This window comes from Bacteroides caccae (assembly GCF_002222615.2).
In the GTDB taxonomy this organism is placed as follows: Bacteria; Bacteroidota; Bacteroidia; order Bacteroidales; family Bacteroidaceae; genus Bacteroides; species Bacteroides caccae.
This window is the reverse complement of the sequence record NZ_CP022412.2, coordinates 3,627,152-3,684,822: the sequence shown is the minus strand read 5'-3', so window position 1 is coordinate 3,684,822 and position 57,671 is coordinate 3,627,152. Positions and strand designations below refer to the sequence as shown.

Genomic DNA, 57,671 nt, shown 5'->3' with positions numbered 1-57,671 from the left:
TTTTCTCAAAAGCGGGAGAGATTCGGAACTGGGATACGCGTCATATAACAAATGGATATGCCTTGATTTTTGAAGATGAGTTTTTATCGTCCCTCTTTAGAGATTCCATGTTTGTCCGGCATCTTGCGTTTTTCAAACCGGAAAAGACATCAGCCAAACTGCATCTTCCAGACGAACTTTATACACGTGTCCTTCAAGTATTACACAATATCAAAACGGAGATTGACTCTTACAAACAGAATGATAATGACGTGCATGTTTTGAGGGCATTGCTGTATGAAGTTCTAATGCTGTTGGAGCGGGCGTATCAGAAGGCGGTTTCAAACGAAGAAATCCCCACAGATAAAGAAATCAATAATACTCATATAGACAGATTCATCCATTTGGTCGGAACCCATTTGAAGGAACAACATTCCGTTCAGTTTTATGCGGATAAACTTTGCATCACTCCCAATTACCTGAATGAAATCATAACGTCGGTAATGGGGGGTAGTGCGAAACAATACATTCAGAATAAAGTGATAGATGAGGCTAAGAGATTACTTGCTTATACAGACGCTCCGATATCGGATATTGCGTTTGAGCTTCATTTTTCAACGGTTTCTTATTTTATCCGCCGCTTCCGGCAGCATACGGGAGAAACTCCCTTGCTTTACCGTAAAAAGTATAAACCGTAAAAAGTACTATTTCTCCCTTTCTTTTTATTGCATCGGCTCTGCTCAATATCCTTACTTTTGCATCAAATAATAACCAATTAAATTATTAAATGATGAGAGATGTAGAAAAAACGGTGGGAACCATGATTGACAAGCAGAAAACAGCCTTTATCGGTTCCATAGACAGCGAAGGATTTCCCAATATCAAAGCCATGTTGCAACCCCGGAAAAGGGAAGGGATAAAAACGATTTATCTGACAACGAATACTTCGTCAATGCGTGTTGCACAATACCGGAAGAACAGTCATGCCTGTATTTACTTTTGTGATAACCGCTTCTTTCGGGGAGTAATGTTGCGCGGTACCATGGAAGTGTTGGTTGATAGTGTCAGTAAAGAGATGATATGGCAGGAAGGCGATATAATGTATTATCCCGAAGGTGTTACCGACTCCGACTATTGTGTATTGAAATTTACGGCAACTTCCGGTAGGTTTTATAGTAATTTCAAATCGGAGAGCTTTATCGTAGAATAGAACTCATAGTACATAAGAGAAATTGAGTGACAGAGCTTTTATAGTCTCAATGTACTATTTTTAAGATTTTATAAAAGAATAGCGATTTAAAAAAACAATGAATTGGCGACTAAATTGTATCGCTCAATGCAATAATATGTATAAATACAGACCTATTTCTCTTAGACGTAGTACAATTGTAACCATTCTGATTGTTTAAATATTCTTTTTTTAAGAATGGTCATTCTTTCATTCGTTTTATGTCTCCGGGCAGAATCCATTTTTGTAAAACAGATAACTTTCTTCTATCGCATCGGTTGTATCCGCTTCTAATGCATATAATATTTCCTTGCAAAATTCCAGTTGCCCGGTTCCGTTGGCAGTTACAATATTTCCGTCCCTTACAGCCTGTTTGTTGATATAGTTGGAATCGCCTGTATATTTGTCTCCGGCATACTGTTTTAAATAATCGAGTGTATTGCTGGTATGCTTAACCTCATTAAGAAAACCATGCATACCAAGAAATACAGAAGCATTGCATATTCCGGCAACTAACTTATTCTCTTTTACTGCTTTTTCTACAAGTGGAACTATTAGTTCACCTAGAGGTGAGAACCAATTCATTCCTCCAATTAATACCAAACCGGCATAATTTTCCGGCATATCGTTGAGCCCGTAATCGGGCAGCACCTTGAATCCACCTATTGAACTTACAGGTTCTTTGGTTATTGATAAAGTTTTCACTTTATAACTAATAGGATTTCCGGGCTTGACTCCCTGATTCAAACAGGTAGCTATATATGCACCTTCCCAGTCGGCGAAACCTTCTAGAATTACAAATATTACTTCTTTCATATAAACTTCTATCTTTTTGCGTGTACGAAGATACTATATTTAATTGATTGTAGAACGTTTTTATTTAATTGTTATTATCTCATGTGATGTATAACCTTTCTGTTATATTTTCCATTATAGCCTTTATTAGTACGGCATCATAAACTTATGTATGAAAAAAAAATATCTTTTGATGTGCTCGGTGTGTGCAGGAGGGAGTGATAAAAGAAAAAAGCTCTGTAATTCAATGTTTACAGAACTTTTTCCTTTTCTTAAGAAGCGGTGCGTACGGGACTCGAACCCGTGACCCCATGCGTGACAGGCATGTATTCTAACCAACTGAACTAACGCACCAAATTTTATTTAGACTAACTCATTTTATTTCTTTCCACCTCTCTAGTAAAGAAGCGGTGCGTACGGGACTCGAACCCGTGACCCCATGCGTGACAGGCATGTATTCTAACCAACTGAACTAACGCACCAGAATTTCATTTTGTTAATCTGCATCTCTCTCGATTGCGGGTGCAAAGGTAGTTGTTTTTTGTAAATCTGCAAGCGTTTTGAGAAAAGTTTTTTTCAAGAAAAAACGAGAAGAACGTTTAGTGCCTCATTTTGAGTACTTTTGTAATGAAAAAAAATATTGTTTTTTCTTCTCTCAGGATAATGACGCTATCCGGTTGTCATAGTGACGCCATTATAATGAGATAGTGACGTTATCCGAAGACAATAGCGTCACTATCCTGAAGTTTGTCATCCTCTTCATAGAAAATAGTTCCCGATTTCTTTCTATCTGTAAGAAACCACCGTTTTTATATCAACTTTCTGCTTGAATAATTCGTAATTTTGCAATAAATCGTTATTTTTGCGGACTAAAATAAGAAAGGTGGAAAATATTCTGCCGGGAATCGTAAATTAGTAAAAAGAATGATGACAACAGCCAAACTGTTATTGCACTGTCCCGACAAACCGGGAATCCTTGCGGAAGTGACAGACTTTATTACGGTAAACAAAGGAAATATTATCTATTTGGATCAATATGTAGACCATGTAGAAAACATCTTCTTCATGCGTATTGAATGGGAATTGAGAGACTTTCTGGTTCCCCAGGAAAAGATTGAAGATTATTTCAGAACACTTTACGGCCAAAAGTACGAAATGGATTTCCGCCTTTATTTTTCGGATGTAAAACCGCGTATGGCAATTTTCGTTTCTAAGCTGTCGCATTGTCTTTTTGATATGCTGGCTCGCTATACAGCCGGAGAGTGGAATGTGGAGATACCTCTTATAATAAGCAACCACCCCGATTTGCAACATGTAGCCGAACGTTTCGGTATCCCTTTCTATCTGTTCCCTATTACTAAAGAGACAAAAGAAGAACAGGAGCGTAAGGAAATGGAACTGCTTGCCAAACATAAAATTACATTTATCGTACTGGCACGCTATATGCAAGTGATTTCCGAACAGATGATTAATGCTTATCCGAATAAAATAATCAATATTCATCATTCTTTCCTTCCTGCGTTCGTCGGTGCGAAACCATATCACGCCGCCTTCCAGAGAGGTGTGAAGATTATTGGTGCAACAAGCCATTACGTAACGACAGAGTTGGATGCAGGTCCGATTATCGAACAGGATGTAGTGCGTATCACTCATAAAGATTCTATTGAAGATCTTGTAAACAAAGGAAAGGACTTGGAGAAAATCGTTCTCTCGCGTGCGGTACAGAAGCACATTGAACGTAAAGTTTTGGCCTATAAAAATAAAACAGTAATATTTAGCTGATGAAAGTAGCAGTCGTAAAATACAATGCCGGCAATATCCGTTCTGTGGATTATGCATTGAAACGGTTGGGGGTGGAAGCAGTGATTACTGCCGATAAAGAAGAACTCCAGTCGGCCGATAAAGTAATTTTCCCCGGAGTAGGAGAGGCGGAAACTACCATGAACCACTTGAAAGCGACAGGATTGGACGAACTGATAAAGAACCTGCGTCAGCCTGTGCTCGGAATTTGTCTCGGTATGCAGTTGATGTGCCGTTATTCTGAAGAAGGAGGAGTGGATTGCCTGAATATTTTTGATGTGGATGTGAAACGTTTTGTTCCGCAAAGGCACGAAGATAAGGTGCCGCACATGGGGTGGAATACAATCGGCAAAACGAACAGCAAACTCTTTGAAGGATTTACCGAAGAAGAATTTGTCTACTTCGTGCATAGCTTTTATGTGCCGACTTGCAACTTTACTGCCGCTACGACTGATTATATTCATCCGTTTAGTGCTGCCTTGCATAAAGATAACTTTTATGCCACCCAGTTTCATCCGGAGAAAAGCGGTAAGACGGGAGAGAAGATTTTGACGAACTTTCTGAATCTATAATAAACTCCACCATAATTTATAATAAACTCGTTCATCGTTTATAATAAACTTTTTGAGGGGATAAAAAGCGGTGTTGAACAGATTGGAAAGAGGTAGTAATAAGAGAACTGTAAATTGTCAAATAGCAAATAAATAATAGATGATAGAAATTATTCCAGCCATTGATATTATTGACGGAAAGTGTGTACGCCTTTCCCAGGGAGATTACGACAGTAAGAAAGTATATAACGAAAATCCGGTGGAAGTTGCCAAGGAATTTGAAGCGAACGGTGTTCGCAGACTTCATGTGGTGGACTTGGACGGAGCTGCTTCTCACCATGTAATCAATCATCGAGTATTGGAACAAATCGCTACCCGTACTTCCTTGATAATAGATTTTGGCGGCGGAGTAAAGAGTGATGAAGATTTGAAAATAGCTTTCGAAAGCGGTGCGCAAATGGTGACGGGCGGCAGTATTGCCGTGAAAGACCCCGAACTGTTCTGTCATTGGCTGGAAGTGTATGGAAGTGAGAAAATCATATTGGGAGCGGACGTAAAGGAACATAAGATAGCCGTAAACGGTTGGAAAGACGAAAGCGCCTGTGAACTTTTCCCGTTCCTCGAAGACTATATAAATAAAGGTGTCCGGAAAGTGATCTGCACGGACATCAGTTGCGACGGGATGCTGAAAGGCCCCTCTATTGACTTGTACAAAGAAATGCTGGAAAAATTCCCCGATCTCTATCTAATGGCCAGCGGCGGGGTAAGTAATGTCGATGACATTATTGCTTTGAACGAAGCCGGAGTGCCCGGAGTAATCTTTGGAAAAGCTCTTTATGAAGGACATCTCACCCTGCAAGACTTGAGAATCTTTTTGGATTGAGACTTTTGAAAGTCTGATTTTGAATTGTCAAACAGTAAATAAAAATAGGATTGTGTTAGCAAAAAGAATAGTACCTTGTCTGGACATCAAAGACGGACAAACCGTGAAAGGAACGAATTTTGTAAATTTGCGCCAGGCCGGTGATCCGGTGGAATTGGGACGTGCTTATAGTGAACAGGGAGCTGATGAACTTGTTTTCCTGGATATTACTGCCAGCCATGAGGGGCGTAAGACTTTTACGGAATTGGTAAAACGGATTGCTGCCAATATCAATATTCCGTTTACCGTAGGCGGTGGAATCAATGAATTGAGTGATGTGGACCGTCTGTTGAATGCCGGCGCCGATAAGATTTCTATCAATTCGTCTGCTATCCGCAACCCGCAGTTGATTGACGAGATTGCCAAGAATTTCGGTTCGCAGGTTTGTGTGTTGGCAGTAGACGCCAAGCAAACGGAAAAAGGCTGGAAATGCTACCTGAATGGTGGACGTATTGAAACTGACAAGGATCTGTTTGACTGGACAAAAGAAGCACAGGAACGTGGGGCCGGAGAAATCCTTTTTACGAGCATGAATCATGACGGAGTAAAGACCGGATATGCGAACGAGGCACTTGCCGCTTTGGCTGGACAACTTTCGGTTCCTGTGATTGCTTCGGGAGGTGCAGGCTGCAAAGAGCACTTCCGTGACGTTTTTTTGCAAGGAAAAGCAGATGCGGCACTGGCTGCCAGTGTTTTTCACTTCGGAGAAATAAAAATTCCCGAATTAAAATCGTATCTTTGCGGCGAAGGAATTACCATTAGGTAATTGTTGCGTTGCAAAAACAGGTTTTTAGGCTGCGGCGAAGGATTTGTCATTGGATAATTGCACATAATTAGCGAATAAGTAAATTAAGAACTTAAAATAAAATGGAATTGGATTTCTATAAGATGAACGGACTCGTTCCGGCTATCATACAGGACAACGAAACATGTAAAGTCCTGATGCTGGGCTTCATGAATAAAGAGGCTTATGATAAAACGGTAGAAACCGGAAAAGTAACTTTTTTCAGCCGAACAAAGAACCGTCTTTGGACGAAAGGCGAAGAGAGTGGCAATTTCCTTCACGTCGTTTCTATCAAGGCCGATTGTGACAATGATACGTTATTGATACAGGTGAATCCGGTAGGTCCGGTTTGCCACACAGGTACGGATACTTGTTGGGGTGAAAAGAATGAAGAACCGGTCATGTTTCTGAAAGCATTGCAGGATTTTATTGACAAACGTCATGAAGAAATGCCGGAAGGTTCTTATACGACCAGTCTGTTCGAATCCGGAATCAATAAGATAGCACAGAAAGTGGGCGAAGAAGCAGTAGAAACTGTCATTGAAGCAACAAACGGCACCAATGAGCGTTTGATTTACGAAGGAGCCGATTTGATTTATCACATGATTGTATTATTAACTTCAAAAGGTTACCGCATCGAAGACCTTGCACGCGAATTGCAGGAAAGACATAGCAGTACATGGAAGAAGCATTAATTCAATATAAGAACGTAGAAATACATCAGCAGGAACTCTGTGTGCTAAGTGGTGTAAATCTGGAACTGCACAAAGGAGAGTTCGTCTATCTGATAGGAAAAGTAGGCTCCGGAAAAACAAGTCTGCTCAAGACCTTGTATGGCGAACTGGACGTAATTGACGGTGATGCGGAAGTGCTGGGCTATAATATGCGCTCTATCAAACGTAAGCATATCCCGCAGCTACGCCGGAAGTTAGGCATTGTGTTTCAGGATTTTCAACTGTTGACAGACCGTACCGTGTACAATAATCTGGAGTTTGTACTTCGTGCCACCGGCTGGAAGAATAAACAAGAGATAAAAGAACGTATTGAGGAAGTGCTTGATTTAGTGGGGATGTCCAATAAAGGCTATAAAATCCCTAACGAGCTTTCTGGCGGCGAACAGCAGCGTATCGTAATCGCACGTGCCGTACTCAATTCTCCGGCTATCATTCTGGCGGATGAACCGACCGGAAACCTGGATGTAGAGACAGGTAAGTCCATTGTAGAATTGTTGCACAACATTTGTGAAACCGGTTCGTCCGTAGTGATGACGACACACAATCTGCAATTACTGAAAGAATATCCCGGCAGGGTATACCGTTGTGCCGAACATCATATCACCGATGTGACCGACGAATATATGCCCCGACAGAGAACAATAGAAATAGATTTAAATATAGATAACTAAAACAGTAACGAAAATGAAAGTTTTAAAGTTTGGAGGAACTTCCGTAGGTTCTGCTCAGCGCATGAAGGAAGTAGCCAAATTGATTACCGATGGTGAACAGAAGATTGTTGTCCTTTCAGCTATGTCAGGTACGACAAACACATTGGTGGAAATTTCGGACTATCTGTATAAGAAGAATCCGGAGGGTGCCAACGAGATTATCAATAAGCTGGAGGCTAAATATAAACAGCACGTTGATGAACTGTACGCAACTCAGGAGTATAAACAGAAAGGTCTGGAAGTCATCAAGTCTCACTTCGACTACATCCGCTCCTACACTAAAGACCTTTTCACTTTGTTCGAAGAGAAAGTGGTTTTGGCACAGGGAGAGCTTATCTCTACGGCTATGGTGAACTTCTATCTGCAGGAATGTGGTGTGAAGTCAGTATTGCTTCCGGCTTTGGAATTCATGCGTACTGACAAGAACGCAGAACCGGACCCTGTATATATTAAGGAGAAACTGCAGGCACAGCTCGAACTTTATCCGGATATGGATATTTATATCACACAAGGTTTCATCTGCCGCAATGCTTATGGCGAGATCGATAACCTGCAACGTGGTGGCAGCGATTACACAGCTTCCCTGATTGGTGCAGCCGTGAATGCTTCCGAAATCCAGATATGGACAGATATTGACGGAATGCACAACAACGACCCGCGCATTGTCGACAAGACTGCCCCGGTTCGCCAGTTGCATTTTGAAGAAGCAGCCGAGTTGGCTTACTTCGGTGCAAAAATTCTGCACCCGACCTGCATTCAGCCTGCTAAATATGCCAATATCCCTGTACGTCTGTTGAATACAATGGATCCGCATGCTCCGGGGACATTAATTTCTAATGACACAGAGAAAGGGAAAATCAAAGCTGTAGCTGCAAAAGATAACATTACGGCCATTAAAATCAAGTCAAGCCGTATGTTGCTTGCTCATGGTTTCCTGCGCAAAGTATTCGAAATCTTTGAAAGTTACCAGACTTCGATCGATATGATTTGTACTTCGGAAGTCGGTGTGTCTGTCACGATAGATAACACGAAACACCTGAACGAGATTCTGGATGACTTGAAGAAATACGGTACAGTGACCGTCGACAAAGAAATGTGTATCATCTGCGTCGTGGGCGACCTGGAGTGGGAGAACGTCGGTTTTGAAGCAAAAGCGCTTGACGCCATGCGTGACATACCGGTACGAATGATTTCATTCGGAGGAAGTAACTACAACATTTCTTTCCTCATTCGGGAATGTGACAAGAAGACAGCATTACAGTCGCTGAGCGATATGCTTTTCAACAACAAATAATTCCACAAATTATATTGAGCGCTTTTACCAAACTGATAAAAGCGCTCTTTTTAACTAACTAAACAAGTTTTTTGAGTTATGAAAGGAATATTTCCAATCGATAAGTTCCGTACTTTGCAGACACCTTTCTATTATTACGATACGAAAGTGCTGCGTGATACATTGTCGGCTATCAACCAGGAGGTTGCCAAATATCCTAACTATTCCGTACACTATGCAGTAAAAGCAAACGCCAATCCGAAAGTGCTTACCATTATCCGTGAAAGCGGTATGGGAGCAGATTGTGTGAGTGGTGGAGAAATCCGTGCTGCTATCCGTGCCGGATTTCCTGCAAGCAAAATTGTCTTTGCGGGAGTAGGCAAAGCCGATTGGGAGATTAACCTCGGACTGGAATACGGAATCTTCTGTTTCAATGTAGAATCTATTCCTGAACTGGAAGTGATAAACGAACTTGCTGCTGCTCAAAATAAGATAGCCAATGTGGCTTTCCGTATCAATCCCGATGTCGGTGCGCATACTCATGCCAATATTACGACCGGCCTGGCCGAGAACAAATTTGGAATCAGTATGCAGGATATGGATAAAGTGATAGATGTGGCAGTAGAAATGAAGCATGTCAAATTCATCGGACTTCACTTTCACATCGGTTCTCAGATTCTGGATATGGGTGACTTTATTGCCCTTTGCAACCGTGTCAACGAATTGCAGGATAAGCTGGAAGCCCGTCGCATTCTGGTGGAACACATCAATGTAGGCGGTGGCTTGGGCATTGATTACGGACATCCCAACCGTCAGCCAATTCCCAACTTTAAGGATTATTTCTCAACCTATGCCGGACAACTGAAACTGCGTCCTTATCAGACTCTGCATTTTGAGTTGGGGCGTGCAGTCGTTGGCCAATGCGGTTCATTGATCTCCAAAGTGTTATATGTGAAACAGGGAGCGAAAAAGAAATTCGCTATCCTTGATGCAGGCATGACGGACTTGATCCGTCCCGCCTTATATCAGGCATACCACAAAATGGAAAACATCACTTCTGAAGAACCGGTAGAATCTTATGATGTAGTAGGGCCTATCTGCGAATCGTCGGATGTTTTCGGAAAAGTGATCGATCTGAACAAGGTGAAGCGAGGCGACTTGATAGCTCTTCGCTCAGCAGGTGCCTACGGCGAGATTATGGCTTCCGGCTACAACTGTCGTGAGTTGCCGAAAGGATATACTTCTGACGAGTTGGTGTAAATAAAATGTGAATGTAGTTTAAAAATACAGGGGAGTCGGAACAATTTTAACTGAAATCTTGTTATTTTTGTAATGAGTTCAATAAGAAACTACATTAACAACTTAATAAAAAGATACGATTATGATTTCAGAAAAATTACAAAAGGCAATCAATGAACAGATCACAGCAGAAATGTGGTCGTCTAACCTGTATTTGGCAATGTCTTTCTTCTTTGAGAAAGAAGGTTTCAGCGGTTTTGCACATTGGATGAAGAAACAGTCTCAGGAAGAAATGGGACATGCTTATGCAATGGCTGATTATATTATCAAGCGTGGTGGAACTGCAATGGTCGACAAGATTGATGTCGTTCCTAACGGCTGGGGTACTCCGTTGGAAGTGTTTGAACACGTTTACAAACACGAATGCCATGTATCTGCATTGGTAGACAAACTGGTTGACGTGGCTGCCGCTGAGAAGGACAAAGCAACTCAGGACTTCTTGTGGGGATTCGTTCGCGAACAGGTAGAAGAAGAAGCTACTGCACAGGGAATCGTTGATAAGATCAAGAAAGCCGGTGACACCGGTATCTTCTTTGTTGACTCACAGTTGGGACAACGTTGATAATAGTCTGAAAATATATTTATAATATATAGGAAGCTGTTTGGATTTATTTCCGGACAGCTTCTTTTTCATTTCATGTGTAATAGTGTGCGGATTTGCAGATGAATAATCTATTTTTTGTGTCCTTTTTCCATTGCCCCGAGATAGATCTCCAGCGAACGGGTAGAAATCTGAATCTCGCGGAAAGATACGCCCAGAGATGCGATCAGTAGAATCAAAGCCAGTCCGAAGACATAAGCGGATAATAATTGCAGTCCGATATAAATCAGAAACATACTCACTACGCAGAAAAACAGGCTTGCAATGCCCAGCCCTTGCATGGTACGTGTCAGGTTCAGTCGTTTCCGCAAGTTTTCAATCTGTGCCACGGTGATGTCCGAAGGGTTTTCCATATAGCGGTCTCGCAGCTGGCGTACAAGTTGTGCATACGATAAGAAACGATTGGTGTAAGCCAATAATATCAGTGAAACTGCGGAGAAAAGCAGAGCAGGGGTGGTGAGAGTAAGTTCTTCCATATATAAATTAAAAATCTTCCATTGTTATTGTCGATAATCAAATCCTTATGATTACAATAATAACAATGGAAGAAAAGAAAATGTTTTTTATTTCAGTACACCGAGTTCTTTACCTACTTTGATAAAGGCAGCGATACACTTGTCGAGATGTTCCTTCTCGTGTCCGGCAGAGATTTGTACACGGATACGTGCCTGGTCTTTCGGAACTACCGGATAATAGAATCCGGTTACGTAGATACCTTCCTCCTGCATACGTGCGGCATAAATCTGTGACAACTTCGCGTCATACAGCATGACAGCGCAAATAGCACTTTGTGTCGGTTTGATATCGAATCCGGCAGCAGTCATCTTGTCGCGGAAGTAATTTACATTCTCCACGAGTTTGTCATGCAGCGCATTGCTTTCTTTCAGTATCTTGAATACTTCCAGGCTTGCACCGATAATGCCCGGAGCCAATGAGTTGGAGAACAGATACGGGCGGCTGCGTTGGCGCAGTAAGTCAATAATCTCCTTACGTCCGGTAGTAAATCCTCCTAAAGCACCTCCGAAAGCTTTACCCAGCGTACCGGTGTAAATATCCACACGACCATGAGTTTTGTAGAGTTCGCTTACGCCGTGTCCGGTAGCGCCTACCACGCCGGCAGAGTGTGATTCGTCTACCATAACCAGTGCATCATATTTCTCGGCAAGGTCACAAATCTGATCCATAGGAGCTACGTTGCCGTCCATAGAGAACACGCCGTCTGTGACGATAATGCGGAAACGTTGAGCTTGTGCCTCTTGCAGGCATTTCTCCAGCTCGTTCATGTCAGCATTGGCGTAACGATAGCGTTTAGCTTTGCAAAGACGTACACCGTCGATAATAGAAGCATGGTTCAGAGAATCCGAGATAATGGCATCCTGATCCGAGAAAAGCGGTTCGAACACACCACCGTTTGCATCGAAGCAGGCAGCATATAGAATCGTGTCTTCTGTTTGGAAATAGTCGGAAATAGCAGCTTCCAGTTCTTTGTGTATATCTTGTGTTCCACAAATGAAACGAACGGAGGACATACCATATCCGCGTCGGTTCATCATTTCCTGGGAAGCTTTGATCAATCGGGGGTGATTGGACAGTCCCAGGTAGTTGTTAGCGCAGAAGTTCAGCACTTCTTTACCTTTTACAGTGATGGCAGCTTGCTGCGCACTTTCAATTAGTCGTTCTTCTTTATAAAGACCGGCTTCTTTAATTTCAGCCAATGTTTGGCTGAGAAAATCTTTCATTTTACCGTACATAGTGTTTGAGTAATTAAGTTCGATTACAAAGGACACAATTTTTATTGGAATAACCATATCTTTTTGATTAAAATCTGAAAAAAAAGTGCTTACTTTGCGCACTATTTAGCTTAATAATTTAAGTACGAAGAAAAAATGAAACACATTTTGATTATTGGAGCCACCGGACAGATCGGCTCCGAGTTAACGATGGAGCTACGTAAACGCTATGGTAACACAAACGTGGTAGCTGGTTATATCCCGGGTGCAGAACCTAAGGGAGAGTTGAAAGAATCAGGACCGGCGGCTATTGTCGACGTGACCAATGGGGAAATGATTGCGTCTGTGGTGAAAGAATACCACATTGACACAGTGTATAATCTGGCTGCCTTGCTATCAGTGGTAGCCGAATCGAAGCCGAAGCTGGCTTGGAAGATTGGCATTGATGGGCTATGGAATGTATTGGAAGTAGCGCGCGAACAGGGATGTGCCGTGTTTACACCCAGTTCAATCGGTTCTTTTGGTGCAAGTACACCTCATACGAAGACGCCGCAGGACACCATTCAGCGTCCGCGTACCATGTATGGAGTTACTAAAGTGACAACCGAGTTGTTGAGCGACTACTATTTTAATAAATATGGTGTCGACACTCGTGCAGTCCGTTTCCCGGGCATTATCTCGAACGTAACCCCTCCGGGTGGAGGAACAACCGATTACGCTGTCGACATTTATTATTCGGCTGTAAAAGGTGAAAAATTTGTGTGTCCTATCAAAGAAGGCACTTTAATGGATATGATGTATATGCCGGATGCGCTGAATGCAGCGATTACGCTTATGGAAGCTGACCCGACAAAATTGATACACCGCAATGCTTTCAATATCGCCTCTATGAGTTTCGATCCGGAGACGATCTATCAAGCTATCAAAAAGCATGTGCCGGAGTTTCAGATGATCTACGATGTAGACCCGTTGAAACAACGCATTGCCGATAGTTGGCCCGACAGCCTGGACGACACCTGTGCTCGTGAAGAGTGGGGTTGGAAGCCGGCTTATGACCTGGAAAGCATGACGGTGGATATGCTTGAAAAGCTTAGAGAGAAATTAAAATAATGAAAAAACTAATTGCAGGGGTCATATTACTCGGTTTACTGGGTGCTTGTAGCAATAAAAAAGCTAAGATTGACCCCTTCGCATCTATTACTCAAGAGGTGGATTCTATCCGGCACAAAGCCGATTCAATCCACCTGGATGAATTGCCGGAAGATCCGCAGCCTATACAGGCTGACGAATCTTTCGACGATTTCATCTATAATTTTGCTTCCGATGATGTGTTGCAACGTCAGCGTGTGAAATTTCCGTTGCCCTACTACAACGGAGATAAAAAGGCGAATATCGAGGAACGTAACTGGAAGCACGACAACCTGTTTACCAAACAGCATTATTATACGCTCCTGTTTGATAAAGAGGAAGACATGGACTTGGTAGGAGATACCTCTCTCACTTCCGTGCAAGTGGAGTGGATATTCGTGAAGACACGGATGATGAAGAAATATTACTTTGAGCGTATCAAGGGAGCGTGGATTCTGGAGGCTATCAATCTGCGTCCTATCGAACGGGATGAAAACGAGGACTTTGTGGAGTTCTTCGGCCATTTCGCTACCGACAGCCTTTTCCAGAGCCAGCGTGTGCGTGAGCCATTGGCTTTTGTTACTACCGATCCGGACGATGATTTCTCTGTGCTGGAGACTACTCTCGATTTGAACCAGTGGTTTGCCTTCAAGCCGGCATTGCCTGCCGAACGCCTTTCGAATATCAATTACGGGCAACGGAATGATGACGGATCGCCAACTAAAATCCTGGCACTGAAAGGAATCGGAAACGGGTTTTCGAATATTCTTTATTTTCGCCGGAAAGCAGGCGAATGGGAGCTATATAAATTTGAAGATGTAAGCATCTGATGATAGCGAATATAACAGTCTGCATTTATCGACATATAACGAATAGAATAACTATATAACTTTAAACGATGTATTCTCTTTTACCCTACAATACCTTCGGCATTGACGTCAGTGCCAACCGTTTCATTGAATATGTTTCGGTGGAAGAACTGAAGACGTTGATTGAGCAAGGTGCCGTTACGACACCTTTTTTGCATATTGGCGGCGGCAGCAACCTGTTATTTACCAAAGACTATGAAGGAGTGGTGTTGCACTCCCGTATCGAAGGAATCGAAGTGGCGGAGGAAGACGAACGCTCTGTTTCCGTGCGTGTAGGCGCAGGTGTGGTGTGGGATGATTTTGTGGCATATTGTGTAGAACACGGGTGGTATGGAGCTGAAAATCTTTCACTCATTCCCGGCGAGGTAGGTGCAAGCGCTGTGCAGAATATCGGAGCCTACGGCGTGGAAGTAAAGGACTTGATAACAACCGTGGAAACGGTGAACATTCAGGGGCGGGAACGCGTTTATTCTGTTGAAGAATGTGGCTATGCCTATCGCAACAGTATCTTCAAACGTCCTGAGAACAAATCCGTTTTTGTGACTCATGTCTGCTTCCGGCTTAGTAAAGAGGAACATTATATGCTCGATTACGGAACGATTCGTCAGGAACTTGAAAAATATCCTGCGCTGACTTTGCCTGTCGTCCGGAAAATCATTATTGACATTCGTGAGGCTAAGTTGCCCGACCCGAAAGTAATGGGAAATGCCGGTAGTTTCTTTATGAACCCGATTGTGCCGAGGGAGAAGCTGGAAGCTTTACAGCAGGAATATCCGGGAATGCCCTACTACGAACTGCCGGAAGGACGGGTGAAGATTCCCGCCGGCTGGATGATCGATCAGTGCGGGTGGAAAGGGAAAGCCTTAGGTCCGGCGGCTGTACACGATAAGCAAGCCTTGGTGCTGGTGAATTGCGGTGGAGCGAAAGGTAGTGATATAATTGCGCTTTCGGATGCGGTGCGGGCTTCTGTCCGTGAGAAGTTCGGCATAGATATACATCCGGAAGTAAATTTCGTCTGAAAGAAATGAAAATAAGAATACTTGGAAGTGGAACGTCGACGGGAGTCCCTCAGATTGGCTGTACGTGTCCGGTCTGTACTTCTGCCGACCCGAAAGATAACCGGTTGCGCACGTCTGCTATTGTAGAGACAGGCGATGCACGGATACTGATTGACTGCGGTCCCGATTTTCGGACGCAGGTCTTACGCCTGCCTTTTGAAAGGATAGACGGTGTGCTGATTACTCACGAACATTATGACCATGTGGGCGGGCTGGATGATTTGCGTCCGTTCTGCCGTTTCGGTTCTGTGCCTATCTATGCGGAACAATACGTGTCGGACGCTTTGCGCTTGCGTATGCCCTACTGTTTTGTAGATCATCGCTACCCGGGTGTTCCCGATATTCCTTTGCAGGAAATATCGGTCGGGCAGAAATTCTTTATAAATACTACGGAGGTCATACCTTTGCGTGTGATGCACGGGCGGCTGCCGATTCTGGGTTACCGCATCGGACAGCTCGGCTACATCACCGATATGCTGACTATGCCCGAAGAATCGTATGAACAATTAGCCGGAATAGATGTTTTGATAGTGAATGCACTACGGATAGCCCCGCATCCTACACATCAGGATTTGGAGGAGGCGTTGGCGGTTGCGCAGCGCATTCGGGCGAAGAAAACATACTTTATACACATGAGTCATGATATGGGCTTGCATGCAGAGGTGGAACGGAAACTCCCGGAGAATATTCACCTGGCATACGACGGATTGGAAATCCTTCTTTGATTTCCGGTGAAATATTTAGCAAAAGTTTTGTTTTCTTTGTAGAAATTATTATTTTTGCACTTAGCCGATAAACAGCGAATATTATGAAACTTCGTACGATAGTGAAAATAGCGATCACTTCTTCTGTTGTACTTTTGTGCGCAGGTTTCGCTTTGTACTCTTTTTTCAGGCTGTCGGCCGCCGAAGGAAAAAAGGATTTCAATCTCTACGAATTGGTTCCGCCCTCTGCTTCGGCAGTTTTTGTCACTGATGACATACTGGAATTTGTGGCGGAAGTAGACGATCTGGCTTGTAGTAAAAATCAGCAATATCTTCATGTATCCAAACTGTTTTCGTATCTGAAACAGTATCTTTATACCCTTCAGGAAGAAGCGCCTCACGGATTGAGCCGGCAAATGAATCAAATGTTGATTAGTTTTCATGAGCCGGACAATATTCATAACCAGGTGCTATATTGCAGATTGGGGGAGGGCGACCGGCAACTGATTGACCGTTTCGTGCAGAAGTATGTCTCATCTCTTTATCCACCGAAAACTTTCAAATATAAGGGAGAGGATATAACGATTTATCCTATGGCGGACGGGGATTTTCTGGCATGCTACCTGACATCCGATTTTATGGCTTTGAGTTATCAGAAGAAGTTGATAGAAACCGTTATTGATGCTCACAAGACCGGAAAATCATTGGCGGACGATCCTACCTTTGCAGAAGCGGCCACCCCGAAGAAAAGTCCGGCGGTTGCCACTGTTTATGCCTATTTGGAAGGTATGATGGGCTGGACGGAGTTTGATATGAAGCTGCGGGATGATTTCATTTATTTTACGGGTGTCTGTCACGAAACGGATACTTGCTTCACGTTTATGAATGTGCTTCGTCAGCAGGAATCAGTGGAAGGATTTCCGGGTGAGGCATTGCCTTCCACCGCTTTCTATTTCACTAAACAGGGAGTCACGGACTGGGCATCTCTGCTTTCTTATGGAGATATGCAGGAGACGGGCGTTCGTACCAGTGACGTGCGGAATAGGAATCGGGAGTTGTCTCATTATCTAATGGAGAATGCCGGACAGGAACTGGTTGCCTGTCTTTTCCAGCGTGAAGATACGTTGCAGGAAGCGGCGGCGGTTCTGAGCCTGTCGGTGTCGGACGTGACGGAAGCGGAACGGATGCTGCGCTCTCTTATCAACACCGTTTCTGCCGAAGAACGGGGAAAAGCACCCCTGATAACTTTTTGTTATACTGCCAATAAAGCTTACCCCGTCTATCGCCTGCCTCAAACAACGTTGTTTACGCAACTAACTGGTTTTGCCGAACCGACATCGCATACATACGCCACATTTTATGAAGGGCGTTTGCTGTTGGCGCCCGATGAAAATAGTCTGTCCCGTTACATACGCCAGTTGGATAAAGGCGAGGTGCTCAATGGAGCGATAGCATACCGGACAGGAATGGATAACTTGTCCGATTCCTACCATTTCATGTTAATGGCAGACTTCGATCATCTGTTTCATCAGGCAGCAAAGCAAATTCATTTCGTGCCGGATTTCTTCCTGCGCAACTCCGAATTTTTTCGTAATTTTATACTCTTTGCCCAGTTTACTTGTGCTGACGGAGTGGTATATCCCAATATTGTTTTGCGGTATAAATCGGAGTAAAATCCATTCGGAAAACTCATCTGAAAGGCTGTTTTTCTATACGGAAAAAGGACGTTCTCGAACAGGAATATCCTGACTGGAAGAGTGGAAAAAACTATGGAAAAACAACGGAAAACCTGCAAAAAACAAATAAAAAAATATCGCTCTTTTTTTCGAAAAATAAAACTTCTGAAACGCCTTCTGGCAGGGCGCGAAAACCGAACCATAACCGAACCATAAGCCAAGAGAAGAGAAGAGAGTATAAGAGAAAGAATAGAAACAGAAAGAAAAAGAAAGATAAAACTGCTGTTGCTGTTGCTGGTTGAATTTTTTCGGGGGAACTGCTGTTGCTGATATTGCTTTGTTTCTTCCGTAAGTCGTGGGCGGATTTTTCCCGTCCCGCAGCGGAGCGTCGTCCGGCCCCGGGATGAAGAACGCTTAGCCCACGGCGGAATCTTTACAAAGTGCGGGTATAAAAAAACTCCCGGCAAGAATCATTCTCACCGGGAGTTTTTTTATCTGTATCGTCAAGCGGAATACTTTCGGCTTAGAAAGGCAGATCGTCCTTGGCATCACCCGGAGTAAATTCCGGAGTAGCGGCAGGAGCCGGAGGAGGAACGGGAGCACCCGGAGCCATTGGAGCACCTGCGCCTACACGCTCCACTTTCCATGCACGGATACTGTTGAACCAACGGTCGTTCCACTGGCGGGCGTCAACGTCGAATGATACGGTCAGTTCTTCGCCCATTTGAATGTTGAACTGCTCGATTTTGTCTGCGCCAAACACGTCGAAACACATTTTACGCGGATATTGGTCATGGTTTTCGATTACGTACTCTTGTGATTTCCACTCGTTGCCGCTAGTTTTTGAAACTCCGCCTCTCGGAGAGAGGATAGCGATGATTTTTCCTGTAAATTCCATTGCAATAATTTTAAATTCTGCGGCGAAGTTACAATTTTTTAGTAATATCCTTCACACAAAGCCTGTTTTTTTCTTTTGTTTTTATTGGGTAGCCCCAATCTTTTTTCGTAACTTTGTGCGATAGAACATTTAAAACTTAAATACACGAAAATATATGAAATTTATCGTTTCAAGTACTGCTCTTTCCAGCCATTTACAGGCTATCAGCCGTGTGATTAATTCAAAAAATGCGCTGCCTATTCTCGATTGTTTCCTCTTCGAACTGGAAGACGGAACATTGTCTGTGACTGTATCTGACAGTGAAACTACAATGGTTACTACCGTAGAAGTGAATGAAAGCGATACCAACGGGCGTTTTGCCGTAGTAGCGAAAACTTTGCTCGACGCACTGAAAGAAATTCCGGAACAACCTCTCACGTTCTTGATCAATCCGGACAACTACGAAATAACAGTGCAGTACCAGAATGGGAAATACAGCCTAATGGGACAGAATGCGGACGAATTTCCGCAATCGGCTACATTGGGTGACAACGCAGTTCGTGTGGAAATGGAAGCGGAAGTGTTGCTGGGGGGAATCAACCGCTCGGTCTTCGCTACTGCCGACGACGAACTCCGCCCGGTGATGAACGGTATTTATTTCGATATTACAACAGAAGATATCACAATGGTGGCTTCGGACGGCCACAAGCTGGTACGTTGCAAGACGCTGGCTGCCAAGGGTAACGAACGTGCTGCCTTCATCCTTCCCAAAAAACCGGCTACATTGCTCAAAAACCTTCTGCCGAAGGAACAAGGCTCTGTGACGATCGAATTTGATGAACGCAACGCTGTGTTTATGCTCGATAGCTATCGCATGGTATGCCGTTTGATCGAAGGACGCTATCCGAACTACAACTCTGTAATTCCGCAGAACAACCCGCATAAAGTGACGGTCGACCGGCAACAGCTGATCGGAGCTTTGCGCCGTGTGTCTATTTTCTCGTCACAGGCCAGCAGCTTGATTAAACTTCGTATGCAGGAGAACCAGATCGTGATTTCCGCACAAGATATCGACTTCTCCACTTCTGCCGAAGAAACACAAGTCTGCCAGTATGCAGGTGCGGCAATGAGCATCGGATTCAAGTCTACATTCCTAATCGACATTCTTAACAATATTTCGGCAGACGAAGTTGTTATCGAACTTGCCGATCCTTCACGTGCCGGTGTCATCGTACCGGTGGAACAGGAAGAAAATGAAGACCTGCTGATGTTGTTAATGCCGATGATGTTGAACGATTAATATACATTTCACGACAGAGGACACGGAGGACACAGAGGATAATTTGAATGACATTCCTTTCATTTACTCTCTATGTCCTCCGCGTCCTCTGTTGTGAAACAAAATGAATAAAAATGAAATTAAATCTGAAAAACCCTATTGTCTTTTTCGATCTTGAGACGACAGGAACCAATATCAACACAGACCGAATCGTTGAAATCTGTTATTTGAAAGTTTACCCGAACGGGAATGAGGAAGCGAAAACTCTGCGCATCAATCCCGAAATGCACATCCCCGAAGCATCTTCCGCCGTGCATGGCATTTATGACGCTGACGTGGCAGATTGCCCGACTTTCAAGGAAGTGGCAAAGAATATTGCCCGCGACATTGAAGGATGCGACCTGGCCGGATTCAATTCCAACCGTTTTGATATTCCTGTGCTGGCAGAAGAATTTCTGCGTGCCGGGGTGGACATTGATATGAGCAAACGTAAATTTGTGGATGTACAGGTGATATTTCATAAAATGGAACAACGTACCCTGTCCGCAGCCTACAAGTTCTATTGCGAGAAGAATCTGGAAGATGCGCACACTGCCGAAGCGGATACACGGGCTACATACGAGGTGCTGAAGGCACAGCTCGACCGTTATCCGGATCTTCAGAATGACATCGCATTCCTTGCCGATTATTCCAGTTTCAGCAAAAACGTAGATTTTGCAGGACGTATGGTTTACGATGATAATGGAACGGAAGTGTTCAACTTCGGAAAGTATAAAGGAATGTCGGTAGCCGAGGTGTTGAAGAAAGACCCCGGATATTACAGTTGGATTTTGAATAGTGATTTCACGCTGAATACGAAGGCGGCCTTGACTAAGATCCGCTTGCGTGAAATGAGTAATTTGATTACGAAATAATGCTAAAAGGAAAAAAGATAATTCTTGGAATTACCGGCAGTATTGCCGCATATAAGGCTTGCTATATCATCCGCGGACTTATCAGGCAAGGAGCGGAAGTGCAGGTTGTGATTACTCCGGCGGGAAAAGAATTTATTACTCCCATTACTCTATCGGCTTTGACCAGCAAACCGGTCATCAGTGAATTCTTTGCCCAACGTGACGGAACGTGGAACAGCCACGTTGACCTCGGACTGTGGGCAGATGCGATGCTGATAGCTCCCGCCACTGCCTCTACCATTGGCAAAATGGCAAACGGGATAGCTGATAATATGCTGATAACGACCTATCTTTCGGCGAAAGCTCCGGTGTTTGTAGCTCCGGCTATGGACCTCGATATGTATGCTCATCCTGCCACTCAGAAGAATCTGGAGATACTTCGTTCTTACGGCAATTATATTATCGAGCCGGGTACGGGTGAGCTTGCCAGTCATCTTGTAGGGAAGGGACGTATGGAGGAACCGGAGAATATCATCCGTGTGCTGGATGAATTTTTTTCTGCAAACGGTGAGCTGCAAGATAAGAAAATAATGATTACAGCCGGGCCGACTTATGAGAAGATTGACCCTGTCCGTTTTATCGGCAACTATTCTTCTGGAAAAATGGGGTTTGCCCTCGCGGAAGAATGTGCACGTCGTGGAGCGCAGGTGACACTGATAGCGGGACCCGTGCAACTGAAAACACAACATTCCCGCATTCGTCGCATTGATGTAGAGTCTGCCGGCGAAATGTCGGTAGCGTCGAAAAAATACTTTGCCGAAGCCGATGCGGGTATTCTTTGTGCGGCAGTAGCCGATTTCCGTCCGGAGGTGGTAGCCGATAAGAAAATTAAACGTGAGAAGGAGGAAGAACTGACTCTGCATCTTCAGGCAACCGAAGATATTGCGGCAAGTCTGGGAGCGTTGAAAGGTAAGAATCAGTTGTTGGTAGGCTTTGCCCTCGAAACGAACAATGAACAGCAGAATGCCGAAGGAAAGCTCGAACGCAAGAACTTCGACTTCATTGTACTTAATTCGCTCAATGATGCGGGAGCCGGATTCCGTTACGATACGAATAAAATAAGTATAATAGACAGAAAAGGTCGTACTGACTACCCCCTGAAATCAAAAACGGAAGTAGCTCAAGATATTATCGATCGTCTGTCTGATGAATTGAAACTCTTAACTCTCAACCCTTAACTTTCACTGATTCAAATGTTACGTTCATTATACATTCAGAATTACGCATTGATAGAGAAACTGGACATCAGTTTTGAAACAGGCTTTTCCGTTATAACAGGTGAAACGGGGGCCGGAAAGTCAATTATTCTGGGAGCAATCGGTCTGTTGCTTGGGCAGCGGGCGGATATGAAGGCCATTCGCCGGGGGGCTTCCAAATGTGTAATAGAGGCACGTTTTGATATTTCAGCGTATGGTATGCGCCCGTTCTTTGAGGAGAACGAGCTGGAATATGATGAGGAGTGCATCTTGCGCCGTGAAGTGCAGGCATCCGGTAAAAGCCGGGCATTTATTAATGATACTCCCGCATCTTTGGTGCAGGTAAAAGAGTTGGGCGAACAGTTGATTGATGTACATTCGCAACATCAGAACCTGTTGCTCAATAAGGAAGGGTTTCAGTTGAATGTGCTCGACATTCTTGCACATAATGATGCGGCACTGGAGAAATATCACTCTCGTTATGCCGGGTGGAAACAGACTGAAAGAGAGCTGTCCGAGTTAATGGAACTGGCTGAGAAAAGCCGTGCCGATGAAGATTATATCCGTTTTCAACTGGAGCAGCTTGAAGAAGCTCATCTTGCCGAAGGAGAGCAGGAGGAACTGGAACAAGAAGCTGAAATGTTAAGTCATGCGGAGGAGATCAAGGCGGGGCTTTATCGGGTGGAACAGTCTTTTGCTTCGGACGAAGGAGGATTGCTTTCCTATTTAAAGGACAGTCTCAATACGCTGAATAACTTGCAAAGAGTTTATCAGCCTGCCAAGGAACTTGCCGAACGTATGGAAAGTGCCTATATCGAACTGAAAGATATTTCGCAGGAGGTATCTTCGCAAGGTGAGTCTATCGAGTTCAATCCTACAAGGCTGGATGAGGTGAACGATCGTCTGAACATGATCTATTCCCTGCAACAGAAACACCGTGTGCAGACACTTGAGGAGCTGATTGCTTTGACGGAGGAATATCGTGGCAAGTTGTCCGCTATCACTTCTTACGATGAGCGCATTGCCGAACTGACAGAACGTAAGGAAGAACAATATAAACAGGTCAAGCAGCAGGCGGAAGTGCTGACTAAAGCCCGTGCAGCGGCTGCGCGTGAGGTGGAAAAACAGTTGGCAGCCCGGTTGGTACCGTTGGGAATGCCGAATGTCCGTTTCCAGGTGGAAATGGGGTTAAAGAAAGAACCCGGATTACAGGGAGAAGATACTGTCAGCTTCTTGTTTTCTGCCAACAAGAACGGTGTGTTGCAGAACATTTCTTCCGTCGCTTCGGGAGGTGAAATAGCGCGTGTCATGCTGTCTATCAAAGCAATGATTGCCGGAGCCGTGAAACTGCCGACTATCGTATTTGATGAGATTGACACCGGAGTATCCGGTGAAATAGCCGACCGCATGGCAGACATGATGCAGGAAATGGGCGAACAGAACCGTCAGGTTATCAGTATCACTCACCTGCCGCAGATAGCTGCCCGGGGAGGGGCCCATTATAAAGTATATAAGAAGGACAGCGATACGGAAACCAACAGCCACATCCGACGTCTCACCGACGAGGAACGGGTAGAGGAGATTGCACACATGTTAAGCGGTGCTACATTGACCGAAGCTGCCCTTAGCAATGCCAAAGCCCTGCTTGCCCGCAACTGATAAATAGTAAATTATAAAACAGTAAATTAACATAGATGCTTGATAAAAGTGAAATGATTTTCGGCGTTCGTGCCGTGATAGAGGCCATTCAGGCTGGTAAAGAGATTGATAAGATTCTGGTAAAGAAAGACATTCAGAGTGATCTTTCCAAAGAACTTTTTGCAGCTTTGAAAGGTCTGCTGATACCCGTTCAGCGTGTTCCGGTGGAGCGTATTAACCGTATCACCCGGAAAAATCATCAGGGTGTGGTGGCTTTCATTTCATCCGTGACTTATCAGAAGACGGAAGATCTCGTTCCTTTCTTGTTCGAACAAGGGAAGAATCCGTTTTTCGTCATGCTTGACGGAGTGACCGATGTACGCAATTTCGGTGCAATTGCCCGTACCTGTGAATGTGCAGCCGTAGACGCTGTGATTATTCCGGCTCGTGGCAGTGCTTCTGTGAATGCGGATGCTGTGAAAACTTCTGCAGGGGCATTGCATACCCTTCCGGTATGTCGTGAGCAAAATCTGCGTGCGACTCTGCAATACTTGAAGGATAGCGGTTTCCGTATTGTTGCTGCTACGGAAAAAGGAGACTACGACTATACGAAAGCTGATTATACAGGACCGTTATGCATCATTATGGGTGCGGAAGATACGGGAGTCTCTTATGATAACCTGGCACTCTGTGACGAATGGGTGAAGATACCGATGTTGGGAACAATCGAATCCCTCAATGTGTCTGTTGCTGCCGGTATCCTGATTTACGAAGCTGTGAAACAAAGAAACAACGACTGATATGAAGAAGATTTTAATCCTACCTTTGGTGCTTTTCTTTCTGGTACAGGGAAGCATGGCACAAACCCCTAAATGGGTGGAGAAGGCGAAACGCGCAGTTTTCTCTGTGGTGACTTATGACAAGAATGATAAGATGCTGAACACCGGGAACGGATTTTTTGTATCCGAAGACGGATTGGCTTTATCTGATTATAGCCTTTTTAAAGGAGCGGAACGTGCGGTGGTTATCACGGCGGACGGCAAGCAAATGCCGGTAGACGTGATACTTGGAGCTAATGATATGTACGATGTTATTAAGTTCCGTGTAGCCATTACCGAGAAGAAAGTTCCTGCGTTGAACGTGGCAAAAGCTGCTCCGGAAGTGGGAGCCGATGCATGGATGCTTCCTTATTCGACACAAAAGAGTATTGCTTGTGTATCCGGTAAAGTGAAAGATGTCTCCAAAGTGGCCGGAGAATATCATTATTATACGTTGGGTATGCAGATGAAAGATAAAATGGTTAGTTGCCCGGTGATGAATGCGGAAGGACAGGTATTCGGTATTTCCCAGAAGTCCTCCGGAATTGATACGGTGACTACTTGCTATGCAGCAGGGGCCGCTTTTGCCATGGCACAAAAAATCAATGCGCTTTCTTTGGGTGATGCTGCGCTGAAAAGTATCGGAATCAGGAAAGGACTGCCCGAAGTGGAAGATCAGGCATTGGTTTACTTGTTTATGGCTTCTTCACAAATGACGGATGAAGAGTACGGCAAACTATTGGATGATTTTATCCGCCAGTTCCCGAACAGCACGGACGGGTATATTCGCCGTGCCAATTATTATGTAACTAAGGGACAGGAAGACCAATCTTGGTTTGACAAGGCGGTTGCCGACTTTAATAAGGCATTGAAGGTAGCACAGAAAAAGGATGATGTGTATTACAACATTGCCAAGTTGATGCATGCTTACCAATTATCGAAGCCTGAGAAGACGTATAAAGACTGGACGTATGACACGGCTTTGAAGAATCTCCGCCAGGCAATCGCTATTGATCCGCTTCCTGTTTACACTCAGCTGGAAGGGGATATTCTGTTTGCCCAACAGGACTATGCAGGTGCTTTGGCTGCTTATGAGAAAGTGAACGCCAGCAATATTGCTTCTCCTGCTACCTTCTTTAGTGCCGCTAAAACCAAGGAATTGCTGAAAGCGGATCCGAAAGAAGTTATTGTATTAATGGATAGTTGTATCGCCCGTTGTCCGCAACCGGTTACTTCCGCGTTTGCTCCTTATCTTCTGGAACGTGCACAGATGAATCTGAATGCCAATCAGGCGCGTAATGCGATGCTCGATTACGATGCTTATTTTAAAGCAGTCAACGGACAGGTGAATGATATGTTCTATTATTATCGAGAACAAGCTGCCCTGAAAGCACGCCAGTATCAACGTGCATTGGATGATATTGCCAAGGCGATCGAACTGAATCCGAAAGACCTGACTTATAAGGCAGAGCAAGCAGTGGTAAACCTGCGTGTGGGACGGTATGAAGAGGCTGTTCAAATATTGAATAATATATTGAAAGAAGATCCGAAATATGCCGAGGCCTATCGTCTGCTCGGACTTTGTCAGATACAGTTGAAGAAAACGGATGAAGCTTGCGGCAATTTTAATAAAGCAAAAGAACTGGGTGATCCGAATACGGATGATCTGATAAAGAAATATTGCAAGTAAAGATTGCTTTTTTCGAAGATATAAAAATGAACCCCTGCCAGCTTTCTCAGTTGGCAGGGGTTCTTCGTTTTTGGGGACATTTCTTTAAAACTCTCTCTCTTTTCTGTTTTTCCCCACACTTGTTAAGTTCAGGTTATAGGTCTTAATGATATATAGGTTTGATCATTCTACGTTTGCTTTTTATATAATAAATGCAGGGGATTGGGAAATACTGCATCGTATTAATTATTTTTTTTAGAAAAAATCTTTTTCTTATATTTGTGCTATATAAAAATTGATAGTCAAATGAAAAAACCTTTGTTGTTATTATTGTGCCTGTTTACTGTAATAGGCTATGCCAAAGACCCGCACATTAAGGCTGTTTATGCCTTAATAGAGCGAGTCACACCCGGATATGGGAAACAGATCAAACTGCAATTGATCGACCCCGCCAATGGAGAGGATGTGTATGAAATCTCATCAGAAAAAGGGAAAGTCCTTTTGAAAGGGAATAATGCCATAGCCCTGTCCACTGCATTTAACCAATATCTGAAATATACGTGTAACGCGCATGTTTCATGGTTGGGTAATCAATTAAACTTACCTGAAAATCTTCCGCTTCCCCAAAAGACTATCCGTAATACGATCAATGGTAAATACAGGGTATACATGAATTATTGTACGGTCAGCTATACTGCTGCCTATTGGGATTGGGAACGTTGGCAACGCGAAATAGATTTCATGGCTATGAATTCTATCAATATGCCTTTGGCAACAGTAGGATTGGAAGCTGTATGGTATAACACGTTATTGAAACATCGGTTTACGGATGAAGAAGCTCGTCGTTTTTTAGCCGGTCCGGGACATGCTGCCTGGCAATGGATGCAAAATCTGCAAAGTTATGGAGGTCCGCTGCCTAAATCTTGGATCGATAAACATATTATCTTAGCTAAAAAGATAATAGACCGTGAAAGGGAATTAGGTATGACACCGATCCAACAAGGATTCTCCGGTTATGTTCCTCGTGAATTGAAAGATAAATATCCTGAAGCTAAAATTCGCCTGCAACCCGGTTGGTGCGGATTTAAAGGAGCAGGACAGCTTGATCCTACCGATGCGTTGTTTGCAACATTAGGCCGTGATTTTTTAGAGGAAGAAAAGAAACTTTATGGCACGTATGGAATATACGCAGCAGATCCGTTCCACGAGAGTGCACCTCCTGTCAATACTCCGGAGTATTTAAGCGCAGTAGGGCATGCCATATATAAATTAATCAAAGATTTCGACCCGAAAGCTAAATGGGCTATGCAGGCATGGAGTTTGCGGGAACCGATTGTAAAGGCTGTTCCTCAGAATGACCTGATTATTCTGGACTTAAATGGAGAAAAGATAAAGGGCCGCAAAGGCTTTTGGGGATACCCGGCTGTGGAAGGAAATTTGCATAACTTCGGCGGGCGTATTAATATGCATGGAGATTTGCGTTTGCTGGCCTCCAACCAATATATGACGGCTTTAAAACAGTATCCCAATGTTTGTGGCTCCGGTTTGTTTATGGAAGCTATTGAACAGAATCCTGTATATTATGATTTGGCATTTGAGATGCCTTTGCATAAAGGGGAAGTAGCCATTGAGGAATGGCTTAAGCAATATGCCAACCGACGTTATGGGGCTGTCTCTCCCTCGGCTCAGCAAGCTATGATTTGTTTATTGGAGGGACCTTATCGTCCCGGTACAAATGGTACCGAACGAAGTTCTATCATTGCTGCACGTCCTGCTCTTAATGTAAAAAAATCAGGGCCTAATGCAGGATTGGGAATTCCATATTCTCCTTTATTGGTCATTCAGGCCGAAGGTTTGTTACTCAAAGATGCCGATAAACTGAAGAATTCTGAACCTTATCGTTTTGATGTGATAGATGTCCAAAGGCAAATGATGACCAATATGGGACAAGTTATCCATAAAAGAGCTGCCGAAGCTTTCCTGAATAGAGACAAAGAGGCTTTCGCTTTGCATAGCAAACGCTTCTTGCAAATGCTGGAAGATGTGGACGAGCTGCTTCGTACACGTCCTGAATTTAATTTTGACCGTTGGCTGACATCTGCACGAAGTTGGGGGGATACGGAAGAAGAAAAGAACCTGTTAGAATATGATGCCACTTCCTTAGTCACTATTTGGGGGGCAGACGGAGATCCTTCTATTTTTGACTACTCATGGAGAGAATGGACGGGACTTATTAAAGGGTATTATTTGCCGCGTTGGACGAAGTTTTATGCCATGCTTCAGGAACATCTCGATAATGGAACAACCTATTCGGAGGAGGGATTACGTCAGACGCATGGACGAGAGGCTTTCCGTGCCAATGATTTTTATAGTAAACTGGGGGATTGGGAGTTGCAATTTGTATCTACCCCCAATAAGGCACGTACTCCAATTGTACAAGGGGATGAAATAGAAATTGCCGGTCGGATGTATAAGAAATATACTGCTTTGGCCAAAGAATATTACCAGGACTTCAAAGCGGATGCAATCAAAGACGGTAAAACGTATGAGAATCTAGGGGAATAATTTCTATATACCCACACATAAAGAGAGAGGATAAATCATTTACTTAATAATGTTTATCCTCTCTTTGTTTATGATATTATAACTGAATAAGGCAGGGGGTATTGAGATTACAATTTGCATATTTTCTGGAAGAATATCTGATTTTCATGTAAAACAGTAAGTATTCCATAAATAGTATGTTCGGTTTAATGAAAATCTTGTATATTCCGTGATATTTTCACTCATTAATATAATATGAAATGAATTATGAAGAAAAATCGATTTTCTACTTGTGCAAGCAACTATATTGATTGTTTGCGAAAGGAGGGCCGTTATTCTACGGCCCATGTGTATAAGAATGCGGTCCGTTCTTTCTCGCAGTTTTGTGGTACGCAGTCTATTGAGTTTACCAAAATAAACCGCGAAAACTTAAAAAGGTATAGCAATTACCTGACGGCCTCCCGTTTAAAGCCAAATACGATATCTACGTATATGCGTATGTTGCGTTGTATCTATAATAGGGGAGTGGATGCTCGTCAGGCTCCGTATGTACATGGCTTGTTTCGTGATGTGTTTACCGGAGTTGATACCCGCCAGAAGAAAGCACTTCCTTTGAGTGAGCTTCATACGTTGCTTAACAAAGATCCGCAGACGGAGACACTTCGCCATACGCAGGCCATTGCTAATTTACTGTTTCAGTTTGGTGGTATGCCTTTCGTTGATCTGGCTCATCTGGAGAAGTCAAATTTGAATCAGGGGCTCTTGAAGTATAACCGTATGAAAACCGGTACTCCCATGAGTGTGGAGATTATAGATTCTGCTTATGAGTTACTTTCTTTGCTTCGTAATAATCATAGTTCATCTTGTTCCGACCGTCCCGATTATCTTTTCCATATATTGAGTGGAGAGTATAAAAGGGGGGAAGAAGGTGCGTATCGTGAGTATCAGTCTGCATTACGGAAATTCAATAATCATCTGAAAAGTTTATCCCGTAAGCTGAGGTTGCATTCGTCTGTAACATCTTATACTTTACGGCATTCCTGGGCTACTACTGCTAAATATAGGGGTGTTCCTATTGAGATGATCAGTGAGTCACTAGGGCATAAATCAATTAAGACAACTCAGATTTATTTGAAAGGTTTCGAATTGGAAGAACGCACAAAAGTAAATAAACAAAATTATTATTACGTTAGAAGATTTAAAATAGCCTGAAGGAAAAGGTTTAAAATGCTAAGATTTAGGGGCTTAGTATTACTGTTACTTCTTAAGTAACGGAAATTTATTCGGTGCAAAGATAGGTAAAAATACTAATAGCATACAAGTAAAAACTTCTTTTTTTCCTTTTTCTCTTAAATACATAATAAAAAAGTATCTGAACATGAAGATTTTGCTTTCATGCTCTATGACCTTTTATTACCTAATTTCGGAATACTTTCATATCGAATATTAGGTTTCCATATCGTCCCACCCTCATCGCGGTTCATTTTCCTTTTTTTGTTGTTAGCTGCTGTCTGCAAATGCATGATCCGTTACTTAAGAAGTAACAGATAAACATGGGGTAAAAAAATATGATTTTTCAAGAAAAGAAATCAGCAAATGCCGGGCCTAGTTGTGGGACAGGGGAAGGCGTAGCACACTCAAAACGTTGGTATGTCGCTCTCGTTCGTATGCATCACGAGAAGAAGGTATCCGAACGTTTATCCAAAATGGGAATTGATTCTTTTGTTCCCGTTCAGCAACAGATTCATCAATGGAGCGACCGCCGTAAGCTGGTGGATACCGTCTTACTTCCTATGATGGTGTTCGTTCATGTGACTCCCAAGGAGCGTATGGAAGTTCTTTCCTTTTCCACTGTCAGCCGTTATATGGTGATGCGTGGTGAAAGTACTCCTGCCGTAATTCCCGACGAGCAAATGGCCCGTTTCCGTTTCATGCTCGATTATTCTGATGAAGCCGTCTGTATGAATGACTCTCCTTTGGCCCGTGGTGAGAAGGTGCGTGTCATAAAAGGTCCTTTGAGCGGCCTTGTCGGCGAACTGGTGACTGTCGGTGGCCGGAGTAAGATTGCCGTCCGTTTGAATATGCTCGGCTGTGCCTGTGTCGATATGCCGATCGGTTATGTAGAACCTATTCACTTAATCAATGATACTTCGAAAGTTTAGTGTTTTGTTATTGATCCTTCTGTCGGGATCATCTCCTCTTTTCGCTCAGAGTATGAGCGATTCCCAGGTACTTGAATATGTGAAGGACGGTATCCGTCAGGGTAAGGAACAAAAGCAGCTGGCCTCCGAACTGGCCCGCAAGGGTGTAACCAAGGAGCAGGCCCTGCGTGTGAAGCAGCTCTATGAGCAGCAGAACAACGTGAACGCTTCCAATGCCACGGGTACGGATATCAACGAATCCCGCCTTCGTGAAGAGATGAAGGAGAACACCTCGGATATGTTGGAGGACCACCCTAGTACCCAAGACCTCGCACGCGGTAATCAGGTCTTCGGACGTAACATCTTCAACACCCGTAATCTGACCTTCGAACCCAGTGTCAATATCGCCACCCCCTTGAATTACCACCTTGGTCCCGGTGACGAAGTGATAATCGATATCTGGGGGGCGAGCCAGAATACTATCCGCCAGCAGATCTCTCCCGACGGCACTATCAATATCCAGAAGATAGGCCCCGTCAACCTGAACGGACTTACGATCGCTGAAGCGAACGACTATCTCAAAAAAACATTAAACAAGATCTATAACGGTCTTAATAATACGAACGACCCGACCTCTGACATCCGTCTGACACTCGGCAGCATCCGTACTATCCAGATCAATGTCATGGGTGAAGTGGTCCAGCCGGGCACCTACTCCCTTTCCTCCTTTGCCACTGTCTTTCACGCGCTTTACCGTGCGGGAGGTGTGAGTGACATCGGCAGCCTGCGCAATGTCCAACTGGTCCGTAACGGCAGGAACATCGCTACAATCGACGTCTACCAGTTTATCATGAAAGGTAACATTCAGGACGATATCCGTCTTCAGGAAGGTGACGTTGTGATAGTTCCCGCTTATGAGGTACTGGTCAAGATCGACGGCAAGGTGAAACGTCCGATGCGTTTTGAGATGAAGAAGGACGAGAACCTTTCCACGCTTATCAGCTATGCCGGCGGCTTTGAAGCCGACGCCTACACCCGTTCTTTGCGTGTGGTCCGCCAGAACGGTCAGGAATATGAAGTCAACACGGTCAAGGACATGGATTACAGTGTCTATAAGATGCGCAACGGCGATGTTGTGACGGCCGAAGCTATCCTTAACCGCTTCATCAACAAGCTTGAAATCCGCGGTGCGGTCTACCGTCCCGGTATCTACGAACTGAACGGCAGGCTGAATACCGTCCGCGAACTGGTCAACGAATCCCAGGGCCTTACCGGTGATGCGTTCCTGAACCGTGCTGTCCTTTACCGTCAGCGTGAGGACCTGACTTCCGAAGTAATCCCTTTGGATATCAAGTCTATCATGGAGGGTACTTCCCCCAATCTTCCCCTGATGAAGAATGACATTCTTTATATTCCCAGTATTCATGACCTGGAGGACAGGGGTAATGTGGTCATCCACGGTGAAGTGGCTCAGCCTGACTCGTATCCTTATGCGGATAACATGACCCTTGAGGACTTGATCATCCAGGCAGGCGGCCTGCGTGAAGCCGCTTCCGTAGTCCGTGTTGATGTATCCCGCAGAATAAAGAACCCGTATAGTACAGTTGATAATGATACTATCGGTCAGATGTATACGTTTGCCTTAAAGGACGGTTTTGTAGTTGACGGTCGTCCCGGCTTTGTCCTTCAGCCCTACGATGAGGTTTATGTTCGTCGCAGTCCCGGTTATCAACCTCAACAAAATGTTTCAGTCGAAGGAGAAATACTTTTCGGCGGTTCCTATGCGATGACCAGCAGGGAGGAACGTCTTTCAGACTTGATCAACAAAGCCGGCGGAGCCACCAACTACGCTTATCTTCGTGGTGCAAAGCTTACCCGTGTAGCCAATGCGAGTGAGAAGAAACGTATGGGTGATGTAATCCGTTTGATGAGCCGTCAGTTGGGTGAGGCTATGCTTGATTCCCTGGGTGTCCGTGTGGAGGATACGTTTACGGTCGGTATCGATTTGGAGAAGGCGTTGGCCAATCCCGGAAGTACGGCAGATATTGTGTTGCGTGAGGGTGATGTAGTCTCTATTCCCAATAATAACAATACGGTAACAATCAATGGTGCCGTCATGGTTCCGAATACTGTTTCTTATATGAAAGGCAAGGATGTAGACTATTATCTAAATCAAGCGGGAGGTTATTCAGAGAATGCGAAGAAGAGTAAGAAGTTCATTGTTTATATGAATGGTCAGGTGACTAAGGTGAAGGGTAGTGGCAAGAAACAAGTTGAACCCGGTTGTGAGATAATTATTCCTAGTAAGGCTAAGAAGAAAACTAATATCGGAAACATTTTGAGTTATGCTACTACATTCAGTACTTTGGGAATGATGGTTGCCTCTATTGCTAATTTAATAAAAAAATGAATTCTTGATTCTTATGATTGAAAATCAGTATGTTAGTAATGGGAACTCATCATTGGGAGAGAGTGAGAAACATCGAAATGGAATGGAAGTTGGTTTAATTGATATTTTCCGCAATATAATTGACATTCGTAAAACGATATATAAGGCTGTGGGAATAGGGATGCTTGTTGGTATTATTGTAGCATTGAGTATTCCAAAACAATATACGGTAAAAGTTACATTATCTCCTGAAATGGGTAGCTCTAAAGGTGGAAATGGCTTAGCAGGACTTGCGGCTTCTTTTTTGGGAAGTGGAGCTAGTTTGGGGGAGAATTTGGATGCTTTAAATGCCTCTCTTTCATCTGATATTGTAGCTTCTACTCCTTTTTTATTAGAGCTTTTGCGGATGAAAATTGGTATATCTTCTGCGGAATCGAATAATACTTTGGAAGCCTATTTGGGTGAACAATCTTCTCCTTGGTGGAATTATGTGATTACTATGCCAGGTATTATTATTAGTGGTGTGAAGGCTTTATTCACAAATGAAAATAATATTATTACTATCGGAGAAATAAAAAAAACAACTATTGAATTGACAAGAGAAGAAACAGATAAAATAAGTTCATTAAGAAAAGCAATAACTGCATCAGTGAATAATAAAACTGCTATTACTAGTATCTCTGTAACTTTACAAGATCCGGAGATTGCTGCGATTGTTGCTGATTCTGTAATTCATAAATTACAAGAATATATTATTAATTATCGTACTTCTAAAGCTAAAGAAGACTGTGCTTATTTGGAAAGATTATTCAAAGAACGTCGGTTAGAATATTATATTGCACAAAAGAAATATGCTAGCTATATGGATACTCATAATAATCTGATTCTTCAAAGTGTACGTACTGAACAGGAAAGATTACAAAATGATATGAGTCTGGCTTATCAAGTATATAGTCAAGTGGCTAATCAGTTGCAAGTAGCTAGAGCAAAAGTGCAGGAAGAAAAACCTGTATTTGCAGTTGTTGAACCGGCAGTAATTCCTTTGGAAGCTTCTAGTATTGGAATGAAGATATGTATATTGCTATTTGTTTTTCTATCCGTGTTTTGTGTAATTAGTTGGGAACTACTAGGAAAAGAAATATGGAATAGATTGAGAATAAAACGCACAAAGAAATAAATCGTTTCATAAACTTAATGTCTAGTTCTAAAAATAATCTTATAGCAAAGAATACAATGATGCTTTATATTAGATTAAGCATCGTTATGATTGTATATTTATATACTTCTAGGATTGTTTTAAAAGCTTTAGGTATAGAGGATTATGGAATTTATAATGTCGTTGCTGGAGTTATAACTTTATTTTCTTTCTTTAATGGAGCATTAAGTTCCGCGACCTCTCGTTTTATTACTTATGAATTAGGGAGGGAAAATAGAATAGGATTAGAAAAAAACTTTCGTACAGCTTTTACTATACATCTAATACTAGCTGGGATTATTCTCATATTAGCGGAGACAATAGGACTATGGTTTGTGAATAATAAGCTGATTATACCTGTTGAAAGATTGTTTGCTGCTAATATAATTTATCAATTTTCTGTTCTTAGTTGTGTTGTGACAATTATGCAAGTCCCATTAAATGCAGAAATAATAGCTCATGAGAAGATGACAATTTATGCATATATGGGTATTTTAGATGCATCAAGTAAATTACTTATAGCTTTTTTTATCAATACTTGTAATAGTGATAAACTTATAGCGTATGGTTTTCTGTTATTTGTAACTACTATTCTTTTATTTTTAGTTTATCATATTTATTGTAAGAGAAAATTTGGAGAATATAATCCTAGTCTTTTTTATGATAAGAGTACTTTTAAAGGTATGCTTAGCTATTCTGGGTGGAGTTTATGGGGAAGTATGGCTTATGTTTTGAAAGATCAAGGAGTAAATATGGCATTGAATATTTTTTTTGGTCCTGTTGTGAATGCTGCGCGTGGTATAACTTATCAAGTAAATACAGCTCTTAATAGTTTTACTCAAAACTTTACTATAGCGATGAATCCACAAATTGTGAAATCATACGCATGTAATGACTATAATCGAATGTTTCTACTCTTCTTTACAGGGGCAAAGTTTTCATTTTTTCTATTGTTATTATTTTCTATTCCAATTATCTTAGAAACAGAATATATATTAGCGATATGGTTAGGACAAATTCCTGAGTATACAATTTTATTTATTCGTTTGATTGTTATTAATTCTCTTATTGAGTCGTTCACATATGTAATTGGTGCAACTGTACAAGCTACAGGAAACATAAAATTATATCAGGTTATGGTAGGAGGGTTATTGTTGCTAAATCTTCCTATCTCTTATTTATTTTTGAAATTAGGCTGTCCGCCTTATTCTACATTTTTGGTTGCAATATTACTATCAATAATATCAATTTTTATTCGTATAATAATTCTCAATTTTTTAATTAAAGTTTCAATCAGTCATTTTTTTATTAATGTATTAGGTGTATCAATGCTTGTGGGGATACTCTCATGTATATTACCATATTGGATTCACAATATGATGAGTGAAGGATTAATACGCTTAGTTTGTGTTACTATCTGCAGTACATTCAGTATGCTTATTAGTTCTTGGTTTATAGGACTAAATCATAATGAAAAGTTGTATATTAAATCTGTTTTAATAGGAAAATTAAAAAAAATGATTTTATGAGAGTTAGTAAAAGAATTATATTTAGTTTGATATCTATTATTGTTGCATTAATAGTAATATTTTCTGTTTATATTTATGTTTCAGTTCCTATACCTTCAAATTCCCCAAATAAGATTGTACAAATAAGTTTTGATGATGTTTATCTTTGTATAAAAGACTTGAAAGATACTTTGCGTTATACCTCTGTTTTTCAACAACCTTTTTTAAAATCATTAAAAGAATTGCATGATGTCTATGGTGCAGTCTTTAGTCTTTATGTGTATGAAAAAGCGGATAATTTTGTAATAACAGAAGTTCCTGATAAATTTAGAAATGAATTTATAGAAAATTCAGAATGGTTGAAGTTCGGATATCATGCTATTGAACCACGTTTTGATAAAAAAGAACAGTCGTTAGAATTTGAACGTTCTTTTTTGAATGTAAAAAAATCTATTTTACATTGGGCTGGAAAATCTTCTTTAGCCCCATGCTTGAGATTACATTATTATTTTGCAGACGATAATATGATTGCTATTCTTAAAAAATATAGGGTTTATCATTTATTAGGTGCGGATGATGAAGGGAGGATAAGTTATAATTTGAATCGTTTGCAAAGTGATAGCTTATATGCTCTACGAGTATATACTATCATAAGACAGATATAAGAATAGAAAGAATGGAATGTTTTCCTTTGGAATTATTAAATTATCAAAATAAAGATACGATTACGCTTTTTTCTCATGAATGGGCAATGAATGGACATAGAAATATTCTTAATAGAATAAAATTGAGACAATCAATTAAATGGCTGGCTAAGAATAATTATAAATTTAGTTTTCTAGAATAATATGGATAAAATTAAGAGGTATATTGATTGTTATGTTCCCATAACAACCTGTACTTTACGTTGTCATTACTGTTATATTGTACAACATGGGTTATTTGCTAATAAGGTACCTAAGTTGAAATATTCTGCTGAGACTGTTAGAAAAGCTCTATCTAAAGAAAGGTTAGGAGGAACATGTTTAATTAATTTCTGTGCTGCTGGTGAGACACTTATTTCAAAAGAATTATTAGAATATGTTCGCGCTATTCTAGAGGAAGGGCATTATGTAATGGTTGTAACTAATGCTACTATTTCTAAACGTTTCGATGAAATTATTTCTTTTCCACCAGAATTGTTGAAGAGGTTATTTTTTAAATTTTCATACCATTATTTAGAACTGAAAGAGAAGAACTTGTTAGAGCGTTTTTTCTCTAACATAAAAAAAATAAGAGACGTAGGGTGTTCTTTCACTTTGGAAGTAACTCCTTCGGACGAGTTGATTCCTTTTATTGATGAGATGAATCAAAAATCACTTGAAGAAGTCGGTGCAATACCTCATGTTACGATTGCTAGAGATGAGAGAGATCCTGAAAAATTACCAATTCTAACTTGTCTAGACAAGGAGGAATATAATAAAATCTGGGGTAATTTTAAATCTGCTATTTTTGATTATAAGATGAAGATTTTTGAGGTGAAAAGAAAAGAGTTTTGCTATGCTGGTGATTGGTCTTTTTATCTAAATCTTGGAACTGGAATAATGACTCAATGTTACAAATCTTTGATTCATCAGAATATATTTGAAGATGTCGAAAAGCCTATAAACTTCTGTCCTATCGGTAATAATTGTTTGGAATATCATTGTTATAATGGTCATTCATATATAGTATTAGGAGATATTCCAGAATTGGATGCTCCAACTTATGCTGAGTTGAGAAATCGAATATGTAATGATGGTAGTGAATGGCTTAAACCTGAAATGAAAAGTTTCATGAGTACGAAATTGTATGAATCTAATAAAGAATATACAGAACAGGAGAAAGAGGTGATTAATAAAAGAATATATAAGTTAGCAGTTCAAAGAAAGATAAAAGAGAAAGTTGGAAATTCAGTAAAAGCAATTTTAAAGCATATAATAAAATGAATTTTTCAGGAAAGGTGGCTTTTTTGAGAGATTTGATAGTTAATACGTTGACTCCTTTGATATCGGATTCTTATGTATTATGGGATTTACCTTATTATACTAATATCGGAGATATTTTGATTTGGGAGGGAACTGAAAATTTTCTAAAACAACTGTCTTCTCAATGTATTTCAAAATGTTCATATCAGACTTTTAGTTATAAGCCATTACCCAAGGATACAACAATTTTATTGCAAGGCGGTGGGAATTTTGGAGATCTGTGGCGTGTACATCAAGAGTTTAGATTAAAAATAGTAGAACTATATCCTGATAATAAGATTATTATATTACCACAAAGTGTTCATTATCAGGATACAAAAATATTAGAGAGAGATGCAGAGTTAATGGGAAAACATTCTAATCTAACTATCTGTGTTCGAGATACAAAGTCTTGGGATATATTAGGCTCATATTTCTATAAAAATAATTTATTGTTATTACCTGACATGGCATTCTGTATTTCTCAACAAACTTTAAATCAATATAGTGGAAAAAGTACTTCTAAGGTTCTGTACTTAAAGAGAAATGATATTGAATTTTGTGCGAAAAATTATGAAAGTTATATTATAGAGGATCAGCATCTGGTAGATATAAGGGATTGGCCTACTATGGAGTTTATATCTATTCGATTTAAAATATTGGGTAAGTTGATTAATTTTCAACAATACAAGCTAGCAAATGCTTTTGCTTCTATTTTTTTGAAAACATATTTAATAAAAAAAGGAGGAAGATTTCTTTGTCGTTATAATAAAATATATACAACAAGATTACACGTTGCCATTTTGGCTATTCTATTAAATAAGCCTTTTGTTTTTTTCGATAATTCATATGGAAAAAATAGGTTCTTCTATGAAACATGGTTGAAAGATTTAGATAATATATACTTTATTGATTAGTGATATGGTAAATGTTTCTATAATAATACCCGTCTACAATGTAGAACAATATATTGAAAGTTGTCTGTATTCAGTTATAAATCAGACATATAAAGGAACTTTAGAGTGTATTATAGTAAATGATTGTACCCCTGATCAGAGTATGGAGGTTGTCAATCGTCTTTTATCTGTTTATCAAGGAAATATTTTATTTAAAATAATAAATCATCAGGAAAATAAAGGCTTGTCTGCTGCAAGAAATTCAGGTGTTAAAATTGCGAAAGGAGATTATTTATATTTTCTGGATTCTGACGATATCTTAGTAGAAAATACCATTGAATTATTATCTAACCTTTCTTTGCAGAGTTTTCCTGATGTTATAATGGGCGATTTTGATTTGATTGGAGATAATCAATATATACCAAGATTAAATACAAGTGTTGCTATCTTTGATAAGCAAAAAGAAATATTTAATGCCTTTATTTCGTATAGTCTATATGAAATGGCTTGGAATAAACTGGTGAAAAAGAGTTTTTTTTTAAAATATGACTTGTGGTTTCGCGAGGGGATAATACATGAAGACTCGTTATGGTCCTTTAATCTTTTCTATTATTGTAATAATCTAAGAGTCTGTTTTCAAAGGACGTACCTTTATCGTGTTCGAGAAAATTCAATAATGACGGATCCTAAGAATATAATAAAAAGTTTTAATAGTTATTGTGAAATATTTTTTTTGAAAATAAATTTTATAAAGGAAAAAAGACTGTTTTATGAGTTTCCTTTATTAGTTAAATATATGGTTGATGCAAAGTTTTTACTTGAAAAAATAGTTATTGAACAGAACTTAGATAAGGAGACATACACGAGGCTTAAAAATCAGCTAGGAATATGTTATATACTAGAGAAAGATCTTACAATAATAACAAGACTAAAGTTGTTATTGTCAAATTTGCCCTTTAAAGTGTTCAAATTAATGCTATTCTATTTTTTCAAAAAAATAAAAGAATGAAAGTGTCAATTATAGTTCCTGTATATAAAAGTGAACCTTTTTTGGAAGACTGTATTAATAGTATAATAAATCAGATATTTACGGATTGGGAACTGATTTTAGTTGATGATGGGAGCCCTGATTTTTGTGGGAGAATTTGTGATTCGTTTGCTGTAAAAGATAGTCGAATAAAAGTATTACATCAAAAAAATTCAGGTGTCTCTGTTGCTCGAAATAGAGGGATATATCAAGCGAAGGGAGAATATATTTGTTTCGTTGATTCAGACGATTTAATAGAACCGGATTTTCTCAATTCTTTTTGGATTGGAGAAGAAAATGCTGATCTATATTTACAAGGCTATAAAATTGTTAATGAGGATAAAGAAGTACAAAATATCATATCCTTTAGCGGAATGGATCAATTATCTGTCAGAGAATGGAAATCTGTCTACATATTTGCAGAAGAAAAACACATATTTAATTCACCGTGGGCACGGTTGTTTAAAAGACAAATTATAATTGAGCATCATATTCAATTTGATTCTAGCCTTTCTTTTGGAGAGGACCATGTTTTTTCTTTACAGTTTTTATTATATGTACAAACATTATCTTTTATACAGAATTCTGGTTATTTATATGTGAAAAGAAAGCAAGAGTCTTTAACTTCTGCCTTCATTCCACATAGTATGTTTATTCGCTATGTTAGGTTATCCTATAATTTACGTATTCAGAATTGCGAGAAACATGAAATAGCAGAAAAACATTTTATGACGTTTATTGAAGTAGAAAAGAATGTATATGTTTTGCGTGCTATTTTATCTCTTTTTAGTGATAAGAAATTATCTCATAAAAAAAGAAATGAACTTTTATTTTTCTACTTGAATGAGTTGAATAGTTCTGTTGCAATATCCTTTATGCCTGGGCCTTATAAAATCGTTTTAGCTATTTGTGAATTATCTCCTGTGTTTTTTTTGATTAGTTTCCTACGCTTCTATTTAATAATTAATGAATTACGATTATACATTAGAAAAATATTACAATAATGATAAAGAAAGTAATGTTGGTGTTTGGCACAAGGCCTGAAGCCATAAAGATGGCTCCATTAGTCAAAGAGTTTCATAAATATTCAGAAACAGTAAAAACTTTTGTTTGTGTAACAGGACAGCATAGGGAGATGTTAGATCAAGTACTGAAACTTTTTAATATTCAGCCTGATTATGATTTGAATATTATGAAACAAGGTCAGGATTTGTATGATGTTACAACTAGGGTTTTGCTCGGAATGCGTGATGTTTTAAGAGAAGTTCATCCTGATATTGTGTTAGTTCATGGTGACACAACGACATCAACATCTGCGGCTCTTGCTGCTTTTTATCAACAAATACCTGTTGGACATATTGAGGCTGGATTACGAACATATAATATTTACAGTCCTTGGCCGGAAGAAATGAATCGACAAATTACAGGACGTATTGCTACTTATCATTTTGCTCCTACTTTATTAAGTAAATCAAATTTATTGAGTGAAGGTATACCAGAAGAACGGATTGTTATAACTGGTAATACAGTTATTGATGCTCTTTATATGGTGGTTGATATGATAAAGCAAAATAAAACTTTAAATGCACAATTAGCAGATAGTTTGAAACAGGCTGGATATGATATTAGTCGATTGGAAAACAAGAGAAAATTAGTATTAATAACAGGGCATCGCAGAGAAAATTTTGGAGAGGGGTTTATGCAGGTTTGTATGGCGATTAAAAAGTTAACAGATAAATATCCTGATGTTGATTTTGTATATCCGATGCATTTAAATCCAAATGTAAGAGAACCTATTCATAAGGTGTTTGATAAATATTCCACATCAAATATGTTTTTTATAGAACCCTTAGAATATCTTTCGTTCATTTATTTAATGGAGAAAAGTGCAATTGTATTGACAGATAGTGGTGGAATACAAGAAGAAGCACCAGGACTTGGGATACCAGTGTTAGTAATGCGTGATACAACAGAACGTCCAGAAGCATTGGAGGCTGGAACTGTGAAGTTGGTAGGAACCGATTATGATAAAATAGTTGCTGAAATGTCACTTCTATTAGACAATGACGATTATTATGATAAAATGCATAAAGCTGTCAATCCATATGGAGACGGTAAGGCATGTAGTAAAATTGTTTCAATACTGAAATAAGATAATTAATGCTGTTTTACATTTTATTTATTTGTATAGTTCTTTCTTTGTTTTTTTTATCGAGAGTTTTTCCAGATGGTAGTAGAAGATATTATTTCTTTGAATTGGTAGGATTATTTGTCATTATTTTTATTGGGATATTTCGTTTTGATGTAGGCTGGGATTATATTAATTACTATAATTATATTGACAAAATAGAAGTGAATCAGATTATAAGACTGGAACCCTTGAGTCAGATTTTCTGTATTATAGCTATTTTATTTGATAATCCTCCTCTACTTTTTGTATTATTTGGATTACCAACTTATCTTATATTTTTTCATTCATTTAAAAAATATTCTGTAAATTTTCAGCTCTCGGTATTAATTTTTCTAGCCTTTTTTTATTTAGAGTCCTTTACTTCTGTTCGTCAAATATTAGCACTTAGTATATCATTTTGGGGATTTAAATACATTTTGAAGCAATCTCTATTTAAGTATGTACTGGTTGTTGGATTTGCGGCATTATTTCATGTATCTGCACTAGCTGCATTATTTATATATCCGGTCTATCGTTTTTTGAGTTTACGTATGCTTGTGTTTATTATTCCAATATTGTTTCTTGCAAAAGAAATACTGTTAAGAGTTCTTTATGTATTGGATATATACTCTTATTATATAGATAAATTGGATGAGTATACTGGTGGGGGGATAGTCAGGTATATTCAAATCGCTTTATTTGTATCCTTGTTATTATTAGCTTATTTAAAAAGGATTGATGAATACGAGAATAAATTGTTTGCTATAATTGGCATTGCATTATTGTTCCCTTTTATCTTAGGACCAGCATTGGGGATCCGTTTAGGAATGTATTTTTTAGTCTATTTTTGTCTCTTGATCCCTTCTATATTGAGAAAGTATTCAGTTCAGTATCGATTGTTTTATGCTATTTGCTTTTCTGGTTACTTCTTGGCAATGATTTATATTGGTTCCAATAATGCTTTTAAGTCACTTTATATACCATATCAGTTAATATTTAATGTTGAAAACATACAATTTAGGTAAAAATGAGGCAAATAATCCGTTTTTTAATAATTGATAGTGCGTATCCGATTAATACTCGGAATATAAAAATTGCTAACAGTCTTTGTAAACATTATAGTGATAGAGAGGTACAAATGATTTTTTGTGCCTGGAATAGGGAAGATAAGAATATTACCTCACCTAATAATTACTATATATACAAGAAGTATTCACCCGGTGGACAATTGTTGAGAAAACTATTCAATTTATTTGGCTATTTTCGCTATTTGAAGAAATGTAATAAGTGCGTTAGCCCTGATGTTATTGTTGCTTCACATTGGGATATGCTTTTCTTATCTAGTATTTTTAAGAAAAAATCTCAAATATTGATTTATGAAAATCTAGATATACCATCGGCAGATTCAAGTGTTTTATTGACTGTATTAAAGATTGTTGAACGTTTTGCTTTGCGGAATACAGATATGATTGTTTTTGCCTCCAGATTTTATAAATCATTATATCGATCTGAAAAGTATGTTCATTCAATATTGGAAAACAAACCTCTTTTGTCAGCTTCTCATATTAGTGAACATGAACGGAATGCGACTAGAAAGATAAATATATCTTATATTGGTGGAGTACGCTATCTGGAGATACTGAAGAATTTAGTTTCAGCAGTGAAAGATAATTCGGATGTCAATCTTTTTTTTCATGGCGAAGGACATGATTTAAAAGCTTTGGAGAAATATAGTGAAGGTATTGATAATGTCTATTTTACAGGGCGTTATGAGTACGACAAAATTGAATATTTATATTATAATTCAGACATAGTTTGGGCTGCATATCCTAATAAAGATTATAACGTGAAATATGCAATTTCGAATAAGTTTCATGAGTCCTTACATTATAATGTTCCTTGTATTTTTTCAGAGAAAACAAGTTTAGGAGATTTAGTTTTAAGAAAAGAAATAGGCTTTGTTGTTGATCCTTATTCTGTAGAGAAAATACGTGAACTATTGGGACGAATTCTTGAAGAACGTGAAGTACTATCGTTGGTAAAATATAAAATGCAAGAGTATGTAGTGACAGAGAAAGATTGGGAAAGTCAATTTCAAGATTTTACAATTGAATTGAATAAACTAATTGATAAATAATATTTAGAAAGATGAAGATTGTTAAGATAATAGGTGGCTTGGGGAATCAAATGTTTCAATATGCACTTTATCTTTCTTTGAAGAAAAAATATCCGAAAGAAAAAATAAAGATAGATATATCTATGTTCGAAACATATGGATTGCATAATGGATTTGAACTGAAACGAATTTTTGATATAGATGCAGAGTATGCCTCTCGGGAAGAAATTAGAGAACTATCTTTTTATATTAAGATCTATAAATTGCAGAGAATATTTCGTAAAATATTTCCTGTAAGAAAAACGGAGTGTGTCGAAAAATATGATTTTAAGTTTATGTCCGAAGTTTGGAGTAACTGTGATCGATATTATGAAGGATATTGGCAAAATTGGGAATATTTTATAGAAGCTCAGACAGAAGTGCGTTCTACTTTTACATTTAAAAAAGAACTTGTCGGGCGAAATGCTAAAGTGATAAGGGAGATTCAATATGCGAAAATGCCTGTTAGTCTACATATTCGTAGAGGAGATTATTTACATCATAAATTGTTTGGTGGACTTTGTGATCTCAATTATTATAAGAAAGCTATTGATTATGTATTAAATAATTATGATACGCCTCAATTTTACCTTTTTTCTAATGATATAGAATGGTGTAAAACATATATATTGCCTTTAGTGCAAGGATATCCATTTATTTTGGTGGATTGGAACTCGGGCGTTGAGAGTTATATTGATATGCAATTAATGTCTTGTTGTAGAATAAATATAATAGCTAATAGTTCATTTAGTTGGTGGGCTGCTTGGCTAAATGACTCTTCTGAGAAAATTGTGATTGCTCCAAAATTGTGGGCACATTCACCTTATGGAAAAGAAATTCAGTTGAAGAGTTGGCTTCTTTTTTGATATGAAAGACAAAGTTTCTATTATTACTCCTTGTTATAATTCAGCTAGATTTATTTCTAAAACAATTGAATCTGTTTTAAATCAGACTTATCCTTATTGGGAAATGATTATTGTGGACGATTGTTCACACGATAATACGAAAGAAGTAGTAGAACAATATTGTAAACTAGATTCAAGGATTCGACTTTTGTGTTTGGAGAAGAACTCTGGTTCTGCTACTATTCCTCGGAATAAAGCTATTGAGGAAGCTGAAGGACGTTTTATAGCTTTTATTGATAGCGATGATTTATGGAAACCTGAAAAACTAGAAAGACAACTTCCTTTTTTTAATACATCTAATATAGCTGTAGTTTATTCAAATTATGAGAAGATTGATGAATCAGGAAACAGATATGGACGAGTAATATTAGCTCCTAAAAGTTGTACCTATCATCAATTACTTTGCGGAAATGTTATAGGTTGTTCTACAGGAGTATATGATACTTTAAAAACAGGAAAACATTTTTTTGTATCTGAAGGTCATGAAGACTATATATTATGGCTTTCCATATTAAAAAAAGGTTATTTAGCAGTGAATACGCAAAGCTGTTTGGCTGAATATAGAATTCGAAAATCTTCTTTGTCTTCTAATAAAATAAAAGTACTTCCATGGGTTTGGAATATTTATATGAATATTGAGAAACTTGGATACTTTAGAAGTGCTTTCTATTTCATTAATTACGCATTTCGCGGCATTTTTAAATATATCAAATAAACGGTATTGTATTTAAATTTTCTAATTAAATTATTATGGGGTATAGTGAGGACTTCATTCCGGACGGAATGAATGCTTTTGAGCGCAATGTAAAGCGAATAGGGGATTGTATCGTTGCAGCAGTTTTAATGATCGTTTTTTCTCCGTTATTTTTGATTTGCTATATAGCTGTGAAACGGGAAGATGGTGGGGCAGCTATATTTAAGCAAGAGCGTATCGGGCGTTTCGGACGGCCGTTTTATATCTATAAGTTTCGCAGTATGCGATTGGATGCAGAGTCTATGGGCCCTCAACTTTATGCGGGGGGAAGAGATGTTCGATTGACTAAGATAGGAAGATTTCTACGCGAACACCATTTGGACGAGTTGCCACAGTTGTGGAATGTCTTCTGTGGAGATATGGCTTTTATCGGTCCCCGTCCGGAACGTAAATTCTATATTGATCAGATTATTAAGCATGATCCCCGTTATCAGTTCTTGTATCAGATTCGTCCGGGAGTGACTTCATATGCAACTTTGTATAATGGTTATACGGATACGATGGACAAGATGTTACGCCGTTTGCGGTATGACTTGTTTTATCTGCAACATCGCTCGTGGTGGTTTGACTTTAAAATATTAGTGAAGACTTTTATAAACATTTGCTTTGGAAAGAAGTTTTAAGAGTGGTATAAAATAAAATGTTGAGATGTAATCAGCACTAATAGAGTGTTTGTATGTGAGATGAAGAGAATGTAGGTCCCTAGTTTCATGCTGAACGCATGATTCTCCTACATTTGTGAATTAGAAAGAGTACGACGGTACCTTTCTAATTTACGCCCTGGCACCGGAGGTGTATCTGGTGTTAATTTCCCACGATATCAACGGTCTGTGAAGATAGTTGATATTTTCTTTTTATTCTCATTATATCGGATAATAGTATCTTCTTTCTTTGTTTATTTGTTTAATTTTTTATAACTTTATAGCATATAAAACAGTAATAAAGAAACGATGGAACATTTAGAATTTGTAGTGAAATGTTATAATAAACAAGAGTTAGCCCAGATGTATTTTCCTGATTTGACTATCCGTGCTTCGGTCAATAAACTTCGGCGTTGGATGCGGAAATGCAAGCCATTGATGGATGAGATACTGGCTACGGACTTTCATCCGAAAACGAAAGCTTTTTCTGTGAGAGAAGTACGGCTTATTACCTATTACTTGGGAAAGCCGGGAGATTTATAAATGATATAAACATAAAAAGAACTACGGGGGACTGCACGTTCGACAGCTCCCGTAGTTCTTTTTATATATCCATATACTCCTTACGACAGTCAAAACATGGACAAGCTTTATGAATCGAAGCACTGAGTTGATAATGCCCCAGGATTTGCGCTTCCGGATACTGATGTCTGAGTATCGTTAACAGGGCAAGCAATGCAAAGCGCTGCGTAAGCATCCGATAAAGTACACATTGTAGACCTAAAAACTCTTCTATTACTTTGCGTTCAAAAACGTAGTTATGAAACGATCAATGAGTAAAGAAGAGTTTTTAGCGCTATATCAGCGCCAACAGTCCAGCGGACTAACCATAAAGGATTTCTGTGATAATGAATCGTATCCTGCTTCCTGTTTTCATTATTGGAAGAAGAAATATGGATTGAGTCACCCATATACCAAACACACCGAACCTACAGGTGATTCGTTTATCCCTCTTAATATTAATCATACTCCTGCCATTCCCACTTCATCATGTGGTGACAGGCATGTAACCATAGAACTTCCATCCGGCATAAAGATCCACCTCAACATCCTAAGTAATCCGGAGATTATTTATGGCCTGATCAGTAAATTATGTAGCCATGTTCTGCCTGAATGATACGATGCGCTACTTCCTGTGTCCCGGGAAGACAGATATGCGCAAAGGAATAAATTCCCTTTGTGGGCTTGTTCATGATAAAATGGGATATGACGTTCGACTTGGCGATGTGTTTATCTTTGTCAACCGAAGCAGAACAACCATGAAACTTCTGCATGCCGAAGACGGAGGTATGGTTTTATACATAAAACGCCTTGAGGAAGGTACCTTCAGACTTCCTTCCTATGATAGTGAAAGCCGTTCCTATCCCATGGAATGGCGTGATTTAGTACTGATGGTGGAAGGCATAACCGATAATCCGAGTGATAGACTCAAACGTCTTAAAGCCGGTCGAAAAGAAGGATTTTATTGATTAAAAAGAGCTTCCTAAACTTGTATAGCTGTACGATTTTCAGTATCTTTACATTATAATAAGATACTAAAAAGAATGATTCATACAGATACGATGGAACTAATAATCAAGAATCAACAGGAGCAAATAAAAGGGCTTCTGGAGACAAATCGTACCCTTGTAGAATCAAATCAGAAACTTATGGAACAGACGGGAGAACTGCAGCAAAAAGTACAGGAACTCCTGTCGCAAGTAGCCTGGTTAAACAGACAGCTTTTCGGCAGAAAGAGTGAAAAGCTGGCATCCTTGGATCCCAACCAGCTTGCCTTGTTTGATACCTTGGCTAATCCCAGGCAAGAGGAAACGGATCTTGTGGAGACTGGCGTAGGCACTAGGACATGTAAACCGGACGGAAAGAAAAAAGAATCCCGCCGTAATCGGGAACTGTTAGAGGGGCTGCCCGTTGTGGAAGTCATTGTCGAACCTGATAATGTGGATCTGAATCGATATCGTCGTATAGGTGAAGAGCGCACACGTACGCTTGAATTTGAACCGGGAAAGCTATATGTCAAAGAGACAGTACGTCCCAAATACGGACTCAAAAATAATTTAAGTCTTCCCAAAGAGGGTGAAAGCGGTGTCATAATAGCACCGCTTCCACCTTCCCCTATATACAAATGTCTGGCAGGACCTTCCTTGCTAGCCGAAATACTTCTGCAGAAATATGAATATCATGTTCCCTTTTACCGTCAGGTAAAGGAATACAGACATTTGGGTGTACGACTGCCGGAAAGTACTTTAAGCGGGTGGTTTAAGCCGGTATGTGAGTTATTAAGTCCTCTTTATTCGGAATTAGTAAAGCTCGTAACGGGCAGCGGATATGTTCAGGTCGACGAAACCACAGTACGGGTCATCAACAAAGGAAAGGGAAAAACCGATAAGGAGTATTTATGGATGGTCAGGGCAGTTATGGAAAAACAGGTCATCTTCCATTATGATGACGGTTCCCGATCCGGACAGACAATCAGAAATTTATTAAAGGACTTCAAAGGATATCTTCAAAGTGACGGATACAGTGCCTACAATGCGTTTGATGGCACTAAGGACGTGTGCCTTATTGCCTGTCTGGCCCATATCAGAAGACATATGGAGCTGGCACTGGATGAAAATAGATCACTTGCTGAATATGCTCTTAAACAAATACAGGAACTATATCATATTGAGCAGATAGCAGATGCCCGGAAACTCGATGCGCAGGGACGATGTGCACTCCGCCAGCGTTTGGCAACTCCCATACTTGACTCCTTTGAAAAATGGGTGGAACAGACTTATGGCAAAGTACCACCAAGAAGTCGCATGGGACAAGCTATTACCTATACTTATCCTCTTTGGCCAAGAATGAAGAATTACCTGAAAGATGGAAATCTGAAAATCGATAATAATCTGGCGGAAAATGCGATTAGACCACTTACTTTGTCCAGAAAGAACTTCCTCTTTTGTGGTAACCACGAGGCTGCTGAAAATACAGCAATCATATGCTCACTATTAGCTACCTGTAAAGCACAGGAAATTAACCCAAGGGAATGGCTGAATGATGTCATAGCCAAACTTCCATACTATCTGGAAAAGGACTCCGGGAAAAATGTTCGTGAACTTCTTCCGGATGTTTGGAAGTTAGAGAAATCCAACACGAATCCAATTGGAGTTTAAATATTTATGTTGAAGAATAAAAAAAACTCGATATTAGCTTTTGACTAAAGTTGATATCGAGTTTTCTATTTTATGAAAATACAATGTGTACTTTATCGGATGCTTACAGCGCTGCGCTTGGGTTCTTGTATCTGCCGGACACCCATTTTCGTCCAGTCCGCCTTCATAGCAAATGCCTATGCTGTGCCGGTTGAAGCCTCTCACGTGTGCACCCGGCTCTGATATCGGACGGCAGTGATGAAGCTCTCCGTCCCGGGTGATATAAAAGTGATAGCCGATATCCTTGAATCCGCGTTGCAGGTGACATTGCCGAAGTTGTTCTACGGTGAAAGGAACATTGCAGCGCGTTGCGCTGCAATGAATCACCAATAACTTAATCTCACGGGGGAGATAATTATCTTCTGGTTTTTCCATATAGATGATCAGAAGATTACTGTCCCATACAGGACGTTACACCCAAGGCCGAAATGACCGACGTTGCAATAGTTACAATAAACTGGAGAATGTTTTTCCAAAGTTGCTTTTTCATACGAATTTAAATTAAAGAATAAATACTTATACATTTTGAACTCAATAACCCAACAACAATCGGTTGATTATACTGACGGATCCGGAGTTACCCCACTGCCGGAACCTCCTTGATTGTCGTCACCGTCATCAGGAAGCGGATCTTTGTCCGAATCTGCCGAAGAATCGCTCTTATACAATGTATAATCCAGCGTCTTACACAATTTGCGGAGATCACTTCCGGGATAAAAGAGTACTTTGCCCTTATCGATGCACGATGTCTTGAATTCCTTTACCGTATCGGTAGGAGTGCCCGTTTTGATGCTCATGCGGAAATTGCCCAGGTCACCCATTTGGGCGATATTTCCTTCATCCAGTACGTTGACTATTTCGAGCAGGAACTCACCGATACAACCTTCCAGTTCTCCTTTTGAATAAGAAGAACGTTCGGAGATTCGTTTGCAGACTTCCTTGACAGTCACTTTACGACCGCTACGCGCCACTGCATAGTACTTCGGAGTTTCATCAGGTTTCAACAGGTTCTTGCGAGCCATGAGAGTGTAATTCTGTGCCATAACTTTTTAAATTTTAATTGTTAATTTCTGATAACTTTGTAATCGATTACATGACAAAAGTAATACATCGGGGAATCGGCATGACGCATAGTGACGTATACAGGCGCATAGATAAATAGAAAAAACATTGGGAGATTTGTATCGAAACTTCCCAATGTTTGATTTCAATTATTGAGATGTTTTTTTCAAATCCTCCAATGTTTTTCCGATTTTCCAAAAGGACAAAAGGACAAAAAAGACAGTTGTGACTATTGCTTGTTCAACTTGATATAGGAACCATGAGATATCTTACTGATCTTTATTCCGTTAAGCGATTTTAGAAGACGTGTTACCTTACGGAGATTGAAATCGTGTTTTGCGCCGAGCCGGATCGCTTCGTCTGTAGTGAAGCTATCTGGCAACTCATTGACGAAATTGCGAATAACGTTCGGATTTTTCAGTGGACGGACCGAAGGGACCGGCATGGATGAGTGTAACAGACGGCTATGCTCGTAACAACACAGGACAATTTGAAGAGAACGCTCGAAATCAGCATCTATACAATAAATCTCGGGAGAAAGATCATTAGCTTCAAATTGCCGGATACGGGTTTGAATCATGCTGATACGCATCACCAGAAAGGCATAGCGCTTCACTACGGCTTGGAGATCATCATTGCCTTCCATGGCTACCTCGGACAGCATGTGTGAGAAAATCTCATTCAGACGGTGCCATTGTGGACGGGTGAAATGAAATAGAACAGGATGGGCCAGGCAGAAATTATATAGTTCGTAGACACGATGAGCAATCGGCTTGAAAGAGTCTTCTAATGAAATGCAATCATCGCCCATTTCTTTCCAGTGAGGAATTTCACGGAAAGTGTAAGTCAGAATACGGCTGGGGAGTCCGTTCCCGCAACTGCTTAACAAACTGTCTATCTGTCCGGGAGTACCCGTCAGAAGTAAGGCTAATTTAGGATGACGGATATAAACCGGACTGATACCGTTGGCTTTATAGGAAGAATCAATGTTTTCGTGCTCAAAAGCTTTGCGGAGCATATCGTCGAAGTTCCCACAATCCAGATGATTGGCTGTGGAGAGTGTTTGCGCTTCCGTATCGAAAATGATGCTTCCCTGCGAACCGTTGTCCTGCATCTGAATTTGCATGCGGGTGTAACTGGTAGTGGCGGGGATGAATAACATCTTGAAAGGAGGTCTTTGAGGTTCTTCGGAATATGTATCTCCTTTTTTCCTTTTTTGCTGACATTCTGCTTGCCAAGTGTTGTGCGCTGTATGGTAGTTTTTTTGCATGGATTCACTGGTAGACAGTATTTCGGCCTGTATTTCTTCCAATAGATAGCGTCCGGTTTGAGCAATGCTTTTGCCACTACCGGCAGAAGAAAAGATAACACAGAACAAATGAGTGGAATACTTTTTGTGATTATAAATTCCAAAAGTTTGTGGAAGTGCCGCACTTAGTGCTGTGAGATCGGAAAGGAGGGAGATGTCTTGCTCGCGGTCACTCGCGTCTTCGATGATGCAATCATTCAGTAGGTCGGGAAGATTATTGTACAAATCACGAGGAAATAAAGGCGTCTCTTTTCTGAATTCTTCTCCCAGCCAATAGGCTTCTTCGGTGCTGTCGGAGTTTTCTAAAGTACCATAGGGGACTTTTGTCCTTATGTCTTTTTGACAGGGGGAATAAGCCGGTGGAACTGTTGCGGATGTCTGATTGTTAACTTGCTTGTAACCAGATGATAATACGCTTATCAGTTCTTCGGCACGAAAATCTGTGTGCTCGAAAAAGACTGTTAGCCCGCGTAATATGCTTTCTTGCGGATAGTGGCGGCGGCAGGCTTCACAGGCTAGTTTGAACACGTTGGAATGGCGTTGCCCGGTTGTTAAGGGATGAAGGAAAATATAGGACGAAATGAACTTGTTGATTTCGTCTTCAGAAGTATTTTCCGTAGGGTTGTTTTGGAGGGGGAAAGGAGGAAGTTTTTCATTTCCGGAAGAGGAGTTTTCTTCTTTTCTCATTAATGGTTCCAAAGTAAATGCCTGATAGAGACTAGCAACGTATCCATTGGGAGAATAACTGAAATAACACAGACGGCTTTCGTCCTTGCACGCCGGATCACTCTCCAGACCCAGCAACTGATTGTAGTAACGGCTCACCAATTGCTGACCTTCACGATGGCGGCCTTCGATATCTTCTACATAGGCGAAGATTTTCACACCGTCGGTCGGACTTTCTATGGCCGCTACCGTATGCGGGTCTGCCGCGCAACGTTGAATGACTTCCAGACGATTTTTTACGTGATCGTAATCGAGTCCGACAATATGACTGGGGAGGAGGAAGTGTTTGATAGCATGCGCTCCATTGAATGTACCTGCCGGAGTGAAGCAAGGGAGTTGATTTTTCAATTTCTGTGCGGCAGCATGATCTCCATCTGCATAATATCTACGGATGGTGTTGATAATCGTTGCATAAACAGGATGAATACACATAATAATGACTTCAAGGAAAGACATGACTTTGGGCTTTTTTGAATACACATTTTCATAAACCGAGACTTTGATTTCTTCTAGAACTTTCATATAAAATTGTTTTTTGTAAGATTGTGCTACCTGACTATCAGATAGCGGGAGCAAAGGTCGGGATATTAAAAATAGGGTTACTTTCCTATGTGGAAAGCACTTGATAAAGCAAATATAAACTGAAAAATTTAAAATTATTAATCATAGAATGACATGGCGAAAGAAAAACAAAAACCTTATGAGTTTTTAAGCAATTTGGTATTGGCTTTAATGGATACAGATAGCGCATTTATTAATGCATTTTTTATGGATGAATTTGCTATTTCCTCAAAAACGTTGGGTGGAATAAGACGGGGAGAGGATATGTGTATTTATCAGTATGTACGAGTGATCCGGTGTATGACGAAGTATCTTCATTTAATGATTCAGCTGGATATGTTGCTGAAAGAATTAAGAATTGTACTATCTTCCAATTGTGACTTGGTGGTTGCTACAGTTCCTCACTGTTCTCACGGAACTTGTCAGCCGAAAGAATGGGTGATAGTAATGGAATGGGATGGGGTGAGATTGTGATTTCTACAGAAAATGGGGCACTTTTTCGTTTTTTTTGCCTAATTGCTTTCTCTATTTAATTTTTTTTATATCTTTGCTTCCATATTGAGAAACACGAATAATAATTCACTTATTTTATTCATATAAAACTTAATAAATTATGTTCAAAGCTCCTTTTTCTTTTGACGGTCGTATTCGTAGAATCGAATATTTCCTGTCAGGCATTGTTGGTGGTATAGTGTTTAGTATTGCATGGGCATTGGGTATCGGTACCTTTATTTTAGGTGCTGGTATGGGATCTGCAGGTGGTTCGGTATTCGGTTTGTTGATCGGTCTTGCTGCATTGGTTGCTTCCATGTGGTTCTCTTTGGCACAGGGGGTAAAACGTTTGCACGACCTGGACAAATCAGGTTGGTTGATTCTGCTGATGTTTGTTCCTATTGTTAACGCACTATTCGGACTTTATATGTTGTTTGCAGACGGTACGGTAGGCCCTAACCAATATGGTGAAGATCCGAAAAACCGTATGCCGTATCAAGCACAGCCTTCTTCGGTGAATGTAACGGTGAATGTTGCAAGAGAAGAAGTAAAAGTTGAAAAACCGGTTGAAGCAGCTCCTGCTGTTGAAGAAGAAAAAGCTGAATAATCTTTTTTAAGAAGAAATAGACGGCCTCTTGCAAAATTCGTTTTGTGAGAGGCTTTTTTTTGCTATCTTTGAGAATCAATAAAACAGAAAAAGAAATAAATATGAAAAAAGTAATTTGTAGTGAGAAGGCTCCGGGAGCTATCGGACCTTACAGTCAGGCGATAGAAGCAAATGGAATGATCTTTGTGTCCGGACAGTTGCCTATTGACGCTGCTACCGGAAAAATGGCGGAAGGTATTGAAGAACAGGCACGTCAGTCGTTAGAGAATATAAAACATATTCTTGAAGAAGCAGGTTTGACAATGGGAAACATTGTCAAAACGACTGTATTCCTTCAAGATATGTCTTTCTTTGCCGGGATGAACGGCGTGTATGCTACATATTTTGACGGAGCTTTTCCGGCACGTTCGGCGGTTGCCGTAAAAGCTCTGCCAAAGGATGCGTTAGTGGAGATCGAGTGTATCGCGGTTCGCTAACAAATCGGCGACAATGAAACTGCTGCCTCCCACGAAGATAAGGTCTTTAGGGAGGCAGTTCTTTTTAGCTGCCTGTACGGCATCTACCACAGTAGGGTAGGCCGTTCCTGTCAATCCCGCTTCTTCTGCCTGTTTCAAGAGCTCGTTTTCCGGAAGCGCCCGTTTCACACTTGCTTTGGTAAAATAATAGATAGCATTTTTCGGTAGCAATTTCAGAACGCTGCTTATGTCTTTGTCGTTGACCATGCCGAATACGAAATGGAGTTGCTGCTTGAGAGTCTGTTGGTAAAAATCGAGTTGTTCGCAGATGTATTTAATTCCGTCAACATTGTGTCCGGTATCACAAATAATATCCGGATAACTGTACACCTTTTGCCAACGTCCCATTAGTCCGGTGAGTTGGCATACATCGGAGAAACCGTTGAGATAGTCTTTGGGAAGAATGCGATAGCCTATTCTTTCTAATTCTTCGAGGGCTGTTAGTATTGTGAGGCAATTTTCAAACTGGTAAATACCACTTAACTCCATAAAAAGTCCGCAAGGAAACATGCCATTTGTAATTCGGATAGCATCTTTTCTTTTATCAAGTATTTTGTCCAGCGCGTGCATGCTGTCTGCCGGATTTAAAAACAGACATAGCTCCCGGAAATTTTGTTCGAAATTTTCGTCTTTATCTTCTACCGATTCATACAAAGTTTGTTGGATATTAGTCAGCCGTTCTCTTAATTCTTGTGATTGTGAATAGGAAAGCCAGTCCATGCAGTTGTATGGGGCAATGGATTGTGCATATATGACAGGAGCATTTACTTTTTTTCCCTTTATTGTGAACACGCGCTTCACGTGACCTTTTGCCCGCCCGATAACTACCGGAACTCCTTCTTTGATAATCCCTGCTTTCTCTTTGGCTATTTTGGGTAATGTATCGCCCAGATATTGCATATGATCGAAGCCGATGTTGGTAATGATGCATAAGTCGGGCTGGATGATATTGGTACAGTCCAGCCGTCCGCCCATGCCAACTTCGATCACTGCCACGTCTACTTTCTGATCGGCAAAATAACGGAATGCCATTGCGGTGGTCAACTCGAAAAATGAAGGATGTAGTGGCTCGAAGAAGGAACGGTGATCTGCGACAAAGTTTACTACATATTCTTCGGGTATCATTTCTCCGTTGATGCGGATACGTTCTCGGAAGTCCACCAGATGAGGGGAAGTAAATAATCCGACCCGATATCCGGCCGATTGCAATACTGCCGCAATAGTGTGGGAGCAGGAACCTTTTCCGTTCGTTCCGGCGATATGTATCGTCTTGAATTGTTGATGAGGATATCCGGAATGTTCATCTAATTTGTGTGTTGTCTCTAATCCCGGCTTATATGCTTTTCCACCTATTTGCTGAAACATAGGCATACTCTCATATAAGTACTTTAAAGTGTTCTGATAATCCATGTTTTATAATATTTAACTTCGGGCAATCTTTATTGCCCGCTAATTTGTTTATCTTTAGAACCACCAATTCAACTTTATATGCGGGATTGGTGAATGAGAGTGCAAATATCAACATTTAAATTTAAAGAAACCATGGGAACTAAGAAAAATTTTGTGTTGGACACAAATGTTATTCTTCACGACTACAATTGCTTGAAGAACTTTCAGGAAAATGATATCTATCTCCCTCTTGTCGTACTCGAAGAACTGGATAAGTTTAAGAAGGGAAACGAGCAGATTAATTTCAATGCTCGTGAGTTTGTACGTGAACTGGATGTGTTGACAAGCGACGAACTTTTCTCCGAAGGGGTGAAACTGGGAGAAGGATTGGGACGTTTGTTTGTAGTGACCAGCAATGTGCCGGCTACTAAAGTATGGGAGTCTTTCCCTATCAGGAAACCGGATCATCTGATTCTCGCGGCAACTGAATATCTGACGGCGAAATATCCGAAAATGAAGTCTATTCTGGTGACCAAAGATGTGAATTTGCGTATGAAGGCCCGTTCTATCGGACTTCTTTGTGAGGATTATATCACAGATAAGGTCGTGAATGTGGATGTCTTTGAAAAATCCAATGAAATATTTGAAAATGTAGATCCGGCATTGATCGACCGTATCTATTCTTCTAAAGAGGGACTCGACTTGAGCGAGTTTGACTTTAAGGATCTGATTCATCCGAATGAATGTTTTGTGCTGAAGAGTGATCGTAATAGTGTATTGGCACGTTATAATCCTTTTACTCATTCTATCTGCCGGGTGATGAAAGGCAAGAATTATGGAATCGAGCCCCGGAACGCCGAACAAAGTTTTGCTTTTGAAATTCTGAATGACCCGAATGTGAAATTGGTGGCATTGACGGGAAAGGCGGGAACGGGCAAGACTTTATTGGCATTGGCTGCTGCTTTGGGTAAATTGACCGATTACAAACAGATATTACTGGCACGTCCGGTAGTGGCACTTTCGAATAAGGATATCGGTTTCCTTCCGGGAGACGCACAGGAAAAAGTGGCTCCTTACATGCAACCGTTGTTCGACAACTTGAATGTAATCAAACGTCAGTTTGCGACGAACTCCACAGAGGTGAAACGCATTGAGGATATGCAAAAGAGCGA

General features: G+C 40.5%; 55 protein-coding genes, 2 tRNA genes and 2 pseudogenes (2 of these 59 running past the window's edge). 47 read left to right on the top strand and 12 right to left on the bottom strand.

Features of this window, described 5'->3' with window-relative positions:
- Both CGC64_RS15165 and CGC64_RS15160 read left to right on the top strand, forming a co-directional pair.
- Positions 1 to 677 carry the 3' portion of an AraC family transcriptional regulator gene (locus tag CGC64_RS15165; protein WP_005678099.1) on the top strand. Its footprint begins 211 nt before the window's first position, so the window shows 677 of its 888 coding nt (coding positions 212-888); its start codon lies off the left edge, out of view; it ends in the stop codon at positions 675 to 677.
- An 89-nt stretch (positions 678 to 766) separates the two neighbouring features.
- The gene (locus tag CGC64_RS15160; protein WP_005678101.1) at positions 767 to 1,189 is read left to right on the top strand and encodes a pyridoxamine 5'-phosphate oxidase family protein; all 423 of its coding nucleotides are present in this window, start codon (positions 767 to 769) and stop codon (positions 1,187 to 1,189) included.
- A gap of 237 nt (positions 1,190 to 1,426) precedes the next feature.
- On the opposite strand, the gene CGC64_RS15155 is transcribed toward CGC64_RS15160, so the two are convergent.
- The 3 genes from CGC64_RS15155 to CGC64_RS15145 all read right to left on the bottom strand — a co-directional run bounded on the left by CGC64_RS15155 (position 1,427) and on the right by CGC64_RS15145 (position 2,484).
- Positions 1,427 to 2,023 (bottom strand): type 1 glutamine amidotransferase family protein, encoded by a 597-nt coding sequence (locus tag CGC64_RS15155; protein ID WP_005678102.1) that lies wholly within the window; start codon positions 2,021 to 2,023, stop codon positions 1,427 to 1,429.
- 259 nt (positions 2,024 to 2,282) lie between these two features.
- Positions 2,283 to 2,356: transfer RNA gene (locus CGC64_RS15150), tRNA-Asp, on the bottom strand.
- A gap of 54 nt (positions 2,357 to 2,410) precedes the next feature.
- Positions 2,411 to 2,484 (bottom strand) — tRNA-Asp (locus tag CGC64_RS15145).
- Positions 2,485 to 2,926: 442 nt separating this feature from the next.
- Between CGC64_RS15145 and purU the strand changes: the two genes are divergently transcribed.
- From purU to CGC64_RS15100, 9 genes are all read left to right on the top strand, one after another.
- The gene (purU, locus tag CGC64_RS15140; protein WP_005678104.1) at positions 2,927 to 3,784 is read left to right on the top strand and encodes a formyltetrahydrofolate deformylase; all 858 of its coding nucleotides are present in this window, start codon (positions 2,927 to 2,929) and stop codon (positions 3,782 to 3,784) included.
- Positions 3,784 to 4,374 carry an imidazole glycerol phosphate synthase subunit HisH gene (gene hisH / locus CGC64_RS15135; protein ID WP_005678105.1) on the top strand — a complete coding sequence of 197 codons (591 nt, stop codon included), beginning with the start codon at positions 3,784 to 3,786 and terminating at the stop codon, positions 4,372 to 4,374. Before purU ends, hisH begins: the two co-directional genes overlap by 1 nt.
- A gap of 139 nt (positions 4,375 to 4,513) precedes the next feature.
- Entirely contained in the window at positions 4,514 to 5,236 is a 723-nt protein-coding gene (hisA, locus tag CGC64_RS15130) for a 1-(5-phosphoribosyl)-5-[(5-phosphoribosylamino)methylideneamino]imidazole-4-carboxamide isomerase (protein ID WP_005678106.1), read from the top strand.
- Between the two features lie 52 nt (positions 5,237 to 5,288).
- Positions 5,289 to 6,041 carry an imidazole glycerol phosphate synthase subunit HisF gene (hisF, locus tag CGC64_RS15125; RefSeq protein ID WP_005681379.1) on the top strand — a complete coding sequence of 251 codons (753 nt, stop codon included), beginning with the start codon at positions 5,289 to 5,291 and terminating at the stop codon, positions 6,039 to 6,041.
- A 101-nt stretch (positions 6,042 to 6,142) separates the two neighbouring features.
- On the top strand, positions 6,143 to 6,754 hold the full coding sequence (gene hisIE, locus CGC64_RS15120; protein ID WP_005678109.1) for a bifunctional phosphoribosyl-AMP cyclohydrolase/phosphoribosyl-ATP diphosphatase HisIE: 612 nt from the start codon (positions 6,143 to 6,145) through the stop codon (positions 6,752 to 6,754).
- Entirely contained in the window at positions 6,739 to 7,464 is a 726-nt protein-coding gene (locus tag CGC64_RS15115; protein ID WP_005678110.1) for a cell division ATP-binding protein FtsE, read from the top strand. The genes hisIE and CGC64_RS15115 overlap by 16 nt, the downstream gene beginning before the upstream one ends.
- A gap of 13 nt (positions 7,465 to 7,477) precedes the next feature.
- Entirely contained in the window at positions 7,478 to 8,797 is a 1,320-nt protein-coding gene (locus tag CGC64_RS15110; protein ID WP_005678111.1) for an aspartate kinase, read from the top strand.
- 78 nt (positions 8,798 to 8,875) lie between these two features.
- Positions 8,876 to 10,036, top strand: coding sequence for a diaminopimelate decarboxylase (gene lysA / locus CGC64_RS15105; RefSeq protein WP_005678113.1), 1,161 nt, complete (start codon positions 8,876 to 8,878; stop codon positions 10,034 to 10,036).
- Between the two features lie 121 nt (positions 10,037 to 10,157).
- Entirely contained in the window at positions 10,158 to 10,637 is a 480-nt protein-coding gene (locus CGC64_RS15100) for a ferritin (RefSeq protein ID WP_005678114.1), read from the top strand.
- 110 nt (positions 10,638 to 10,747) lie between these two features.
- Here the strand turns inward: CGC64_RS15100 and CGC64_RS15095 are convergent, their stop codons facing one another.
- Together CGC64_RS15095 and kbl are read right to left on the bottom strand one after the other, a co-directional pair.
- Positions 10,748 to 11,152 carry a DUF2721 domain-containing protein gene (locus CGC64_RS15095; protein ID WP_005678115.1) on the bottom strand — a complete coding sequence of 135 codons (405 nt, stop codon included), beginning with the start codon at positions 11,150 to 11,152 and terminating at the stop codon, positions 10,748 to 10,750.
- 87 nt (positions 11,153 to 11,239) lie between these two features.
- On the bottom strand, positions 11,240 to 12,427 hold the full coding sequence (gene kbl, locus CGC64_RS15090) for a glycine C-acetyltransferase (protein ID WP_032838171.1): 1,188 nt from the start codon (positions 12,425 to 12,427) through the stop codon (positions 11,240 to 11,242).
- Positions 12,428 to 12,562: 135 nt separating this feature from the next.
- Between kbl and CGC64_RS15085 the strand changes: the two genes are divergently transcribed.
- The 5 genes from CGC64_RS15085 to CGC64_RS15065 all read left to right on the top strand — a co-directional run bounded on the left by CGC64_RS15085 (position 12,563) and on the right by CGC64_RS15065 (position 17,838).
- The gene (locus tag CGC64_RS15085; protein ID WP_005678117.1) at positions 12,563 to 13,516 is read left to right on the top strand and encodes an NAD-dependent epimerase/dehydratase family protein; all 954 of its coding nucleotides are present in this window, start codon (positions 12,563 to 12,565) and stop codon (positions 13,514 to 13,516) included.
- Positions 13,516 to 14,364 carry a DUF4348 domain-containing protein gene (locus tag CGC64_RS15080; protein WP_005678118.1) on the top strand — a complete coding sequence of 283 codons (849 nt, stop codon included), beginning with the start codon at positions 13,516 to 13,518 and terminating at the stop codon, positions 14,362 to 14,364. The genes CGC64_RS15085 and CGC64_RS15080 overlap by 1 nt, the downstream gene beginning before the upstream one ends.
- Positions 14,365 to 14,432: 68 nt before the next feature.
- Positions 14,433 to 15,422, top strand: coding sequence for a UDP-N-acetylmuramate dehydrogenase (gene murB, locus CGC64_RS15075; protein WP_005678119.1), 990 nt, complete (start codon positions 14,433 to 14,435; stop codon positions 15,420 to 15,422).
- A 5-nt stretch (positions 15,423 to 15,427) separates the two neighbouring features.
- Positions 15,428 to 16,186 (top strand): MBL fold metallo-hydrolase, encoded by a 759-nt coding sequence (locus CGC64_RS15070; RefSeq protein ID WP_005678121.1) that lies wholly within the window; start codon positions 15,428 to 15,430, stop codon positions 16,184 to 16,186.
- Positions 16,187 to 16,269: 83 nt separating this feature from the next.
- Entirely contained in the window at positions 16,270 to 17,838 is a 1,569-nt protein-coding gene (locus CGC64_RS15065) for a DUF3352 domain-containing protein (RefSeq protein WP_005678122.1), read from the top strand.
- 526 nt (positions 17,839 to 18,364) lie between these two features.
- On the opposite strand, the gene CGC64_RS15060 is transcribed toward CGC64_RS15065, so the two are convergent.
- Complete coding sequence (locus CGC64_RS15060; RefSeq protein WP_005678123.1) at positions 18,365 to 18,739, bottom strand: DUF3127 domain-containing protein; 375 nt, start codon at positions 18,737 to 18,739, stop codon at positions 18,365 to 18,367.
- A 154-nt stretch (positions 18,740 to 18,893) separates the two neighbouring features.
- On the opposite strand from CGC64_RS15060, the gene dnaN reads away from it, so the two are divergent.
- From dnaN to CGC64_RS14940, 24 genes are all read left to right on the top strand, one after another.
- Complete coding sequence (gene dnaN / locus CGC64_RS15055) at positions 18,894 to 20,018, top strand: DNA polymerase III subunit beta (protein WP_005678124.1); 1,125 nt, start codon at positions 18,894 to 18,896, stop codon at positions 20,016 to 20,018.
- Positions 20,019 to 20,131: 113 nt separating this feature from the next.
- The gene (locus tag CGC64_RS15050; RefSeq protein ID WP_005678125.1) at positions 20,132 to 20,911 is read left to right on the top strand and encodes a 3'-5' exonuclease; all 780 of its coding nucleotides are present in this window, start codon (positions 20,132 to 20,134) and stop codon (positions 20,909 to 20,911) included.
- On the top strand, positions 20,911 to 22,128 hold the full coding sequence (gene coaBC / locus CGC64_RS15045) for a bifunctional phosphopantothenoylcysteine decarboxylase/phosphopantothenate--cysteine ligase CoaBC (RefSeq protein WP_005678126.1): 1,218 nt from the start codon (positions 20,911 to 20,913) through the stop codon (positions 22,126 to 22,128). The genes CGC64_RS15050 and coaBC overlap by 1 nt, the downstream gene beginning before the upstream one ends.
- A 15-nt stretch (positions 22,129 to 22,143) precedes the next feature.
- Positions 22,144 to 23,805 carry a DNA repair protein RecN gene (gene recN, locus CGC64_RS15040; RefSeq protein WP_005678127.1) on the top strand — a complete coding sequence of 554 codons (1,662 nt, stop codon included), beginning with the start codon at positions 22,144 to 22,146 and terminating at the stop codon, positions 23,803 to 23,805.
- Between the two features lie 35 nt (positions 23,806 to 23,840).
- Positions 23,841 to 24,584 (top strand): 23S rRNA (guanosine(2251)-2'-O)-methyltransferase RlmB, encoded by a 744-nt coding sequence (gene rlmB, locus CGC64_RS15035; protein ID WP_005678128.1) that lies wholly within the window; start codon positions 23,841 to 23,843, stop codon positions 24,582 to 24,584.
- 1 nt (position 24,585) lies between these two features.
- Complete coding sequence (locus CGC64_RS15030) at positions 24,586 to 26,292, top strand: serine protease (protein ID WP_005678129.1); 1,707 nt, start codon at positions 24,586 to 24,588, stop codon at positions 26,290 to 26,292.
- 285 nt (positions 26,293 to 26,577) lie between these two features.
- Entirely contained in the window at positions 26,578 to 28,836 is a 2,259-nt protein-coding gene (locus CGC64_RS15025; protein ID WP_005678131.1) for an alpha-N-acetylglucosaminidase, read from the top strand.
- 246 nt (positions 28,837 to 29,082) lie between these two features.
- Positions 29,083 to 30,027 (top strand): tyrosine-type recombinase/integrase, encoded by a 945-nt coding sequence (locus CGC64_RS15020; RefSeq protein ID WP_032855233.1) that lies wholly within the window; start codon positions 29,083 to 29,085, stop codon positions 30,025 to 30,027.
- A 356-nt stretch (positions 30,028 to 30,383) separates the two neighbouring features.
- Positions 30,384 to 30,977 (top strand): UpxY family transcription antiterminator, encoded by a 594-nt coding sequence (locus tag CGC64_RS15015; RefSeq protein WP_005678133.1) that lies wholly within the window; start codon positions 30,384 to 30,386, stop codon positions 30,975 to 30,977.
- Positions 30,958 to 33,366, top strand: a complete 2,409-nt coding sequence (locus tag CGC64_RS15010) for a polysaccharide biosynthesis/export family protein (protein WP_005678134.1) — start codon at positions 30,958 to 30,960, stop codon at positions 33,364 to 33,366. The genes CGC64_RS15015 and CGC64_RS15010 overlap by 20 nt, the downstream gene beginning before the upstream one ends.
- 13 nt (positions 33,367 to 33,379) lie before the next feature.
- Entirely contained in the window at positions 33,380 to 34,522 is a 1,143-nt protein-coding gene (locus CGC64_RS15005) for a GumC domain-containing protein (RefSeq protein ID WP_005678136.1), read from the top strand.
- A gap of 86 nt (positions 34,523 to 34,608) precedes the next feature.
- Positions 34,609 to 36,069, top strand: coding sequence for an MATE family efflux transporter (locus tag CGC64_RS15000; RefSeq protein ID WP_229127114.1), 1,461 nt, complete (start codon positions 34,609 to 34,611; stop codon positions 36,067 to 36,069).
- A complete protein-coding gene (locus CGC64_RS14995; RefSeq protein ID WP_005678138.1) occupies positions 36,066 to 36,713 on the top strand; it encodes a hypothetical protein in 648 nt (215 codons plus the stop codon). The genes CGC64_RS15000 and CGC64_RS14995 overlap by 4 nt, the downstream gene beginning before the upstream one ends.
- Before the next feature lie 183 nt (positions 36,714 to 36,896).
- Positions 36,897 to 38,015, top strand: a complete 1,119-nt coding sequence (locus CGC64_RS14990) for a radical SAM protein (protein ID WP_005678140.1) — start codon at positions 36,897 to 36,899, stop codon at positions 38,013 to 38,015.
- The gene (locus CGC64_RS14985) at positions 38,012 to 38,950 is read left to right on the top strand and encodes a polysaccharide pyruvyl transferase family protein (protein ID WP_005678141.1); all 939 of its coding nucleotides are present in this window, start codon (positions 38,012 to 38,014) and stop codon (positions 38,948 to 38,950) included. The genes CGC64_RS14990 and CGC64_RS14985 overlap by 4 nt, the downstream gene beginning before the upstream one ends.
- 4 nt (positions 38,951 to 38,954) lie before the next feature.
- Positions 38,955 to 39,938, top strand: a complete 984-nt coding sequence (locus CGC64_RS14980; RefSeq protein ID WP_005678142.1) for a glycosyltransferase family 2 protein — start codon at positions 38,955 to 38,957, stop codon at positions 39,936 to 39,938.
- A complete protein-coding gene (locus CGC64_RS14975; protein ID WP_005678143.1) occupies positions 39,935 to 40,960 on the top strand; it encodes a glycosyltransferase family 2 protein in 1,026 nt (341 codons plus the stop codon). Before CGC64_RS14980 ends, CGC64_RS14975 begins: the two co-directional genes overlap by 4 nt.
- Before the next feature lie 2 nt (positions 40,961 to 40,962).
- Positions 40,963 to 42,108, top strand: coding sequence for a non-hydrolyzing UDP-N-acetylglucosamine 2-epimerase (gene wecB, locus CGC64_RS14970; RefSeq protein ID WP_032855279.1), 1,146 nt, complete (start codon positions 40,963 to 40,965; stop codon positions 42,106 to 42,108).
- An 8-nt stretch (positions 42,109 to 42,116) separates the two neighbouring features.
- Positions 42,117 to 43,151: an EpsG family protein gene (locus CGC64_RS14965; protein WP_005678146.1), complete on the top strand. Its 1,035-nt coding sequence runs from the start codon at positions 42,117 to 42,119 to the stop codon at positions 43,149 to 43,151.
- A 2-nt stretch (positions 43,152 to 43,153) separates the two neighbouring features.
- Positions 43,154 to 44,263, top strand: a complete 1,110-nt coding sequence (locus tag CGC64_RS14960) for a glycosyltransferase (protein WP_005678147.1) — start codon at positions 43,154 to 43,156, stop codon at positions 44,261 to 44,263.
- Positions 44,264 to 44,274: 11 nt separating this feature from the next.
- The gene (locus tag CGC64_RS14955) at positions 44,275 to 45,147 is read left to right on the top strand and encodes an alpha-1,2-fucosyltransferase (protein WP_005678148.1); all 873 of its coding nucleotides are present in this window, start codon (positions 44,275 to 44,277) and stop codon (positions 45,145 to 45,147) included.
- Between the two features lies 1 nt (position 45,148).
- Positions 45,149 to 45,901: a glycosyltransferase family 2 protein gene (locus tag CGC64_RS14950; protein ID WP_005678149.1), complete on the top strand. Its 753-nt coding sequence runs from the start codon at positions 45,149 to 45,151 to the stop codon at positions 45,899 to 45,901.
- A 35-nt stretch (positions 45,902 to 45,936) separates the two neighbouring features.
- Positions 45,937 to 46,563 carry a sugar transferase gene (locus CGC64_RS14945; protein WP_005678150.1) on the top strand — a complete coding sequence of 209 codons (627 nt, stop codon included), beginning with the start codon at positions 45,937 to 45,939 and terminating at the stop codon, positions 46,561 to 46,563.
- Between the two features lie 327 nt (positions 46,564 to 46,890).
- The gene (locus CGC64_RS14940) at positions 46,891 to 47,124 is read left to right on the top strand and encodes a DUF4248 domain-containing protein (RefSeq protein WP_005678151.1); all 234 of its coding nucleotides are present in this window, start codon (positions 46,891 to 46,893) and stop codon (positions 47,122 to 47,124) included.
- A 61-nt stretch (positions 47,125 to 47,185) separates the two neighbouring features.
- On the opposite strand, the pseudogene CGC64_RS19160 reads toward CGC64_RS14940, so the two are convergent.
- Positions 47,186 to 47,341, bottom strand: a pseudogene (locus tag CGC64_RS19160) (N-acetylmuramoyl-L-alanine amidase); the annotation flags it as partial.
- Positions 47,342 to 47,401: 60 nt separating this feature from the next.
- Here CGC64_RS19160 and tnpA point away from each other — a divergent pair.
- The 3 genes from tnpA (at position 47,402) to CGC64_RS14920 (ending at position 49,799) form a co-directional block, all read left to right on the top strand.
- Entirely contained in the window at positions 47,402 to 47,758 is a 357-nt protein-coding gene (tnpA, locus tag CGC64_RS14930; protein WP_005635862.1) for an IS66 family insertion sequence element accessory protein TnpA, read from the top strand.
- The gene (tnpB, locus tag CGC64_RS14925; RefSeq protein WP_005678154.1) at positions 47,742 to 48,110 is read left to right on the top strand and encodes an IS66 family insertion sequence element accessory protein TnpB; all 369 of its coding nucleotides are present in this window, start codon (positions 47,742 to 47,744) and stop codon (positions 48,108 to 48,110) included. Before tnpA ends, tnpB begins: the two co-directional genes overlap by 17 nt.
- A gap of 75 nt (positions 48,111 to 48,185) precedes the next feature.
- On the top strand, positions 48,186 to 49,799 hold the full coding sequence (locus CGC64_RS14920) for an IS66-like element ISBvu3 family transposase (RefSeq protein WP_005678155.1): 1,614 nt from the start codon (positions 48,186 to 48,188) through the stop codon (positions 49,797 to 49,799).
- Positions 49,800 to 49,883: 84 nt separating this feature from the next.
- Here the strand turns inward: CGC64_RS14920 and CGC64_RS14915 are convergent.
- The 4 genes and pseudogenes from CGC64_RS14915 to CGC64_RS14905 all read right to left on the bottom strand — a co-directional run.
- Positions 49,884 to 50,213: pseudogene (locus CGC64_RS14915) on the bottom strand (N-acetylmuramoyl-L-alanine amidase); the annotation flags it as partial.
- Between the two features lie 16 nt (positions 50,214 to 50,229).
- On the bottom strand, positions 50,230 to 50,328 hold the full coding sequence (locus tag CGC64_RS18865) for a smalltalk protein (RefSeq protein ID WP_005681308.1): 99 nt from the start codon (positions 50,326 to 50,328) through the stop codon (positions 50,230 to 50,232).
- 67 nt (positions 50,329 to 50,395) lie between these two features.
- Positions 50,396 to 50,881, bottom strand: coding sequence for an HU family DNA-binding protein (locus tag CGC64_RS14910; protein WP_005678158.1), 486 nt, complete (start codon positions 50,879 to 50,881; stop codon positions 50,396 to 50,398).
- A gap of 248 nt (positions 50,882 to 51,129) precedes the next feature.
- Complete coding sequence (locus CGC64_RS14905) at positions 51,130 to 53,457, bottom strand: DUF3987 domain-containing protein (RefSeq protein WP_005678159.1); 2,328 nt, start codon at positions 53,455 to 53,457, stop codon at positions 51,130 to 51,132.
- A 153-nt stretch (positions 53,458 to 53,610) separates the two neighbouring features.
- Between CGC64_RS14905 and CGC64_RS14900 the strand changes: the two genes are divergently transcribed.
- The 3 genes from CGC64_RS14900 (at position 53,611) to CGC64_RS14890 (ending at position 55,071) form a co-directional block, all read left to right on the top strand.
- Complete coding sequence (locus CGC64_RS14900) at positions 53,611 to 53,970, top strand: hypothetical protein (protein WP_005678160.1); 360 nt, start codon at positions 53,611 to 53,613, stop codon at positions 53,968 to 53,970.
- Between the two features lie 139 nt (positions 53,971 to 54,109).
- The gene (locus tag CGC64_RS14895; RefSeq protein WP_005678162.1) at positions 54,110 to 54,595 is read left to right on the top strand and encodes a DUF805 domain-containing protein; all 486 of its coding nucleotides are present in this window, start codon (positions 54,110 to 54,112) and stop codon (positions 54,593 to 54,595) included.
- A 101-nt stretch (positions 54,596 to 54,696) separates the two neighbouring features.
- Positions 54,697 to 55,071 carry a RidA family protein gene (locus tag CGC64_RS14890; protein ID WP_005678164.1) on the top strand — a complete coding sequence of 125 codons (375 nt, stop codon included), beginning with the start codon at positions 54,697 to 54,699 and terminating at the stop codon, positions 55,069 to 55,071.
- Here CGC64_RS14890 and CGC64_RS14885 read toward each other — a convergent pair.
- A complete protein-coding gene (locus tag CGC64_RS14885; RefSeq protein ID WP_005678165.1) occupies positions 55,039 to 56,520 on the bottom strand; it encodes a bifunctional folylpolyglutamate synthase/dihydrofolate synthase in 1,482 nt (493 codons plus the stop codon). The two genes, CGC64_RS14890 and CGC64_RS14885, sit on opposite strands and share 33 nt — an antisense overlap.
- 132 nt (positions 56,521 to 56,652) lie before the next feature.
- On the opposite strand from CGC64_RS14885, the gene CGC64_RS14880 reads away from it, so the two are divergent.
- A protein-coding gene (locus CGC64_RS14880; RefSeq protein WP_005681302.1) for a PhoH family protein crosses the window boundary here: on the top strand, positions 56,653 to 57,671 show its 5' portion. The gene runs 307 nt beyond the window's last position; 1,019 of the gene's 1,326 nt are visible here — the first part of the coding sequence; it begins with the start codon at positions 56,653 to 56,655; the stop codon falls past the right edge of the window.

Excerpts from the sequence above, each read along its gene's own strand:
- CGC64_RS15160 (WP_005678101.1), top strand. The coding sequence starts at position 767 with ATGATGAGAGATGTAGAAAAAACGGTGGGAACCATGATTGACAAGCAG.
- CGC64_RS15155 (WP_005678102.1), bottom strand. The coding sequence starts at position 2,023 with ATGAAAGAAGTAATATTTGTAATTCTAGAAGGTTTCGCCGACTGGGAA.
- purU (WP_005678104.1), top strand. The coding sequence starts at position 2,927 with ATGATGACAACAGCCAAACTGTTATTGCACTGTCCCGACAAACCGGGA.
- hisH (WP_005678105.1), top strand. The coding sequence starts at position 3,784 with ATGAAAGTAGCAGTCGTAAAATACAATGCCGGCAATATCCGTTCTGTG.
- hisA (WP_005678106.1), top strand. The coding sequence starts at position 4,514 with ATGATAGAAATTATTCCAGCCATTGATATTATTGACGGAAAGTGTGTA.
- hisIE (WP_005678109.1), top strand. The coding sequence starts at position 6,143 with ATGGAATTGGATTTCTATAAGATGAACGGACTCGTTCCGGCTATCATA.
- CGC64_RS15115 (WP_005678110.1), top strand. The coding sequence starts at position 6,739 with ATGGAAGAAGCATTAATTCAATATAAGAACGTAGAAATACATCAGCAG.
- CGC64_RS15110 (WP_005678111.1), top strand. The coding sequence starts at position 7,478 with ATGAAAGTTTTAAAGTTTGGAGGAACTTCCGTAGGTTCTGCTCAGCGC.
- lysA (WP_005678113.1), top strand. The coding sequence starts at position 8,876 with ATGAAAGGAATATTTCCAATCGATAAGTTCCGTACTTTGCAGACACCT.
- CGC64_RS15100 (WP_005678114.1), top strand. The coding sequence starts at position 10,158 with ATGATTTCAGAAAAATTACAAAAGGCAATCAATGAACAGATCACAGCA.
- CGC64_RS15095 (WP_005678115.1), bottom strand. The coding sequence starts at position 11,152 with ATGGAAGAACTTACTCTCACCACCCCTGCTCTGCTTTTCTCCGCAGTT.
- kbl (WP_032838171.1), bottom strand. The coding sequence starts at position 12,427 with ATGTACGGTAAAATGAAAGATTTTCTCAGCCAAACATTGGCTGAAATT.
- CGC64_RS15085 (WP_005678117.1), top strand. The coding sequence starts at position 12,563 with ATGAAACACATTTTGATTATTGGAGCCACCGGACAGATCGGCTCCGAG.
- CGC64_RS15080 (WP_005678118.1), top strand. The coding sequence starts at position 13,516 with ATGAAAAAACTAATTGCAGGGGTCATATTACTCGGTTTACTGGGTGCT.
- murB (WP_005678119.1), top strand. The coding sequence starts at position 14,433 with ATGTATTCTCTTTTACCCTACAATACCTTCGGCATTGACGTCAGTGCC.
- CGC64_RS15070 (WP_005678121.1), top strand. The coding sequence starts at position 15,428 with ATGAAAATAAGAATACTTGGAAGTGGAACGTCGACGGGAGTCCCTCAG.
- CGC64_RS15065 (WP_005678122.1), top strand. The coding sequence starts at position 16,270 with ATGAAACTTCGTACGATAGTGAAAATAGCGATCACTTCTTCTGTTGTA.
- CGC64_RS15060 (WP_005678123.1), bottom strand. The coding sequence starts at position 18,739 with ATGGAATTTACAGGAAAAATCATCGCTATCCTCTCTCCGAGAGGCGGA.
- dnaN (WP_005678124.1), top strand. The coding sequence starts at position 18,894 with ATGAAATTTATCGTTTCAAGTACTGCTCTTTCCAGCCATTTACAGGCT.
- CGC64_RS15050 (WP_005678125.1), top strand. The coding sequence starts at position 20,132 with ATGAAATTAAATCTGAAAAACCCTATTGTCTTTTTCGATCTTGAGACG.
- coaBC (WP_005678126.1), top strand. The coding sequence starts at position 20,911 with ATGCTAAAAGGAAAAAAGATAATTCTTGGAATTACCGGCAGTATTGCC.
- recN (WP_005678127.1), top strand. The coding sequence starts at position 22,144 with ATGTTACGTTCATTATACATTCAGAATTACGCATTGATAGAGAAACTG.
- rlmB (WP_005678128.1), top strand. The coding sequence starts at position 23,841 with ATGCTTGATAAAAGTGAAATGATTTTCGGCGTTCGTGCCGTGATAGAG.
- CGC64_RS15030 (WP_005678129.1), top strand. The coding sequence starts at position 24,586 with ATGAAGAAGATTTTAATCCTACCTTTGGTGCTTTTCTTTCTGGTACAG.
- CGC64_RS15025 (WP_005678131.1), top strand. The coding sequence starts at position 26,578 with ATGAAAAAACCTTTGTTGTTATTATTGTGCCTGTTTACTGTAATAGGC.
- CGC64_RS15020 (WP_032855233.1), top strand. The coding sequence starts at position 29,083 with ATGAAGAAAAATCGATTTTCTACTTGTGCAAGCAACTATATTGATTGT.
- CGC64_RS15015 (WP_005678133.1), top strand. The coding sequence starts at position 30,384 with ATGATTTTTCAAGAAAAGAAATCAGCAAATGCCGGGCCTAGTTGTGGG.
- CGC64_RS15010 (WP_005678134.1), top strand. The coding sequence starts at position 30,958 with ATGATACTTCGAAAGTTTAGTGTTTTGTTATTGATCCTTCTGTCGGGA.
- CGC64_RS15005 (WP_005678136.1), top strand. The coding sequence starts at position 33,380 with ATGATTGAAAATCAGTATGTTAGTAATGGGAACTCATCATTGGGAGAG.
- CGC64_RS15000 (WP_229127114.1), top strand. The coding sequence starts at position 34,609 with ATGATTGTATATTTATATACTTCTAGGATTGTTTTAAAAGCTTTAGGT.
- CGC64_RS14995 (WP_005678138.1), top strand. The coding sequence starts at position 36,066 with ATGAGAGTTAGTAAAAGAATTATATTTAGTTTGATATCTATTATTGTT.
- CGC64_RS14990 (WP_005678140.1), top strand. The coding sequence starts at position 36,897 with ATGGATAAAATTAAGAGGTATATTGATTGTTATGTTCCCATAACAACC.
- CGC64_RS14985 (WP_005678141.1), top strand. The coding sequence starts at position 38,012 with ATGAATTTTTCAGGAAAGGTGGCTTTTTTGAGAGATTTGATAGTTAAT.
- CGC64_RS14980 (WP_005678142.1), top strand. The coding sequence starts at position 38,955 with ATGGTAAATGTTTCTATAATAATACCCGTCTACAATGTAGAACAATAT.
- CGC64_RS14975 (WP_005678143.1), top strand. The coding sequence starts at position 39,935 with ATGAAAGTGTCAATTATAGTTCCTGTATATAAAAGTGAACCTTTTTTG.
- CGC64_RS14965 (WP_005678146.1), top strand. The coding sequence starts at position 42,117 with ATGCTGTTTTACATTTTATTTATTTGTATAGTTCTTTCTTTGTTTTTT.
- CGC64_RS14960 (WP_005678147.1), top strand. The coding sequence starts at position 43,154 with ATGAGGCAAATAATCCGTTTTTTAATAATTGATAGTGCGTATCCGATT.
- CGC64_RS14955 (WP_005678148.1), top strand. The coding sequence starts at position 44,275 with ATGAAGATTGTTAAGATAATAGGTGGCTTGGGGAATCAAATGTTTCAA.
- CGC64_RS14950 (WP_005678149.1), top strand. The coding sequence starts at position 45,149 with ATGAAAGACAAAGTTTCTATTATTACTCCTTGTTATAATTCAGCTAGA.
- CGC64_RS14945 (WP_005678150.1), top strand. The coding sequence starts at position 45,937 with ATGGGGTATAGTGAGGACTTCATTCCGGACGGAATGAATGCTTTTGAG.
- CGC64_RS14940 (WP_005678151.1), top strand. The coding sequence starts at position 46,891 with ATGGAACATTTAGAATTTGTAGTGAAATGTTATAATAAACAAGAGTTA.
- tnpA (WP_005635862.1), top strand. The coding sequence starts at position 47,402 with ATGAAACGATCAATGAGTAAAGAAGAGTTTTTAGCGCTATATCAGCGC.
- tnpB (WP_005678154.1), top strand. The coding sequence starts at position 47,742 with ATGTTCTGCCTGAATGATACGATGCGCTACTTCCTGTGTCCCGGGAAG.
- CGC64_RS14920 (WP_005678155.1), top strand. The coding sequence starts at position 48,186 with ATGATTCATACAGATACGATGGAACTAATAATCAAGAATCAACAGGAG.
- CGC64_RS18865 (WP_005681308.1), bottom strand. The coding sequence starts at position 50,328 with ATGAAAAAGCAACTTTGGAAAAACATTCTCCAGTTTATTGTAACTATT.
- CGC64_RS14910 (WP_005678158.1), bottom strand. The coding sequence starts at position 50,881 with ATGGCACAGAATTACACTCTCATGGCTCGCAAGAACCTGTTGAAACCT.
- CGC64_RS14905 (WP_005678159.1), bottom strand. The coding sequence starts at position 53,457 with ATGAAAGTTCTAGAAGAAATCAAAGTCTCGGTTTATGAAAATGTGTAT.
- CGC64_RS14900 (WP_005678160.1), top strand. The coding sequence starts at position 53,611 with ATGGCGAAAGAAAAACAAAAACCTTATGAGTTTTTAAGCAATTTGGTA.
- CGC64_RS14895 (WP_005678162.1), top strand. The coding sequence starts at position 54,110 with ATGTTCAAAGCTCCTTTTTCTTTTGACGGTCGTATTCGTAGAATCGAA.
- CGC64_RS14890 (WP_005678164.1), top strand. The coding sequence starts at position 54,697 with ATGAAAAAAGTAATTTGTAGTGAGAAGGCTCCGGGAGCTATCGGACCT.
- CGC64_RS14885 (WP_005678165.1), bottom strand. The coding sequence starts at position 56,520 with ATGGATTATCAGAACACTTTAAAGTACTTATATGAGAGTATGCCTATG.